This is a genomic window from Prevotella sp. S7 MS 2, from assembly GCF_000762865.1.
GTDB lineage: Bacteria > Bacteroidota > Bacteroidia > Bacteroidales > Bacteroidaceae > Prevotella.
In genome coordinates, this window is the sequence record NZ_JRPT01000015.1 from 1 (window position 1) to 57,671 (window position 57,671).

Annotated in this window: 53 protein-coding genes, 2 tRNA genes and 1 pseudogene (1 of these 56 running past the window's edge); 38 read left to right on the forward strand and 18 right to left on the reverse strand. The window is 45.0% G+C overall.

Annotation, left to right across the window (positions count from 1 at the left end; genetic code table 11):
* Window positions 1-31 precede the first annotated feature (31 nt).
* The 7 genes from lpxA to HMPREF0671_RS11745 all read right to left on the reverse strand — a co-directional run bounded on the left by lpxA (window position 32) and on the right by HMPREF0671_RS11745 (window position 10,168).
* The gene (gene lpxA, locus HMPREF0671_RS03210) at window positions 32-814 is read right to left on the reverse strand and encodes an acyl-ACP--UDP-N-acetylglucosamine O-acyltransferase (protein WP_036896680.1); all 783 of its coding nucleotides are present in this window, start codon (window positions 812-814) and stop codon (window positions 32-34) included.
* Window positions 815-839: 25 nt separating this feature from the next.
* Window positions 840-2,228, reverse strand: a complete 1,389-nt coding sequence (locus tag HMPREF0671_RS03215) for an efflux transporter outer membrane subunit (protein ID WP_036896730.1) — start codon at window positions 2,226-2,228, stop codon at window positions 840-842.
* Between the two features lie 3 nt (window positions 2,229-2,231).
* A complete protein-coding gene (locus HMPREF0671_RS03220; protein ID WP_036896681.1) occupies window positions 2,232-5,495 on the reverse strand; it encodes an efflux RND transporter permease subunit in 3,264 nt (1,087 codons plus the stop codon).
* A gap of 31 nt (window positions 5,496-5,526) precedes the next feature.
* Window positions 5,527-6,726, reverse strand: a complete 1,200-nt coding sequence (locus tag HMPREF0671_RS03225; protein WP_036896682.1) for an efflux RND transporter periplasmic adaptor subunit — start codon at window positions 6,724-6,726, stop codon at window positions 5,527-5,529.
* Window positions 6,727-6,941: 215 nt separating this feature from the next.
* Complete coding sequence (locus HMPREF0671_RS03230; protein WP_036896683.1) at window positions 6,942-8,369, reverse strand: CCA tRNA nucleotidyltransferase; 1,428 nt, start codon at window positions 8,367-8,369, stop codon at window positions 6,942-6,944.
* A 34-nt stretch (window positions 8,370-8,403) separates the two neighbouring features.
* On the reverse strand, window positions 8,404-9,306 hold the full coding sequence (locus tag HMPREF0671_RS03235) for a patatin-like phospholipase family protein (RefSeq protein WP_036896684.1): 903 nt from the start codon (window positions 9,304-9,306) through the stop codon (window positions 8,404-8,406).
* A 415-nt stretch (window positions 9,307-9,721) separates the two neighbouring features.
* Complete coding sequence (locus HMPREF0671_RS11745; RefSeq protein WP_052052802.1) at window positions 9,722-10,168, reverse strand: DUF6078 family protein; 447 nt, start codon at window positions 10,166-10,168, stop codon at window positions 9,722-9,724.
* A gap of 185 nt (window positions 10,169-10,353) precedes the next feature.
* Here HMPREF0671_RS11745 and HMPREF0671_RS03245 point away from each other — a divergent pair, with 185 nt between their 5' ends.
* Both HMPREF0671_RS03245 and HMPREF0671_RS03250 read left to right on the forward strand, forming a co-directional pair.
* Window positions 10,354-11,799 (forward strand): ATP-binding protein, encoded by a 1,446-nt coding sequence (locus HMPREF0671_RS03245; protein WP_036896685.1) that lies wholly within the window; start codon window positions 10,354-10,356, stop codon window positions 11,797-11,799.
* Between the two features lie 190 nt (window positions 11,800-11,989).
* Window positions 11,990-12,340, forward strand: a complete 351-nt coding sequence (locus HMPREF0671_RS03250) for an MmcQ/YjbR family DNA-binding protein (RefSeq protein WP_036896732.1) — start codon at window positions 11,990-11,992, stop codon at window positions 12,338-12,340.
* Here HMPREF0671_RS03250 and HMPREF0671_RS03255 read toward each other — a convergent pair.
* Complete coding sequence (locus HMPREF0671_RS03255; protein WP_036896686.1) at window positions 12,337-14,400, reverse strand: family 20 glycosylhydrolase; 2,064 nt, start codon at window positions 14,398-14,400, stop codon at window positions 12,337-12,339. The genes HMPREF0671_RS03250 and HMPREF0671_RS03255 overlap by 4 nt on opposite strands.
* A 124-nt stretch (window positions 14,401-14,524) precedes the next feature.
* On the opposite strand from HMPREF0671_RS03255, the gene HMPREF0671_RS03260 reads away from it, so the two are divergent.
* The 8 genes and pseudogenes from HMPREF0671_RS03260 to HMPREF0671_RS03295 all read left to right on the forward strand — a co-directional run bounded on the left by HMPREF0671_RS03260 (window position 14,525) and on the right by HMPREF0671_RS03295 (window position 21,750).
* Entirely contained in the window at window positions 14,525-14,938 is a 414-nt protein-coding gene (locus HMPREF0671_RS03260) for a hypothetical protein (RefSeq protein ID WP_036896687.1), read from the forward strand.
* 81 nt (window positions 14,939-15,019) lie between these two features.
* Window positions 15,020-16,064 (forward strand): annotated as a pseudogene (locus HMPREF0671_RS03265) (Fic family protein).
* A gap of 187 nt (window positions 16,065-16,251) precedes the next feature.
* Window positions 16,252-16,794, forward strand: a complete 543-nt coding sequence (locus HMPREF0671_RS03270) for a DUF1599 domain-containing protein (RefSeq protein ID WP_036896688.1) — start codon at window positions 16,252-16,254, stop codon at window positions 16,792-16,794.
* 9 nt (window positions 16,795-16,803) lie between these two features.
* Window positions 16,804-18,885: a BT_3928 family protein gene (locus tag HMPREF0671_RS03275; RefSeq protein WP_084589708.1), complete on the forward strand. Its 2,082-nt coding sequence runs from the start codon at window positions 16,804-16,806 to the stop codon at window positions 18,883-18,885.
* A gap of 87 nt (window positions 18,886-18,972) precedes the next feature.
* Window positions 18,973-19,644, forward strand: coding sequence for an SPOR domain-containing protein (locus HMPREF0671_RS03280; RefSeq protein WP_036896689.1), 672 nt, complete (start codon window positions 18,973-18,975; stop codon window positions 19,642-19,644).
* Between the two features lie 56 nt (window positions 19,645-19,700).
* On the forward strand, window positions 19,701-20,294 hold the full coding sequence (gene folE, locus HMPREF0671_RS03285) for a GTP cyclohydrolase I FolE (RefSeq protein WP_036896690.1): 594 nt from the start codon (window positions 19,701-19,703) through the stop codon (window positions 20,292-20,294).
* A gap of 68 nt (window positions 20,295-20,362) precedes the next feature.
* On the forward strand, window positions 20,363-20,986 hold the full coding sequence (locus HMPREF0671_RS03290; protein WP_084589710.1) for a DUF4840 domain-containing protein: 624 nt from the start codon (window positions 20,363-20,365) through the stop codon (window positions 20,984-20,986).
* Between the two features lie 11 nt (window positions 20,987-20,997).
* A complete protein-coding gene (locus tag HMPREF0671_RS03295; RefSeq protein ID WP_036896734.1) occupies window positions 20,998-21,750 on the forward strand; it encodes an exodeoxyribonuclease III in 753 nt (250 codons plus the stop codon).
* Window positions 21,751-21,862: 112 nt separating this feature from the next.
* Here the strand turns inward: HMPREF0671_RS03295 and HMPREF0671_RS03300 are convergent, their stop codons facing one another.
* The 4 genes from HMPREF0671_RS03300 to HMPREF0671_RS03315 all read right to left on the reverse strand — a co-directional run bounded on the left by HMPREF0671_RS03300 (window position 21,863) and on the right by HMPREF0671_RS03315 (window position 25,080).
* Entirely contained in the window at window positions 21,863-22,369 is a 507-nt protein-coding gene (locus HMPREF0671_RS03300; RefSeq protein ID WP_036896692.1) for a toxin-antitoxin system YwqK family antitoxin, read from the reverse strand.
* Window positions 22,370-22,697: 328 nt separating this feature from the next.
* Window positions 22,698-23,825, reverse strand: coding sequence for an energy transducer TonB (locus HMPREF0671_RS03305; protein WP_084589711.1), 1,128 nt, complete (start codon window positions 23,823-23,825; stop codon window positions 22,698-22,700).
* Between the two features lie 19 nt (window positions 23,826-23,844).
* Window positions 23,845-24,339 (reverse strand): DUF4251 domain-containing protein, encoded by a 495-nt coding sequence (locus tag HMPREF0671_RS03310; protein ID WP_052052805.1) that lies wholly within the window; start codon window positions 24,337-24,339, stop codon window positions 23,845-23,847.
* A gap of 668 nt (window positions 24,340-25,007) precedes the next feature.
* Window positions 25,008-25,080: transfer RNA gene (locus tag HMPREF0671_RS03315), tRNA-Pro, on the reverse strand.
* A 187-nt stretch (window positions 25,081-25,267) separates the two neighbouring features.
* Here HMPREF0671_RS03315 and HMPREF0671_RS03320 point away from each other — a divergent pair.
* Genes HMPREF0671_RS03320 through tsaE form a run of 8 tightly spaced genes read left to right on the forward strand, consistent with a single transcriptional unit; the run spans window position 25,268 to window position 34,956 of the window.
* Window positions 25,268-26,413: a zinc-dependent metalloproteinase lipoprotein gene (locus HMPREF0671_RS03320; protein ID WP_036896694.1), complete on the forward strand. Its 1,146-nt coding sequence runs from the start codon at window positions 25,268-25,270 to the stop codon at window positions 26,411-26,413.
* A 24-nt stretch (window positions 26,414-26,437) separates the two neighbouring features.
* Window positions 26,438-27,688, forward strand: a complete 1,251-nt coding sequence (locus HMPREF0671_RS03325) for a 3-phosphoshikimate 1-carboxyvinyltransferase (protein WP_036896695.1) — start codon at window positions 26,438-26,440, stop codon at window positions 27,686-27,688.
* Window positions 27,689-27,693: 5 nt separating this feature from the next.
* Window positions 27,694-28,080, forward strand: a complete 387-nt coding sequence (locus HMPREF0671_RS03330) for a hypothetical protein (RefSeq protein WP_036896696.1) — start codon at window positions 27,694-27,696, stop codon at window positions 28,078-28,080.
* Window positions 28,080-28,913, forward strand: a complete 834-nt coding sequence (locus HMPREF0671_RS03335; protein WP_036896697.1) for a metal ABC transporter permease — start codon at window positions 28,080-28,082, stop codon at window positions 28,911-28,913. The genes HMPREF0671_RS03330 and HMPREF0671_RS03335 overlap by 1 nt, the downstream gene beginning before the upstream one ends.
* A gap of 35 nt (window positions 28,914-28,948) precedes the next feature.
* Window positions 28,949-32,125, forward strand: coding sequence for a tetratricopeptide repeat protein (locus HMPREF0671_RS03340; RefSeq protein WP_369793916.1), 3,177 nt, complete (start codon window positions 28,949-28,951; stop codon window positions 32,123-32,125).
* 3 nt (window positions 32,126-32,128) lie between these two features.
* Window positions 32,129-33,709: a bifunctional response regulator/alkaline phosphatase family protein gene (locus HMPREF0671_RS03345; RefSeq protein WP_036896698.1), complete on the forward strand. Its 1,581-nt coding sequence runs from the start codon at window positions 32,129-32,131 to the stop codon at window positions 33,707-33,709.
* A gap of 11 nt (window positions 33,710-33,720) precedes the next feature.
* Window positions 33,721-34,512, forward strand: a complete 792-nt coding sequence (locus HMPREF0671_RS03350; RefSeq protein ID WP_036896699.1) for a hypothetical protein — start codon at window positions 33,721-33,723, stop codon at window positions 34,510-34,512.
* 30 nt (window positions 34,513-34,542) lie between these two features.
* On the forward strand, window positions 34,543-34,956 hold the full coding sequence (tsaE, locus tag HMPREF0671_RS03355) for a tRNA (adenosine(37)-N6)-threonylcarbamoyltransferase complex ATPase subunit type 1 TsaE (protein WP_036896700.1): 414 nt from the start codon (window positions 34,543-34,545) through the stop codon (window positions 34,954-34,956).
* A 436-nt stretch (window positions 34,957-35,392) separates the two neighbouring features.
* Here tsaE and HMPREF0671_RS03360 read toward each other — a convergent pair whose 3' ends face one another.
* The 3 genes from HMPREF0671_RS03360 to rsmI form a co-directional block, all read right to left on the reverse strand.
* A complete protein-coding gene (locus HMPREF0671_RS03360; RefSeq protein ID WP_198025880.1) occupies window positions 35,393-36,628 on the reverse strand; it encodes a serpin family protein in 1,236 nt (411 codons plus the stop codon).
* 87 nt (window positions 36,629-36,715) lie between these two features.
* Window positions 36,716-37,570 (reverse strand): hypothetical protein, encoded by an 855-nt coding sequence (locus HMPREF0671_RS03365; protein ID WP_036896701.1) that lies wholly within the window; start codon window positions 37,568-37,570, stop codon window positions 36,716-36,718.
* A 5-nt stretch (window positions 37,571-37,575) separates the two neighbouring features.
* On the reverse strand, window positions 37,576-38,274 hold the full coding sequence (gene rsmI, locus HMPREF0671_RS03370) for a 16S rRNA (cytidine(1402)-2'-O)-methyltransferase (RefSeq protein WP_036896702.1): 699 nt from the start codon (window positions 38,272-38,274) through the stop codon (window positions 37,576-37,578).
* A gap of 93 nt (window positions 38,275-38,367) precedes the next feature.
* Here rsmI and HMPREF0671_RS03375 point away from each other — a divergent pair, with 93 nt between their 5' ends.
* The 4 genes from HMPREF0671_RS03375 (at window position 38,368) to HMPREF0671_RS03390 (ending at window position 41,647) form a co-directional block, all read left to right on the forward strand.
* The gene (locus HMPREF0671_RS03375) at window positions 38,368-38,955 is read left to right on the forward strand and encodes a thymidine kinase (RefSeq protein WP_036896703.1); all 588 of its coding nucleotides are present in this window, start codon (window positions 38,368-38,370) and stop codon (window positions 38,953-38,955) included.
* A 5-nt stretch (window positions 38,956-38,960) separates the two neighbouring features.
* Window positions 38,961-40,076 carry an AI-2E family transporter gene (locus HMPREF0671_RS03380; protein ID WP_036896704.1) on the forward strand — a complete coding sequence of 372 codons (1,116 nt, stop codon included), beginning with the start codon at window positions 38,961-38,963 and terminating at the stop codon, window positions 40,074-40,076.
* 71 nt (window positions 40,077-40,147) lie between these two features.
* Window positions 40,148-40,220: transfer RNA gene (locus HMPREF0671_RS03385), tRNA-Lys, on the forward strand.
* A gap of 257 nt (window positions 40,221-40,477) precedes the next feature.
* Complete coding sequence (locus HMPREF0671_RS03390) at window positions 40,478-41,647, forward strand: site-specific integrase (protein ID WP_007175116.1); 1,170 nt, start codon at window positions 40,478-40,480, stop codon at window positions 41,645-41,647.
* A gap of 49 nt (window positions 41,648-41,696) precedes the next feature.
* Here the strand turns inward: HMPREF0671_RS03390 and HMPREF0671_RS12370 are convergent, their stop codons facing one another.
* The gene (locus HMPREF0671_RS12370; protein WP_007175117.1) at window positions 41,697-41,843 is read right to left on the reverse strand and encodes a hypothetical protein; all 147 of its coding nucleotides are present in this window, start codon (window positions 41,841-41,843) and stop codon (window positions 41,697-41,699) included.
* A gap of 425 nt (window positions 41,844-42,268) precedes the next feature.
* Here HMPREF0671_RS12370 and HMPREF0671_RS03395 point away from each other — a divergent pair, with 425 nt between their 5' ends.
* Both HMPREF0671_RS03395 and HMPREF0671_RS03400 read left to right on the forward strand, forming a co-directional pair.
* The gene (locus HMPREF0671_RS03395) at window positions 42,269-42,649 is read left to right on the forward strand and encodes a hypothetical protein (protein WP_004347529.1); all 381 of its coding nucleotides are present in this window, start codon (window positions 42,269-42,271) and stop codon (window positions 42,647-42,649) included.
* Window positions 42,650-42,727: 78 nt separating this feature from the next.
* The gene (locus tag HMPREF0671_RS03400) at window positions 42,728-44,290 is read left to right on the forward strand and encodes a relaxase/mobilization nuclease domain-containing protein (protein ID WP_007175118.1); all 1,563 of its coding nucleotides are present in this window, start codon (window positions 42,728-42,730) and stop codon (window positions 44,288-44,290) included.
* Between the two features lie 55 nt (window positions 44,291-44,345).
* On the opposite strand, the gene HMPREF0671_RS03405 is transcribed toward HMPREF0671_RS03400, so the two are convergent.
* Together HMPREF0671_RS03405 and HMPREF0671_RS03410 are read right to left on the reverse strand one after the other, a co-directional pair.
* Window positions 44,346-45,455: a HigA family addiction module antitoxin gene (locus tag HMPREF0671_RS03405; protein WP_036896705.1), complete on the reverse strand. Its 1,110-nt coding sequence runs from the start codon at window positions 45,453-45,455 to the stop codon at window positions 44,346-44,348.
* Window positions 45,439-45,771, reverse strand: coding sequence for a hypothetical protein (locus HMPREF0671_RS03410; protein WP_036896706.1), 333 nt, complete (start codon window positions 45,769-45,771; stop codon window positions 45,439-45,441). The genes HMPREF0671_RS03405 and HMPREF0671_RS03410 overlap by 17 nt, the downstream gene beginning before the upstream one ends.
* Before the next feature lie 549 nt (window positions 45,772-46,320).
* Between HMPREF0671_RS03410 and HMPREF0671_RS03415 the strand changes: the two genes are divergently transcribed.
* From HMPREF0671_RS03415 to HMPREF0671_RS03480, 14 genes are all read left to right on the forward strand, one after another.
* Window positions 46,321-47,010 (forward strand): ParA family protein, encoded by a 690-nt coding sequence (locus HMPREF0671_RS03415; protein ID WP_036896707.1) that lies wholly within the window; start codon window positions 46,321-46,323, stop codon window positions 47,008-47,010.
* A complete protein-coding gene (locus HMPREF0671_RS03420; protein ID WP_036896708.1) occupies window positions 47,007-47,414 on the forward strand; it encodes a hypothetical protein in 408 nt (135 codons plus the stop codon). Before HMPREF0671_RS03415 ends, HMPREF0671_RS03420 begins: the two co-directional genes overlap by 4 nt.
* The gene (locus tag HMPREF0671_RS03425) at window positions 47,407-48,009 is read left to right on the forward strand and encodes a DNA-binding protein (RefSeq protein WP_036896709.1); all 603 of its coding nucleotides are present in this window, start codon (window positions 47,407-47,409) and stop codon (window positions 48,007-48,009) included. The genes HMPREF0671_RS03420 and HMPREF0671_RS03425 overlap by 8 nt, the downstream gene beginning before the upstream one ends.
* Before the next feature lie 12 nt (window positions 48,010-48,021).
* A complete protein-coding gene (locus tag HMPREF0671_RS03430; RefSeq protein ID WP_036896710.1) occupies window positions 48,022-48,402 on the forward strand; it encodes a hypothetical protein in 381 nt (126 codons plus the stop codon).
* A gap of 102 nt (window positions 48,403-48,504) precedes the next feature.
* Window positions 48,505-48,867: a DUF4134 domain-containing protein gene (locus HMPREF0671_RS03435; RefSeq protein WP_036896711.1), complete on the forward strand. Its 363-nt coding sequence runs from the start codon at window positions 48,505-48,507 to the stop codon at window positions 48,865-48,867.
* Window positions 48,868-48,928: 61 nt separating this feature from the next.
* The gene (locus HMPREF0671_RS11935) at window positions 48,929-49,207 is read left to right on the forward strand and encodes a DUF4133 domain-containing protein (protein WP_004342148.1); all 279 of its coding nucleotides are present in this window, start codon (window positions 48,929-48,931) and stop codon (window positions 49,205-49,207) included.
* A gap of 5 nt (window positions 49,208-49,212) precedes the next feature.
* Complete coding sequence (locus HMPREF0671_RS03445; RefSeq protein WP_036896713.1) at window positions 49,213-52,092, forward strand: TraG family conjugative transposon ATPase; 2,880 nt, start codon at window positions 49,213-49,215, stop codon at window positions 52,090-52,092.
* The gene (locus HMPREF0671_RS03450; protein ID WP_036896714.1) at window positions 52,080-52,808 is read left to right on the forward strand and encodes a hypothetical protein; all 729 of its coding nucleotides are present in this window, start codon (window positions 52,080-52,082) and stop codon (window positions 52,806-52,808) included. The genes HMPREF0671_RS03445 and HMPREF0671_RS03450 overlap by 13 nt, the downstream gene beginning before the upstream one ends.
* Window positions 52,809-52,821: 13 nt before the next feature.
* A complete protein-coding gene (locus HMPREF0671_RS03455) occupies window positions 52,822-53,517 on the forward strand; it encodes a hypothetical protein (RefSeq protein ID WP_036896738.1) in 696 nt (231 codons plus the stop codon).
* A complete protein-coding gene (locus HMPREF0671_RS03460; RefSeq protein WP_036896739.1) occupies window positions 53,514-54,194 on the forward strand; it encodes a DUF5045 domain-containing protein in 681 nt (226 codons plus the stop codon). The genes HMPREF0671_RS03455 and HMPREF0671_RS03460 overlap by 4 nt, the downstream gene beginning before the upstream one ends.
* Before the next feature lie 4 nt (window positions 54,195-54,198).
* Window positions 54,199-55,557, forward strand: coding sequence for a membrane protein (locus HMPREF0671_RS03465; RefSeq protein ID WP_036896715.1), 1,359 nt, complete (start codon window positions 54,199-54,201; stop codon window positions 55,555-55,557).
* Between the two features lie 17 nt (window positions 55,558-55,574).
* Window positions 55,575-56,171, forward strand: a complete 597-nt coding sequence (gene traK / locus HMPREF0671_RS03470) for a conjugative transposon protein TraK (RefSeq protein WP_007175131.1) — start codon at window positions 55,575-55,577, stop codon at window positions 56,169-56,171.
* 4 nt (window positions 56,172-56,175) lie between these two features.
* Window positions 56,176-56,652 (forward strand): hypothetical protein, encoded by a 477-nt coding sequence (locus HMPREF0671_RS03475; protein ID WP_036896716.1) that lies wholly within the window; start codon window positions 56,176-56,178, stop codon window positions 56,650-56,652.
* A 4-nt stretch (window positions 56,653-56,656) separates the two neighbouring features.
* On the forward strand, window positions 56,657-57,671 hold the 5' portion of the coding sequence (locus tag HMPREF0671_RS03480; protein WP_036896717.1) for a conjugative transposon protein TraM. Its footprint extends 374 nt past the window's final position; the window shows 1,015 of its 1,389 coding nt (coding positions 1-1,015); it begins with the start codon at window positions 56,657-56,659; its stop codon lies beyond the right edge, outside the window.

Sequence of the window (57,671 nt, forward strand, 5' to 3'; positions counted from 1 at the left end):
TTATCATAAACACAAGATGTATAGGTATGAACTACATCTTGCTGATAATACCTAATTGTGTACCCTCGATAAAATTCACAATATTCTGAATTTCAATGCTATCGGGCACTTGTTCCTTCACTTGAAGCACTGCATCGAACACGCTTGTCTGCCCATGGAACACCAGTCGATAAGCATTAGCAATATGCTTCTGTATCTTTTCGTCGACACCATCTTGGGTCAACATCACATCGTTGATACCCGTATAAGACACCGGACGACCACCTGCTATAATATAAGGTGGTATATCTTTGGAGAAAGTAGTGCCGGCTTGAATCATCGCACGGTCGCCTACGCGGGTCTTACTATTCTCAATGACGCTGCTTGAGAAGATTACTCCGTTCCCGATTTCGCAATCTCCGGCTATCTTGGTACCGTATCCGAACACACACTGATTACCCACCTTGGTGTCATGAGAGATATGGGTTCCTTCCATCAGGAAGTTATCATTACCTATCACCGTGGTACATCCGCGGTGTGTGGCACGGTTGATAACCACGTTCTCACGAATAATATTATTGTCGCCGATGATGAGTCGAGAATACTCCCCGGTAAATTCAAAATCCTGAGGGAGCGCACCTAACACCGTGCACTGATGTACCTTGTTGTGGCTACCCATGCGAGTACCGTTGAGAATGCTCACAAATGGGAAGATTACACAGTTGTCGCCAATCTCCACATCGTCCTCGATGAAAACGAAAGGATATATAGTACAGTTGTCTCCTATCTTTGCTTTGGGAGAAACTTCTGCTTTAGGACTTATTTGACTTGCCATCTTTTCTTGTTTTAAAATTCGACAATTACTTGGCTCCACCGCCCAGTGCATAATATAGATTAACCACAGCCTGCATCTTGGAGAAGTCGTCTTGCACCTTGGAAAGTTCTGCATTGAGCAGGCTCTGCTGGGCACTAATGACCTCCAAATAGGTGCTGTTGGATTGCGACATCAACAGTTTGGTATCGACAACGTTCTGCTTCAGCGTAGCCACCTGCTTTTCCTCGATACGGCTTTTAGACGCCGAAGCGTTGTAAAGTATCAGGGCGTTACTCACTTCACTGCCCGCACTCAAAAGCGACTGTTGCCATGTGTTGTAGGCAGCTTGGTACTGGTCTTTCGCTACACGGAGTCCGGCAATGAGTTGTCCACGCTGGAAAATAGGCTGTACAAGACTACCTACCGCACTCAACAAGAACTTACCGGGATTCACGATACCCATGCCACCACTGTTGGTAAAGGCACCTGTGGGCGAAATTGTGAGGTTGGGATAGAAGCGACTACGCGCATTCTCCACACCATAGAAGCACTGTGCCAAATTCATCTCGGCAGCATGAACATCTGCGCGATTGTTCAATAGTTGGAGAGAGATACCTGTTGAAAAGTTGTCGGGAAGGCTCTGATCTGCCAATTTACCACGGACAATGGTCTGAGCCGGCTGACCTAGCAAGAGAGAAAGCGAGTTCTCGGCCTCACGAATATTACGTAGAAGGTCGGCCTTCTGTGCCATGACAGAGTAGTAACTGGCTTCGGCACTCTGTACTCCGGTAGAACGTACGCGGCCAAGTTCCTTCTGTATCTTCATCACATCCCATGTATCTTTGGTCAACTTCTCCATGTTGGTGATGATATTCACTTCTTCGTCGAGCATCAACAGGGTGTAATAAAGGTTGGCAATATTGGCTATCAGCTTGGTCTTCACCGCCACTTGATAGTCTTTAGTGCCTATCAAAGCCATCTGCGCACTACGCTTGGATGACAACAAATTGCCAAAGAGATCGACTGTCCAACTGGCTGAAATGGGTAACGAATAGGTCTTCGTAGCCTTATTTCCATCCCATGAAGCGATAGTTCCATTGGGAGCAAAGGTGAAAGAAGGCAAGAATGCCAACTTTGCAGCCTTGAGTTGAGCCTCAGCCATATCAACATTGAGGGCAGCATTGAGCAAATTGGTGTTGTTAGTCAACCCTTTTTCGATGAGAACACGCAACTGTGGGTCGGTAAACACACTGCGCCAAGGCAGATTACCAAAGCTCGCCGTGTCGCGAACTGCCAACGTATCGGTGACGGAAACAGTGTCCCTCACCAGTCCCTGCGTGTTGATAACAGGTCGTTCGTATTTTCCGTATAGGCTCTTACAGCCTGTCAAAGACACGACTGCAAGGCCTAATATGATTAAACTCTTTATTTTCATCATTTACTTTTCTTCTACTTTATATTCAATAGGGCGTCGAGCATATTGCTGCAACTCAGTAGCAACTTCGGGATTGTTCTCGTCTTCGAAGACAATAGGCTTGAACTTCTCTTGCAAATATTCAAAGATAACGAACAAAGCCGGTACTACAAAGATCTGAATCATCATACCAATGAGCATACCACCAACGGCTGCTGCACCTAGAGTCTGGTTACCATTCTTGCCTACACCGCTTGCAAACATCATCGGTAACAGACCAATGACCATGGCAAAACCGGTCATCAAGATAGGACGAAGACGCGAAGAAGCACCCAAAATAGCGGCATACTTGATAGCCATACCGGTACGACGACGCTGCAAAGCGAACTCTACTATCAAGATAGCGTTCTTAGCTAGCAGACCAATAAGCATAATCAGCGAAATCTGCATGTAGATATCGTTGCTGTGACCAAACAAGTTGGTGAAGATAAATGCACCTGCCAAACCGAAAGGTAACGACAAGATAACCGACAACGGAAGCAAATAACTCTCGTATTGAGCCGACAAAATCAAGTAAACGAACACAATACACAGCACAAAGATGATGGCTGTGGTATTGCTAGACTCCTGCTCCGAACGGGTCAAACCGGAGAAATCGTAACCGTAACCGGTCGGTAAATTCTGCTGAGCAACTTCTTGTACGGCCTTGATAGCATCTCCTGAAGAATAACCATCGGCCGGTGTTGCATTGATATTGATACTTGTAAACAGGTTGAAACGGTTCACATTAGACGGTCCATAGACACGCTTCAGTGTGCAATATTCACTGATAGGAGCCATTCCGGCAGCCGTACGTACATAGATATTCGTTAAGTCTCCGGGGCGCATACGGCTTGCAACGTCACCTTGGATCATCACGCGGAAGAGCTTACCATAGCTGTTAAAGTTAGAAGCATAGAGTCCGCCGTAGTATCCTTGCAACGTAGAAAGAACCACTCTTGGACTGATTCCGCTCTGTTTACATTTGGCTACGTCCACATCTACCATATATTGTGGGTAGTTAGGATTGTACGATGTCATCGCATTTGAAATCTCCGGACGCTTGTTCAGTTCCTTTAAGAAGTCCTGAGTAACGCTGAAGAACTTGTTCAAATCGCCACCCGTCTTATCCTGCATAGAGAATGTTAGACCGTTGGTAGCCGAAAAACCGGGAATCATAGGAGGTCCAAAAGCTAGAATCTGCGCTCCTTTGATAGAGGCAATCTGCTTGTATATCATACCAAGGACAGACGTATTAGCCATTGGATTGACGAAGAATCGCATGATACCATCACCCTGCCACAAGCCGGAGAGTTTATAGAAGAATCCGCTGGGGCGCTCGTCGAAAGGCTTCAACTTGATAATAAAGGTGGCTTGGTCGGAACCTTGACCGGCAATAAAGTTATAACCGACGATTTGTTCACGGCTTTGGATAGCTGGATTGCTTGCCAACATGGCATCCACACGGTCGGTAACCTTCTGCGTTTCGGCCTGACTGGTAGCAGGAGGAAGCGAGATGGTGACGAACAATGTACCTGTATCTTCATCCGGAACAAGCCCGGTCTTGGTCACACCCATTGAGATGACCAACAATACAATACCCACAACAACGGTAGATATTGTCACAATACGATGACCAATGATATTCTCTACGCCCTTACGATACTTCACGAGCATCTTGTCAAAGGCTGTATTGAAAGCAGTATGAAAACGGTCTATGCGACTCATCTTGCGCTCATGGCCGTCTTTGTCGTGCGGTTTCAAGAACATAGCACAAAGAGCCGGAGACAGCGTCAAGGCATTAATAGCCGAGATAACGATACTTACAGCCATCGTAACACCAAACTCTCGATAGAATGTACCGCTCGTTCCGCTGATGAACGACACCGGAACGAACACCGAAGCCATAACAAGCGTAATAGAAATAATAGCACCTGAAATCTCATTCATGGCGTCAATAGAAGCCGTCTTTGCACTCTTATAACCCAAATCTAGCTTGGCATGCACCGCTTCCACCACCACTATGGCGTCGTCCACTACAATAGCGATGGCCAAAAGTAGCGCAGATAACGTAAGCAAGTTGATGGAGAAACCGAATATCCAAAGGAAAAGGAAGGTACCAATCAATGATACCGGCACGGCAATCAACGGAATCAACGTCGAACGGAAGTCTTGTAAGAAGATGTAAACCACGAAGAACACCAGCACGAAGGTGATAATTAATGTCATTACAACTTCTTCGATAGAGGCATAGAGAAACTCTGTTACATCATAGTCTATCTTGTATTCCAGTCCGGGAGGGAAGTTTTTGGCTTGTTCTTCAAGCACCTGCTTCACACCTTTGGCAATATCATTAGCGTTAGAACCGGCTATCTGCTGTACCATACCCATCACAGAGGGCTGGTTGTTGTTCTTCTGTCCAACAGCATAATTTAGTCCGCCAAGCTCTATCTTAGCCACATCGCGCAGGTGAAGTGTCTGTCCTGTCGACGAATTACTGATGAGAATATTGCCATATTCGGTCGGTGTCTTCAATCTACCTTTATAGCGCATCACGTATTCGAAGCTGGCATTGCTCTGCTCACCAAACTTACCGGGAGCGGCTTCGATATTCTGTTCGGCCAAAGATGCAGCTATATCAGATGGTATCAAACCATACTGTTTCATCTTATCAGGCTGCAACCAAATACGCATAGAGTAGGTCTTGGTACTGAAAGTCTGCACATCGCCCACCCCGGATACACGCTTCAAGGCCGGAATAATATTAATGTTGTTATAGTTGGTCACGAATTTGGCGTCGTAATGACCATCTTCTGTCGTGATACTATACATGATGACGTTACTCGTCTGACGCTTTGAAGTAGTCACACCCACCTGTGTTACCTCGGCAGGTAGCAACGCTTGCGCCTGCTGTACACGGTTCTGTACATTCACGGCAGCCATGTTCGGGTCGGTACCTTGTTTGAAGTACACCGTAATCATGGCCATACCATCATTCGTTGCCGACGATGTCATGTAGGTCATGTTCTCTACTCCGTTGATACTTTCCTCCAAAGGAGTGACCACGGAGTTCAATACCGTCTGCGCATCTGCACCCGTATAAACCGTCGATACGGATATAGTAGGTGGCGCAATGTCCGGATACTGCTCAACAGGTAGCGATATTAAGCCTATCAATCCCAACAAAACGAGGAAGACTGATACCACCGTTGACAGTACAGGACGTTCAATAAATCTTGAAAATGTCATAATAAACAGTTATTTTCAACAATCTTTTTCTCTACTTTTTACCCTTCATGGTATCAATAAAACCCTTTGCCGAGCCTTGATTGGCTGCCATCTTGGTTGCCTTTTCTAGGTTTGCTTCATACTGAGCTTCGGATATTGGCTCTATCTTCATACCGTCGGTCAACGACGTCAAACCCTTGGTTACGATGCGGTCGCCCACCTTCAAACCGGTCAAAACCACATAATTACGCCCATCATTCTGTGGATCGACAGTGATTTCCGTATACTTCACCTTACCGTCTGAGCCTACCGTATAAACAAATACTTTATCTTGTATCTCCGTAGTTGCACTTTGTGGTATCACAATAGCATTACTATGAATGTTTGGAACAATGATAGAACCGGCGCCACCACTCTTCAATACATGGTCGGGATTGTCGAAACGAGCGATCATAGAAAGCGAACCGGTACTTTGATCAATCACTCCGCTCACTTTCGTCACCTTTCCCGGACGGTCGTAGATAGTTCCGTCGGCCAGCTGTAGCTTCACTGCCGGGTAGTCACTAATAGCAGCATGCACGCCACCGGCCTTCTTTGAGAGCTCCAACATATCCTTTTCGGTCATCGAGAAGTATACTTCCATGGTACTCGTATTAGACACTGTGGTCAACGCATCGGGGCTGGATGCACTTACCAATGCACCTACTTTATAAGGAATATCGCCTACTACACCGTTAGCCGGGCTCTTCACATAGCAGTAACTCAGCATCTCTCTAGCCGAAGCCAAGGATGCCTCGGCCTGTGCCAAAGACGCATGTGCACTCTCATAGGAGTTCTTTGCCGACTGCAACTCATACGAACCGATGACATTGCTACTAAAAAGTTTCTGGCTATTGTCGTAAGTCAACTTAGCCGTATTCATCCCTGAGCGAGCTGTATTCACAGCAGCTTGAGCCTGACGGACAGCTGCTTGATAGGTCTCATTGTCTATAACAAACAACAATTGACCGGCTTTTACAGCCTGACCTTGTTGTACACAAACCTTCGTAATGAATCCCGAAACCTTTGGACGTATCTCCACATCCTGCACACCTTTGATAGTTGCTGGATAAGTAGTTTGCATCTCTGCACTCTGAGAACCAATGGTTACTACCGGATAATGGTTATCGGTTGGCAACTGATTGCGCTTGTTGCCACATGAAGCTATCAAGAGCCCAACGGCTCCGACAAACAAATAAGTCTTAATCTTCATACCTTAAATACTATATATAATTATTATTTCTATCTCATATCATGTAGTCTGACGCGCAACATGCCTCTATCAGCTATCTTATGACGTATTAATCTAAAAACTTATATCGCTATAAAAGTTTGGCGACACAAAAGTACAAATTCTTTGCAAACTTTAGTCTGCAATCAGGTTTTATTTAACAAAGATTATAAGGGAAACTTATATTCTGAATACGATCAAACGGTCAGTCCCATAGAGGCAGCCTTCTTACGCAGCAACTCCAACAAAGGCTCACGCTCGTTAGGCACCTTATTGTCCAGTACAGCGTCTTTCAACGCTTGCTTCAATGCCCCAACTTCTCGCGAAGGACGCAGATGGAACATCTCCATAATCTCGTTACCATCTATCACCGGTTGCAACAATCGCTTGTAATCACGCTCCTGTAAGTCGACCAACTTCTCACGTACAATACGGAAATTGTCGAGGAATCGCTGCTTGCGCTGCTGGTTTTTGCTCGTAATATCAGCTTCACAAAGGGTCATCAGCGAGTCTATATCGTCTCCGGCATCGTTCATCAAGCGACGTACAGCACTGTCGGTCACCTCGTCATCGGCTATGGCTATGGGGCGCATGTGCAAGTCTACCATCTTTTCTACGAACTTCATCTTCGCATCCATCGGCAATTTCATTCGACGAAAAATGGTAGGTATCATCTTCGCTCCTATATAATTATGGTTATGGAACGTCCATCCGGCCACGTTATCCCATCGTTTACTGCGCGGTTTACCTACGTCATGGAATAGCGCCGACCACCGTAACCACAGGTTATCAGTATGTTTACAGATATTATCGAGCACTTCCAACGTGTGATAGAAATTGTTCTTATGAGCACGACCATTGCGTACATCCACCACATCCATGGCTGCTAATTCTGGCAAAATAAGCTTCAACAGTCCGCAACGATGCAAGTCGACGAAGCCTTTACTGGGCGTCTTCGTCATCATGATTTTGTTCATCTCATCAGCAATGCGTTCACCGCTGATAATCTTAATGCGATCGGCATTGCGCTCCAACGCCTCAAACGTCTCATCTTCGATAAAAAAATTAAGCTGTGTGGCGAATCGAATACAGCGCATCATGCGCAAGGGGTCATCCGAAAACGTAATATCCGGGTCGAGCGGCGTGCGGATTATGCCATCTTCCATATCCAAAAGTCCATCGAAAGGATCTACCAATTCGCCAAATCTATCAGCATTCAGACACACGGCCATAGCATTGATGGTGAAGTCGCGACGGTTCTGATCGTCTTCCAACGTACCGTCCTCCACCACCGGTTTGCGCGAGTCGTGGCTATAACTTTCCTTTCGTGCCCCCACAAACTCCACTTCCATGTCGCGGAATTTTACCTGTGCCGTACCGAAATTACGGAACACCGAGAGATGAGCTTTCCTGCCCAACTGCTTCTTCAAGGCGTCAGCCACCTGTATACCACTGCCCACGACCACCACATCAATATCATTTGATGGGCGCTCTAAAAACAAATCGCGCACGTATCCGCCCACCACATAACACTCCATGTGGAGAGAATCGGCTGCTAACGAAATTTGATGGAATATATCTTGATCGAGTAATTGAGCCAAATCGGCATCAGTAAGATTCCTCATTCTTATATTTTAGTCTTATTGGGATGCAAAGTTACTATTTTTTTTCTAATTCATCTAACTTTCTACCCATCTCTTCTCGGCCGTAAGCAATGATTTCCTCGGCCTTGTCATAATCGAATAAACTGTAGCGGCACATGGGTAATTGGACATACAAATCGGGCGGCGTGAGTCGCAAAGCCATCTGAGTATTATTCTGAATCGTCAGCCGTGCCACCCGCAAAGCCATATTAAAATAGTTCTCAGAGAATTTTATCTTATTGAAAGGAAAGTGCGAACGGATTGCAAATTCTAAAGAACTATGCCGTTCGCACTGCGGTTTTAGATAACAAACATACGGTTCATCATCGGGCGCACTGACGTTAACAGCCACTAATAAATCACCCTCTTGGCGCATCACGCGGTCGAGCGGCAACGTATTATGTACACTGCCATCTACCAATACACGCTCTCCATCTATCACCGGACTAAAGAATCCGGGAATGGAAATAGATGCACGGATAGCTTGGAGCAGCGAGCCTTCGTTAAAAACCATTTCTCGTCCCGACACTATATCGCTTGCCACACAACAGAACTTAATCGGTAAATCTTCTATTTTACGATCGCCTACCAACGCTTCCAACGCCATCATCAGTTTCTCACCGGTCGCCACATGATCCAACCCCAGCGAGATACCCATGAGCGAAAGGATACGTCTGCGATCCAAGTTGGTAAGTTCTTGTCGCAGAGCATCCAACTGTCCGGCCGCCCAAAGACCACCTATAAGTGCCCCTATCGATGTTCCTGCTATTGATGTAATGGTATATCCGCGACTCACCAACTCGTCTATTGCTCCAATATGAGCCAATCCACGAGCTCCACCACCCGATAAGACCAATGCCACTCGGCGCTCGTCGGACCGGCACGAGAACCATTTCCTTATACGATTCAATATCTTCATGCTAGTAGTCCTTCCTGTTTCATCATTACAAAAATAATGAAAAAGATGCTTGATACCGCCTTTTTACAGCTAATAATACATAAAAGGGAGGTAAGGAACTGGGATTTCACATATCCAAATTTCCGATAATTACCGCCAAGCACACATACAGGTAGCTACACATAAGCATTGTAGGGACGCGACATGTCGCGTCCGCAGCCAAATAACACCAATGTTTACACCCCACCATTATCCACATCTCATCTCGAAATCATATCAAAATAGAATTTCATCATTGTCTACTTGTCAACGCATCATTTTGTCTACTACCCAACTGCAAGAGCAAGGCAACAATGCTGCCAAGCCGTTTCAGCATCGCTGAGTCATCCCAACAGCGATGCTGACTCAACTTAGCAGCAATCCAAGAGCATTCCCATTACCAGTCGAATCCTTCCTCATAAGCATCGAAAAGATGCTCCGTATCGAGTCGATAACGTTTAAACACCTCCATAACAGCATTTTGGGCAGATGGAGAAATTAGTTTTTCACCCTTTCGGCAATAATAGAATTGCCGGTAGGAAGAGAAGCAATCCATTACCGCTCTACGCACTTCGGGATAGATTTTTCGAGGTACATTGTCGAAAATGTGCAACATACCACGAGCCAACTGTTGCTTCTGCGCCGAGCGATAATACGTGCATGGCGTTCCACTTAAGCCATCGGCAAGTGCATAGGGATTTAACATGTGCATGTAAGTTTGCTTCTCATCCACGTTCGCAGCAAACATCTTGCTCCGCAGGCAAGACGCGCTCAAGGCGCATTTGCCCTCGGTGAGCATGCAAACAACATAGTCTGCCGGTCTTTGATTTGTTGTAGTTTTCATATCATTTGTTTATTAGTCGATGCAAAGTTAACCTCTTTGCACACCTATTGCAACCCCTTGCTGCATACAATGTGCGATACATGAAAGAGACGTTTTGAATATTAAATCACACCATATATCGTTTTTACAAATAATAAATTTATCTTTGCAAAGAAAGAACATATACACTTGAAAGCCGCAATATCATGGATTGGAAGAAAAAAGCCATAACATTATTAGAAGACAGTTTATATCCTATTCCAACGGAATTGAATGAACTTGATTGGAAATGCGCTTTGTCTACAAAAACAGAAAGACTTGCTGAACACCTTTGTGCTTTCTCTAATTACAAAGGAGGAGGGATATTGGTATTTGGAATCAATAATGATGGAAGTTTTACGCCACTCACTAAAACAGATATTGACAACATTATCCAGAAATTAGGAAATATTGCACACAACAATCTGTCATCGTCTATTAGTATAGAACATGCAGTCTTAACTTATCAAGAACACTCTATGCTATTCATTTATATCCCTGAGCAATCAGATAAGCCCATCCACAAAAAGGGGTCAAATATGTTTGATGCATATACACGTTCAGCAGGTTCAACCATCAAGATGTCGAGGTCACAAATCAAATCCCTCATAGCAGACTCACAAGGAACTCCGTTTGAGAAAAGACATGCAAAGCAAAATCTGACAGTAAAGCAAGTCCTCACCCTGCTCAACTATAGGAAATTGTATCAGATTTTGGACAAAACAATCCCAAACAACACGCAGATTGTGATGGAATTACTTGTAACCTTAGGGTATTGTACAGAATCTCTAGACGCAGGAAAGTGGGATATCACTAATCTTGGAGCTTTGCTATTCGCCAATGATATAAAAGACTTTGAAGAGCTTAGTAGCCATTCGGTAATTGTGAGGATATACGAGGGCAATAACAATTTAAAACTACTTCATGAGCAAATCGGAACATATGGATATGCTATTGGCTTCGATGGATTAATTGACTATGTAATGAAGCACTCCTCCACAGAGAACATAAAAGTGGCTCGAATACTGCAACCGACATATCCACTGATAGCCATTAGGGAGTTTATTGCCAATGCGTTGGTCCATCAAGATTTCTCTATACCGGGCATGGCTGTAACTATTGAAATATTTAAAGACAGAATTGTAATAACAAATCCGGGGTCCCCACTTGGAGATATTAATCGATTAATAGATATGCCTCCACTATCCCGAAATGAACAACTCGCCCAAGCGATGTTCTTCCTGAGATATTGCGAGCGTCGCGGAAGTGGTATAGACCGTGCCGTTGAAGCCATAGAACAGATGCTTCTACCTGCTGTTAAATTCACAAAAAACGCACTATACACACGCATATTCCTCTATCCTAGAAAGAGAATATCAGATATGACCAAGCAAGAGAAGGTTATGGCGTGCTATCAGCATGCCTGTCTCTCATACGAATCAAACAATCCTATCAACAACTTATCAGTAAGAGAAAGATTTGGATTGGATAAGAATAAATCTGCCGTAGCATCACGTATCATATCAGATACATTAGAAGCGCACTTGATAAAAGTATCAGACGAAAGTATAACTTCTAAAAAATATGCCACATATGTTCCATATTATGTTTAAGTTCTTATTTGCAAAACAAATCAAATAACACCATAATCTACTGATTATCAGAGTATTCTTATTTGCAAAGTAAATCATATCAGTACTTTTACACACAAGAATCGAGTCCTACTATCTCACATTTTGGATATATTTCTAATATTTATTATCTTTGCCAATAACATCATTCAACGAAAATCAACGTCTCACAATGGACATAGAAGAAGCACGATTGGTCGCGCTACAACACAAAGGAGTGACAGAAGAATTGTTTGCCGAACGATGGATTTCGTTCCGCATCGAGGGTAAATGGTTCATGCTGATAGAACTGGATACACCCGAACCACGCATTGCCGTTAAACTAAAGCCGGAACACGGACAGGAGTTGCGCGAACAATACGATGGTGTCAAACCGGTGTATCACATGAACAAGAAACATTGGAACGACCTCTATCTAGACCTATTACCCCCCGAATTGGTGACCGATTGTATCGCCGAATCTTACCAATTGGTAGTTCATTCGCTACCCAAAAAGATAAGAATGGAACTAGAGAAAAATTAGCGCGTAGGCGAATAGATTACATTATCAAGTGCGCACGTACCCTCCTGATTGGTCAAGACAAAGGTAAACATCCACTTAGCAAGGCGAGTGGCAGAAGTAGCCTCAAATCCGTTATTGGGCAACTTGATGAGTATCTTGTTCCAACCCTTGTTGAGCAAAATGCCAATAGGCTTCCGAGCACTGAAATTCTCATTGAGTAACGGACGTTCATTCGTACGTCCGGTGTAGGTATTCTGCCATGTAGGTGGGATTATCTCCGCATCGTTCACCCAAATACGACTCTCTCTATAATCCCATTTACCCTGTCGTGGCGCTACATCAGCCTCACTACGACCGTAATTGTAGAACTCTATCTGTGCACCAGCCATCTGCTTCACGGGCGAATAAACATAGGTATAGGCGTACGCGGTAGTATTGGATTGCGGATGTTCAAAGAATCCGGGCACCGTCTTCTCTCCCCAATAATGTCGCAAAAACACCGTAGCGCCCAGCGCAGAATGCGTACCATAAACCTTTCCTTGATAAGTATAAGAAGATTTCAGTTCTTCGGTCTCCGGTGGAAACTTCATTGTTAAATCACCATTATTAGGAAAAGCGTCGGTAATAAGCCATTTCACGTTAGTTTGTTTCACATAGTTGATAGGCTTACCTTGTAGAAAATGCGCCTTATGATAAAGGAACCGACGTTCCCAATCGAAGAAATCGGTGTCGGCAACAGACAGTCTTACCCCTTTGTTTGTGAAATAACCTTTTCCTCCACCAAGCCATCCACGCTCGGCAGCAGCCAACATAGAGGCATAAAAATTGTTCTGCGTAATGATAGATTCATAGCTAGGCATCAGCCTATCGTTCCACATCCCCATGATAACACCGGCATACTGTGCACTCCCCTCCCGTTGTTCGGCAATAGTAGAACCATAAAGCAAGGCTAAATCGGCATACGTATCGAAGTGATTAATGTAGTGATAACGAGAGTCAATGGCCGGTACGCCGGGAGTAGGTCGGCCTCGCCCACTCCACATCTGTGTCATATTGAGCACCGACTTATCCCCCACACCGGGACTCCATGCCATTACTTTGCGACCAAGCGACTTGAGATGGGCTACGATTTCACTTACAAAGGTGTTCAAATCCAATGCATGTTGCCCGGCCAGAGGCTTATCGGCAACACGATATTCGTCTGTTCCTATGTGCATCCATGGGGTACCACTGAAAGTCTCGGAAGCCTCTGTTAGCAGATTCTTCAATTCATTCAGTCCCTCCACCGTGACCATACTATGCCCCATAGCACGACGAAAGGCCTCGCTATGACCGGGCATATCAAGTTCGGGAATAACCGTGATACCATAAGAAGATGCCAAGGTAACAAGTTCACGAACTTGTGCCTTGGTATAATATTGACCGGGAAACCGCGTAAAACTAGAATCGGCATTCAACTGAGGATAAATATCGCTCTGCAATCGCCAACCTTGATTATCGGTGAGATGCCACTGGAATACGTTCACTTTGTAGCGAGCCAAGGCCACAACCTCTTCTTTAAGTCGCTCGAAAGGGATATAACTGCGCCCGATATCATGCATGTAACCCCGCACTCGAAAGGCAGCCCAGTCTGTAATATCGCAACCGGCTATAGACCCACGACGTCCTTCGGCCAACTGACGGAGCGTCTGTGCTGCACGCAAAGCACCCAAACGAGTCGCAGCCTCTATCATTATCGTATTCAGATTGACCGTCAAATGATAAGCTTCTTCTTGGAATCGAGCACCACGAACCGATGCGACCATCCGCACAACAATGGTAGCATGAGCCTTAGCAACAACCTTTCCACCACCTTCAACGACCAACTCGGACAACTCTGCTGCCACACGCGGTCCACCAACGATAGCCACACTATCGGGCATCACGATGGATATAGAGCGATGAAGCGAGAATTGTCCCCTCACCCTTTGCAGTGAATGAGGGGTTGGCATGAGATGGATGATGTCGGCAGAAACCGACAACGGCAAGAATATTGTAAGCAATAGCAACTTCAAGAAAATTCGATGTATCAGGTATTTCATGACAACTCATTTGGATTAGACGGTCACAAAGTTAAAGAAAAATGAGAAAATGGAAAAGTATAGTAGGCTTTTTTGCTATTGAAAGAAAAATGCGTATATTTGTCATCTAACTAATAGACCGGAGATGAAGAAGCAACTCAATATACTATTGATTATCACAATATGGTTGGTTTCGTGTGCACCAACCGAAGATGAAAAGGCGGCTGCGCTGGTACAGTCGATAGATTCCCTGTATGCACAAGGTAAGTATGCCGATGTACTCGACTCCATTGAGTCGTTACGCAGAACTTATCCTATGGCTATTGAGTCGCGCAAACATGCTCTCAAAGTTTGGCAAGAAGCTTCATTGAAGCTTGCCCAAACCGAAATCGCCCAAACCGACTCAGCCCTACAAGCCACCATTGCCCTCGTCCAAACCTCTGCTACCATTGCCGAACGCAACAAATTAGGCGTCAAGCGTGATTCACTACAAGCCCGCTACGAAGCTATGTGCGGTGTCGTACGAATGATTCGGATAAAACAAAGGGCTGAGAAATAGAAACTTTCAAGGAAGTTATTGGAAACAACCGAAGCAATCCGAAATTATCAGAAGTCCCTAATCAGAACCATTTGATTGAACATGTACACACCACCGTTCACCATCACAGCAAAGATAGTCAACCAAATAGCTGACATATCAGCCCAAATTGAGCGATATGCCATTAGGCTGGAGCAAAACGATAGCCTACATTTGCGTAAGGCAAATCGTATAAAGATAATTCACAGTTCGCTAGCTATTGAGGGCAACACCCTTTCAGAGAACGAAGTAAAAGACATTGTTGAGGGTAAAACGGTGGTGGCTCCCCTCCGACAAATACAAGAAGTGAAGAACGCTTTGGCTACATATGAGTTACTTGATCAATTAAATCCATTCGAAGTCAATGATTTGTTACGTACTCACAGCACGATGATGATGGCATAGACTGATGATGCTGGACACTTCCGACGAGGCTGTGTAGGAGTTTTTTTCAGAACAGGGCGTTGTGTACATTGCCCCACCTGCCGATAGAGTTCCATACCTAATAAACGATCTTTTTGCTTGGTTAAAAACCGCTCAAGACCATCTACTCATCCGTTCCTGCGTATTTCACTACGAATTTGAGTTTATCCATCCTTTTAGTGATGGCAATGGACGAACTGGTAGATTGTGGCAATCGCTCATACTATCAAAATCACATCCCCTCTTTGCTCATCTACCTGTGGAGAATATCGTTTATTCCAACCAAGAACAGTACTATAAAGCTATAGCAACAGCCAATGATAATGCCAACAGCACACCTTTCATTGAATTTATGCTTGATGAAATCTTGAAAACATTAAAGTCTCATCAAGGACAACCTATTGATAAGAGTAGGGAACAAAGAAAATACATCAACGAGGAATTTGAAGCTAGATTTGGCAAAAAGTTCGGTGTAAAGTTCGGTGTAAAGTTCGGTGTAAACGAAAAACAGACGCTTCTTCTCATTGCCAAAAACTCTATATTAACAAGTTCGGAAATAGCCCAACAAATAGGAATAAGCCAACGTGCTATAGAGAAACATCTACAAAAATTCCGTCAACTCGGCATCATTGAACACGTAGGTAGTGACAAAACCGGACGATGGAAAGTCAAATCCATAGAATAACAAAACCATCTCTTGCACTAAACGCAATAAGAAAACACCCCCATCTACCAACTTTCAACAGGCTATAACATAATCAACTCTTCTTGACTCCCAAACTTTCTCACTTGAAAGTTTGACACCTTATATATTAATTATTTGCTTTTCTCGGTGGAATTCATTAAATTTGCAGGCGAAAATTTTAGGATTCATGAGTCATTCCAACACGGAAGAACAGTTCAAGAACATCATGCGCGAATGCCGCACACTGTTCGAAAAGAAGCTACATGACTATGGAGCTTCATGGCGTATATTGCGTCCATCCTCTCTCACCGACCAACTTTTTATCAAAGCCAAGCGCATTCGCTCGCTTGAAATCAAGAAAGAATCACGCGTAGGCGATGGTATCAGGACGGAATTTGTGGCACTTATCAACTATGGTATCATCGGTTTAATACAGTTGGAAAAAGGATTTGCCGATTCCATTGATATGACACCAACAGACGCTTTGGCTCTCTATGACCGACATGCAGAGGAAGCTTTGAATCTCATGTTGAAGAAGAACCACGACTACGACGAAGCTTGGAGAGACATGCGCACTAGCAGTTACACCGACTTCATACTGACAAAGATAGAACGTGTCAAAGAGATTGAGGACATAGGAGGCGAAACTCTCGTGTCGGAAGGTATTGATGCCAACTACATGGACATCATCAATTACGCTGTATTTGGAGCCATCAAATTAGCGGAATAAGCAGAAGAAGTGGACAGACTGAAAACCATCCTCACCAACCTATGTAGATTGCTGCTTGCATTTACATTTATCTTTTCGGGTTATGTGAAAGCCATTGACCCCATCGGCACCCAATATAAGATACAAGATTACCTAAGTGCGATAGGATTGGTGGACGTATTGCCAGACTGGTTGACACTCTTCACATCGGTAGGATTAGCGGCATTGGAGTTCTCATTGGGCATTTTCATGCTGTTCGCTATTCGTCGTCGCGTCATCTCTAAGATTGTTATACTGTTCATGAGTATCATGACAGTTATTACAATATGGATAGTTGTGACCGACCCGATAAAAGATTGCGGTTGCTTCGGCGACGCCATCATCCTGTCGAACACACAAACATTGCTCAAAAATATAGTGCTGTTGGCTGCAGCCATCATTATAGCGATATGGCCATTGCGCCAAATGCGATTCATCTCGAAGAGCAATCAGTGGATTGTCATCAACTATACGGTGCTGTTTATTATTATCTCAAGTGGGTATAGTCTTTACGATTTACCCCAATTCGACTTCCGCCCTTATCATGTAGGAGCTAACATTCTGAAAGGAATGGAGATTCCGCAAGGAGCCAAGCAACCGAAATTTGAGACAACATTCCTGCTTCAGAAGAATGGAAAGACGCGTGAGTTCACACTTGACAACTATCCTGATTCAACGTGGACGTTCGTGGATAGCAAAACGGTACAAACAGAGAAAGGCTATATTCCACCCATCCACGACTTCTCCATCCAGCTCAATAGCACGGGCGAAGATATTACCCGACAGGTTCTTACCAACAAAGGTTACACCTTCCTACTTATATCTCCCCATTTGGAAGTGGCTGACGATGGGAATTTCGGAGACATAAATCAGGTTTACGAATATGCTCAAAACTATGGTATACCATTCTATGGACTGACCGCAAGCGACAGTATAGCCATCAGCCATTGGGAAGATATGACCGGAGCTGAGTATCCGTTCTGTACTACAGACGAAACTACGTTGAAAACCATCATCCGTAGTAATCCGGGATTGGTACTTATTAAGGATGGTACTATCATCCGAAAGTGGAGCCACAACAGGCTGCCTAAGGATGAGGAACTGAAGAAACCACTCGCTCAAACCGAAATTGGCAAGATGTCGGACAATACGATTGCCGGTGACATATTGAAGATCATACTCTGTTTTGTGCTGCCACTGACACTCTTGACCTTGGCCGATCGCCTTTGGGCTTGGAGTAGATGGGTGAGAACAAAAGAACTGAAAGAAAAGAAACATATTGTTCAACTCTTTAATAAAAAGAATAGTAAAATGAGAAAGAAAATTGTAGCAGGCAACTGGAAAATGAACATGAACCTGCAAGACGGCGTAGCCTTGGCTAAAGAACTCAACGAAGCTTTGGCAGCAGACAAGCCAAACTGTGATGTTGTTATCTGTACTCCATTTATCCACTTGGCTACCGTAGCCGGCATTTTGGACAGCAATACCATCGGACTTGGTGCAGAAAACTGCGCTGACAAGGAAAAGGGAGCTTTCACTGGTGAGGTTTCTGCTGAGATGGTAAAGAGTACCGGTGCTCAATATGTAATCCTTGGCCACTCTGAGCGTCGTCAATATTACAATGAAACTCCGGAGATCTTGAAGGAGAAAGTATTGTTGGCACTGAAGAACGGTTTGAAGGTTATCTTCTGTATCGGTGAGACTTTGGAAGAGCGCGAAGCTAATAAGCAGAACGAAGTAGTAAAGGCTGAACTCGAAGGTTCTGTATTCAACTTGTCAGAAGAAGAATTTAAGAACATCATCATTGCTTATGAGCCAATTTGGGCTATCGGTACCGGCAAGACAGCTACATCAGATCAGGCTGAAGAAATCCACGCATTCATCCGCTCAGCAGTCGCTGCTAAATACGGAGAGAAGATTGCCGACGAGACTTCTATCCTCTATGGTGGCAGCTGCAAGGCTAGCAATGCACCAGAACTATTCGCTAAACCCGACATTGATGGTGGTTTGATTGGTGGCGCAGCATTGAAATGCGCTGACTTCAAAGGCATTATTGACGCTTGGAAGAAATAAGAAATAAATAATTGAAGAATGGAAGGAGAAGACTCTTTCCTAACAGAAAGAGTCTTTCTCCGCCTTTCTTTCCCTATTTAAATCGACATGATTAGAAATAAATTCGTCGCTCTATTGATATTGGTCATGTGTCCGTTTGCGACCATCAGCGCCCAAACATTCCTCGAACAACTACAAAAGAAAGTTCCAGGACAAGGCACCGTGTCTGTCAAACAAAGTAAGGAGATAGACGAATTGGTGAATGGTAGCAAGACTCAACAGAATGGTACCAAGCCACAAATAGATCCTAAGACCAAGGAAACGAAGCCCACCGAGCACCCTACCCCTACCACCGAACAACATAACGGTGACTCTACCAAGCGCGAACCAGCTCACAAAGAGGCTACACCGACAACTCAAAAGACTGCTGTTAATCCTCAAAAGACAACAGAAGAGGGTTATGATGAAACAGAAACACCGACCGTAGACTTACGTAAGAAAGTAATGGTGAGAAGTTATAAGGTGAATGGGTACAGGGTACAAGCATTCTCCGGAGGTAACTCCAGAGCCGACAAACAACGCGCTCAACAAATAGGTAACGCCATCAAAATGGCTTATCCAGACCAACCGGTCTATGTACATTTCTACTCACCACGATGGATTTGCCGCATCGGTAACTATCGAAGCATGCAAGAAGCAGTCCAAATGTTGCAGAATCTTCGCAAGATGGGCTACAAGCAAGCAACCATTGTACGTGGTAAGATTACCGTACAAGACTAACATTACAATAGAATATACCGGCTATAAGCCACTCTATCATATACGAAACAAATAGAATGAATCCTGAAATTGAATTTCGTGAGGGACTGGAAGAACTCGCATCACACTACCAAGCTATACTGAAACTCCTTGGCGAAGACACCGAACGCGAGGGATTAGAGAAGACTCCTATGCGCGTGGCAAAGGCCATGCAAGTACTCACGAGAGGCTATTCGCAAGATCCACACAAGGTATTAACTGACGCTCTTTTTGCAGAGAAGTACAACCAAATGGTCATTGTGAAGGACATTGATTTCTTTTCTATGTGCGAACATCATATGCTTCCATTCTATGGGAAAGTGCATGTTGCTTATATTCCCGATGGATATATTACTGGACTTAGCAAGATTGCACGTGTCGTAGACATCTTTAGTCATCGCTTACAAGTGCAAGAACGCTTGACACAACAGATTAAAGACTGCATCCAAAACACCCTGCATCCACTCGGAGTGATGGTCGTCATCGAGGCCAAACACATGTGTATGCAAATGCGCGGTGTCGAAAAGCAAAACTCAATTACGACTACCAGCGATTTCAGCGGGGCTTTCAATCAGGCTAAGACGCGCGAGGAATTTATGAATTTATTGCGTGGAGAATCTAAGAGAATTTAACAATTCCACATGCAAGATTCTCCTTTTCATATCGTTTTATACACATAACGAATTAAAAAACTTATCACATGAAAAATTTTAAAAGTTTATTTACCTTGATGTGCTGTGCTCTTTTGGCAACAGCTTCTTTTACTTCTTGTTTGGGTTCTGATAACAATGACGATTCCAACAATTACAAAAAACTCACTCCTACAGAGAAAACCACAATGATAACTGCCTTATCTGGCAATTATAAAGGAAAAGTGTATTCTTACAAAAACATCTCTGAGAGCAAGCCGGATTCTATGGATATCATGATAAGAGCAGCAATTGATTCTACCATTATTATCCCCAACATCCCTACAAAAGCCATCAGCAAGTATATTACAAGCGACGATCGCGAACTTGTAAATCAAGCAAAGACTTTCACAATTAAGGCCAATGTACGTACACCAGCAACTTATTCTACCCAATTCTTTAATAAAGGATATTATCAATTTATAATAATTCCGACTACTACCACATTCTCTGCCGGTTCAAAGAATGTAACTATTGAGTACGCCAACCAATTAACTTTCAAACAAGTTGTTTTATATCCGATATGCGAATCTTTCCAAAATCAATTCGGATGTACACTTCTTATCAAGAGCATCAAAGTTGGCAATAGCACCTACGACGTCAATTTACCATTGCGATTCAAAGGCAAGAAATAAAATATAACATGCTGAAATTCATCTCATGGAATGTAAATGGGCTACGTGCCTGTGTAGGTAAGAACTTTGAAGCCGACTTCAAAGCACTTGATGCCGACTTCTTTTGCTTGCAAGAAACAAAGATGCAAGCCGGTCAGCTAGACTTACAATTCGAGGGATATGAATCGTATTGGAACTATGCCGACAAGAAAGGATACTCCGGTACGGCCATCTATACCAAGCATAAGCCACTCAATGTGGCTTATGGCATGGGTATCGACGAACACGACCACGAAGGGCGCGTCATCACACTAGAGTATGCCGACTTCTTCTTAGTTACCGTTTATACCCCCAACTCACAAGACGAGCTACGCCGTTTAGATTATCGCATGCAGTGGGAGGACGAATTTTCAAAGTATCTACAGGCACTCGACGCACGTAAACCCGTTATTGTTTGTGGTGATATGAATGTAGCTCACGAAGAGATAGACCTCAAAAATCCTAAGACCAATCATCGTAATGCAGGCTTCACCGACGAAGAACGCGAGAAGATGACAGCCTTATTGGCCAAAGGATTCATCGATACTTTCCGCACACTCTATCCTGAACAAATCACTTACAGTTGGTGGTCGTATCGTTTCAAAGCTCGCGAACGCAACACAGGGTGGCGTATTGACTATTTCCTTGCATCCGAACGGTTGCGCGACCGTATCTCAGATGCCAAAATACATACCGACATCTTTGGTTCCGATCACTGTCCCGTAGAGCTCGTTCTCAACGATTAAGTAATACAAACAAGCAATATCCATTCTTTGATATATACAAAAAGACAAAGGAGTCCGCTTCTCACGAAGCAGACTCCTTTTTTAGTATTATAATAGAGACTTTTATATTTATTTATAAGAGAGATTTTATTTCATTCAAAGAGCGCTTTTCCATCGTTCCGTCTTGGCGAGTTACAGTGAAGTAACTGTGCTTTGAAACACCATCAGCAAACTCTACTACGGCAATACTACCATCGCGCATCTGCAATGTGAAGTATCCTTCGCGCTTACCATTTACAAACTTTCCATGCCACTTTTCATTACCGTTCTTATAATAAGTGGTAACTTCACCGTTCAGTACGGTATTCTTATCGTTGCCAAGATCTATAAAGCTATAACCACCCTCAGCCTTCAATGTTCCGTTCATATAGAAGTCTTGGAACACTTCTTGTTTTTTCAAGCCCGTTCCGGCAGTCATCAACAAACGATAATAACTAGCTTGTTCGCTACTTGTAACGTGCAACATATTCTCCGCATAGAAAATAGTATCGGCTACAACTGTAGCATTTTCAATATGCTTACGGCCAAAACTAGAGATGGCCATCATTACCATTGCGGTTATCAAAAGGGTACGTTTCATAAGTCAAAAGTTTAATAGGTCTCGATTTTTCTATTGCAAATATATACAAGAAATATCATTTAAGCTTTTGATTTTAACACTATTTTGCACAAAAATCAACCCTCTTTTTTAACTGAAATATTTCCCTATGCTTTCAGTTTAAAACTTTTAGTTTTTCAAGATTATACTTACAGTTTGTAAAGCCATATTACACAAACCACCCCTTAAAACACCTTCTAACTTACAATATGACACTTTTACGCTCCTAAAACATGTTTTTTACACTCATCAAGTACCTACCCTACCTATCTTTTCGATACTTCTTGTTTCAATTTTCATCCAAAATATATCATTGAGTCATCAATCTTACTGGAAGTACGTACTCTGTGCGAACATTTTGCCCATCTTTCTGAGCAGATTTCCAACCATACATTTGACGTAAACTCTCTATAAGTGCTCTATCTACCGAGGGCGAAGAAGGACTTACGATAGCCAGATGAGACAAGCTACCATCGCATTCTACCACGAATCTAGCCACTACCCTACCACACTTTCCCTCCAACTTTCCACGCTCAGGTATTACAAATTGCGTTGAAAAATAGTCCAAAAGGTCTGCTTTACCATTTTTATATGTGGGTTGCACATCGGGCTGCTTACAAATCGTAAGTGAATCATCTATTCCGTCGTTAAATTCCAAATTATCGACAAGAGCGACTGGCTGAGTCGTAGCTTTCATCATTTTCTTCACTCGACGTTTCATCGCCCCGCGCAAAACCTCATAGGGAATATCACTCAAAAAACTATCAGCACCATTATTATAGAACACTTCGAACACAGCCGAATGCTCGCCACTCAGTGCCGGCCCCAGCACCGATGAAGCCTCGATCTCACCTTGAAGCGAAGTCCGAGCGCCATGCGACAGATATCGCAACAGTGTTGAATAGTTATAAGAATCGTTCATCAATGCGCCCAAATCCATCATATCACTCTCTTCCATCACCTCGTGTGCAGTCATATCGTAAGTAATGAAGCGAATCCTACTTTCAGCTTTCTGCGATGAGAGTGCCTCTGGCTGACAATCATATTCTACACGGAACGAGATAAAACGTTCGGGTGAGAAACCTAGCTGTTGCACTTTACAACGCACATAACAAAATTTCCGGTCATCGGGAAGCGAATCCAACTGCCCTACTACCGGCTGCCCTAATCGATTCAGGAAAGCCTTTCTGCTCTGTTCTACGCTTCCTGCATATTGTCCAAAAGCTATCCTGCAAAGTTTGGCTTGCAACGAATCGGCTCGCTCACCATTGAGCAAACGCGGCCATTCCAATTCCATATCCACCACGTTCATCTCTTGTCCATGTCTAAGAAACATGTGTTGGCGATCGTAACTTATCAAATATCGGGTAGCAGAGTTTTGAGAGAATGTGGCAACTGCGAATAAAAGTAGCCCACACACCATGGCAATTCGCTTCATTTATCTATCTATTTCCAAGTTATTTATCCAGTTCCATATTACCCGTAAAGCCTATCCTGTCGCGTTGACGGGCATAAGCCATTATCGACGCGCTGCCATTGTCAAACACTGACAACACATATTGCAATTGGTCTTCCTTATTATCCGTATCAATCACAATCTCTTTCAGCCCCCTTTTCACCTCTCGTTCGGTATATCCCACAATCTGAGCTACAAAGTTAAGTCCCTTCCCTCCACCATAAGGTATGTTGTAAGCACGCCCAAAATAAGGCAGATAAGAATGAAGCGTATCCCCCTTGACCGTTAAGCTATATCCGAAATCCAATCGGCGACTCGGTCCCACGGCCGGCTGCATATAGTCCACCGTAATGGTATAATGGCGATCGTTCAAAGCCTGTTCCACCTGCTGTGCCGTGCGCTGTCGCAACACCACCTTCTCTTCCGCAGTCCTTGGCGTACCGCACGAAACCAACAACATCGCCACAAAGGTCATCAAATATAATTTCTTCATCATACGTATATCATTTTAAATTTAACAATTTGTAGGTCTTCCGTGACTCCATAAGGACAAATTAAGCACATCCATACGTATCATTCTCACATCTATACCCACTCCCACAAAGATATATATTAATGTTTATAACAACAAAAAATCGCCTCGATCTTTACATCTGATAAAACAATAAAAATTAAAAACAATGTGGCACTATATATATCACCCAGCAGCCAATAATTACTTAACCTTTAACTTCATCGACTTTCATTTACAAGCACTTCACCTCTCACTCCACTATTCTTCACTCTCAAACTACTGCTATGGCTCCGCAACATCCTTGCTTCGGCTCTACAACATCGCTGCCTAGTTCATGCAACAAGCTTGAAAAGCCCCTGCAACACACTTAGAGTGAAGAGTTAGGAGTGGAAAGTGGGGATTTACAACTTTCATTATGATATGAAATATATAGCAAAAAACTGATGAGCAAGCTGATAGTGGGAAGTTAATTGCAAGATTTACAAGTAAGAATGAATACAGTTGATAACCATAATTTGATTGCGAACACAATATGTAATACTCCTACAGATTCTTATTAAGGGTAAGCTGTTATGACCTAGGAATGAAAAATTAGGAAGATAAAAAAGAAAAAGGGACTGTCAGACAGTCCCTTTTTACTTAAAATGAAGTCGGGATTACTGGACTCGAACCAGCGACCTCGCGCCCCCCAGACGTGTGCGCTACCAACTGCGCTAAATCCCGAACTCTTATTTGTGACTGCAAAGGTATGAATTAGTATAGACATCTGCAAATTTACACGCCACTTTTTCTATGCTTTTTTGATTTCAGCCACCGACTTCCACTATGCCAACACGAAAAAGCTGCGGTTTATTTTGTGTTTCATGGTTTTTCGTTTACCTTTGTATTTACATTATATATAAATAGGTAGATGAAGAATAATATATTTTTATGGCTATGTTCAGGACTTCTTTTATTGGCCTCTTGTACCAAGGACGACGTCGTGACAACCCCTAAAACCGGTGAGCCGACAACCACCAAACAAGACGACGACAAAGCAACCATCACAGATACTTATACATATCAACTGCCCATTATCTTCCACGTGTTTTATCAAGACGCTACCAACATGACGCAACATGTGAAGGCCGAGCGATTGAAGACAATGGTGGGCTATCTCAATGAATTATATAAGGGCGGTGTTTACGGTTCGAGTAGTGCCGTCAACGTAAATTTCCAACTGGCTCAGAAAGACGAGAAAGGCAACTTACTCAGTACCCCCGGTGTGGAATATATCCAATGGACAGGCGAGTATCCCATCGACTTCCAGAAGTTTATGTCGGCTAAAAGTAACGTACAATATCTGTGGGAACCGAACGATTACATCAATATCATGGTCTATCCATTCAAGACCGACGACGGCGAACAAAAGAGCGGAACACTCGGTATCAGCCATCTGCCCCTCATGCCAAAGGCTCTGACCGACTCGCTGGAGGGCTTGAGTCGCGTGGACTATACGTCGTTGAGCAAGAAAAATCTTAGTTATCCCTTCTGTACATCTATCAATAGCGATTATATCTACGACGAATCCACGCGCTATACGGCTGCCGACAAGGGCGCCAAAGGGTATCAATTTTCATCGGTAGACGTCAATGTGACGCTAGCACACGAACTAGGTCACTACTTGGGACTACACCATGTGTTCACCGAAAACGACACAGCGACATTAGATAGTTGCGCCGATACCGACTATTGCAAAGACACTCCAAGCTACAACCGAGTGGAATACGAGAAACAATTGAAGGACTATTTAGCCACACTCAATGGCCAACAGTTCGACCTTTATAAGATGTTGGAACGCCAACCGTGTACAGGTGCACCGTTCCGAGCATCTAATTTCATGGACTACGATTTGAATCTAGGCTTTCAATTCACCGACAATCAGGTGAAACGCATGCGCACCGTGCTCTACTACGGATTACTGATTCCCGGCCCCAAAAAGCCATTAAACAAGGTTCGGGGCATCATTGCACCCCCTGAGGGCGTCGTCAATCTGCCTATGAAACTTCGTAAATAATCCGAAAGAATCATATCCTAACACATGATATACGACATTATCGCTCCGCAACAATTGCAGGCCAACATCACGCCTCCGGCTTCTAAGAGCATCAGCAACCGCGCGCTGATTATCCATGCATTGTCAGGAGGCAACATATTACCGGATAATTTATCCGACTGTGACGACACCGATGTCATCTTACGCATTATCGATGATCTGCCGGAAACCGTGGATATCAAGGCCGCTGGAACAGCTATGCGCTTCATGACGGCCTATCTAAGCGTGATGGAGGGTGAGCATTCCATTACCGGAACAGAACGCATGAAGCATCGTCCCATCAGTGTACTGGTCGACGCACTGCGCTATCTAGGTGCCGACATCACTTATGAAGGTGAAGAAGGATTCCCACCACTCCGCATCAAGGGCCATACCTTAGAAGGCGGACAGCTCGAAATACCGGGCGATATCAGTTCGCAATACATTTCGGCACTACTCATGATAGGACCGGTATTGGCTCGTGGACTTGAATTACGCATGACCGGTGAGATTGTATCGCGCCCTTATATCGACCTGACATTGTGCACAATGCGCGAGTTTGGAGCCGAAGCCGACTGGTCGGACGTGGACACTGTCACCGTCAAACCACATCCCTATACACAAAAGCCTTACCGTATTGAGAGCGATTGGAGCGCTGCCTCGTATTGGTATGAGATGATGGCACTCACGAAAGACACCGAGGCGGTCGTCAACTTAACTGGTCTGATGGATGCAAGCAAGCAAGGTGATTCTGTGGTAAAATACATATTCTCGCTCATGGGCGTGAAAACTGCTTTTGAATCGACCCAACAAGGCGAATTGACAACAGTCAAATTATCACATCATCGCTGCATGTTGCCCCGACTTGATTACGATTTTACAGGATCTCCAGACCTTGCCCAAACGGTCGTTGTGACCTGTGTGCTCATGGGAATCCACTTCCATTTCACGGGATTAGCAAGTCTGAAGATTAAGGAGACCGACCGCATTGAAGCCCTCAAACAAGAACTTCGCAAGTTGGGCTACGCCATTCAATCGCATAACGACAGCGAATTGTCGTGGGAAGGTGAACGATGTGAACCAACATTCGAACCGATAGACACCTACGAAGACCACCGTATGGCCTTGGCATTTGCCCCTGCCGCCCTCGTTTTAGAGCATATCAAGATTCGCAACCCGGAGGTTGTCAGCAAGTCGTACCCGCATTATTGGGACGATTTACAAGTTGCCGGATTCCGCATTATCAAACAAGATTAACGATTATGATATATCTCATACTCATTCTTATAGCCCTAGGAGTGTTCACAGCACTGCTGGGAATCATCTCTTCCCTTCGTGGTGGAGGCGACGACATCGTACATCCGGCCACGGCAAGTTGTGCCACTTGCACTGGCGATAATGATATGTGCGAACAAGATTGCATGCTCGAAGCTGCAACGAAAGATATAGAATACTTCGACGATGAGGAACTCGATGCCTATCACGACCGTCCTTCCAACCAGTATTCTGACACAGAAGCCGATGAGTTTTCGGAGATTATGTACACCATGAAACCCGAAGAAGTGAAGGCATGGAACCGTAGTCTCATCCTCAGAGGCATCAATATGCCCGACCAAATCAAGGATGAATTCATAGCATTAGCCGAATAATGGATATTCTCAGTTATAGTTTCTTCCAGAATGCACTGCTCGGTAGTCTGCTGGCGAGCATTCTTTGCGGATTCGTAGGAACGTATATCGTGACACGCCGGCTGGTATTTATCAGTGGGGGAATTACCCATGCGTCGTTTGGCGGAGTCGGACTGGGCGTGTATTTAGGTATCAACCCGATACTCTCGGCCATGATTTTCTCGGTTTTAAGTGCCTGTGGTGTACAATGGATGTCGCACCAAGGCGATACTAGAGAGGATTCAGCCATAGCCGTCTTTTGGACCTTTGGCATGAGTGTGGGTATCATCTGCAGCTTCCTAACGCCCGGTTTCATGCCCGACTTATCTTCTTTCCTCTTCGGAAGTATCCTCACCATCGACACGCCCGACCTGTGGTTACTCGGCTTGCTCACCCTTTTGACCATCGCAATATTTACCATTTTCTACCGACAGATACTCACTGTTTCGTTCGATTCTTATTTTGCGCGGTCGCAAAAGCTACCTGTCGATTTCATCGAATACATGATGATGATACTCATTGCCATGACCATCGTCGCCACATTGCGCATGGTCGGCATCGTATTGGCGATTAGTTTGCTCACCATTCCGCAAATGACTGCCAATCTATTCACCTTCAATTTCAAGCGCATCGTGGCTCTCAGCATCCTCTTCGGATGGATAGATTGCTTGTTGGGACTGACACTTTCCTATAGTCTCAACGTACCATCGGGCGCTTCCATCATCTTTATGAGCATCATCATTCTTGTCATCATGAAAGTATTTGTAACACTTCGGTCGAAGTGGATTGTCCAACAAGCCCTCTCACAAAGCTGAAAACAAGTTGCCAACATATCGCCCTTACCCTGCCTATGATGGCATTTATGATCTTGGCAGGTTGCTCCACACAGCATAATACTGCCAAGTCGAGATGGTGGCATGCTTTCAATACACGCTACAATGTGTATTACAACGGTAGCCAAGCCTACATAGACGGCTCTTTGGAAAAAGAGAATGGCAACGTAGACAACTTCACCGAGCTCATTCCTCTCTATCCTGTTAGCAACAAGAATAGTCGCGAACTGGGCAAAATGAACTTCGACAGAGCCATCGAAAAGAGCAAGAAAGCCATCCATCTGCATAGCATCAAGCGCCGACCGGAGTGGAATCCGGGGCGTCATAAGACTGCTAAAGATATTGAATGGTTGAGTCGTCGCGAATACAATCCGTTTCTTTGGAAGGCTTGGATGCTCATGGGGCGTGCCCAATTCCATGAAGGTGCGTTCGACGATGCAGCTTCCACATTCGCTTATATGAGTCGCCTCTATCGCTCGCAACCCGCCATTTACGGAAAAGCACGGGCTTGGTTGGCCAAGGCCTACATTGAAGAAGGGTGGCTATACGATGCTGAAGACGTCATTCGCAACATACAACGCGACTCTATTCATTGGACAGCCCAAAAGGAATGGGACTATACCTACACCGATTACTACATCCATACGGGGGAATACGACAAGGCTATTCCCTACTTACAACGGGTGATTCGCCATGAGATGCGGCGCAAGCAACGGGCTAGAGAGTGGTATCTGCTAGGTCAACTATTGGAACTTCAGGGCAATAAAGCAGAGGCCTTAAAGGCTTATCAGCACGTAATCCGACTAAATCCGCCATACAATTTGGAGTTCAATGCACGCATATCAATGACGAAGGTAATGCCCGAAGGCCCGTCGGACAAAATGATTTCGTACCTCAAGCACATGGCCTCATCGCCCAACAATGCCGAATATCTCGACCAAATATACTATGCCATCGGCAACATTTACCTTACACGGCGCGACACCTTGCACGCTATTGACGCCTACGAACAAGGCAACGAAAAGGCTAAACGCAGCGGAATAGAGAAAGGAGTGCTCCTTTTGAGATTAGGAGACTTGTATTGGAACCGCGAGAAATTTGCTGATGCCCAGCGTTGTTACAACGAGGCTTTGGGCTTACTCGACCAAGATCGCAAGGATTATAAGCAACTATCAGAACGCACCAAGGTCCTAGACGAGTTGGTACCCCATACCAATGCCGTAGAATTACAGGATTCCTTGCAACGTTTGGCACTCATGTCCGATACCGATCGAAACAAGATTATCGACCAAATCATCAGCGATTTGAAGAAGAAAGAGCGTAAAGAACGTGACATGCAGGCTGAAATGGCCAGACAACAAAGTGGTGGTCAAGCCGAATCGGACCCAATCTCAACACCCCAAACACGACCTACAACTCCACAAAACAGCAAATGGTATTTCTACAATCCGATGGCTGTGGCACAGGGAAAAGAGACTTTCCAACGCCTATGGGGCAAGCGCGACAACGTAGACAACTGGCAACGCATCAACAAAACTGTTGTGCATGCCGACGGAAACACCAATACTTTACCTGCTGATTCTACACTCCAAAGGCAGGAATACCACACTCAAACACACCAAAATGCCGACAGTGCAGCTGCCGATCCGCACACTCGTGCTTATTATCTCGCCCAAATTCCATTATCCGCAGAGCAGTTAGCAGCTAGCAATAAGCTGTTGGCCGACGGTCTTTTCGGCTCCGGTGTCATCTTTAAAGATAAGATGGACCACCTATCTCTAAGCGAACGCACCCTCATCAGGCTCATTACGCATTTTCCAAAGTTTGAGAAAATGGACGAAGCCTACTATCATCTCTTCTTACTTTATTCTCGATTAGGACGTAAAGACCGCGCCCAAACCTACTTGGAGCTGTTGAAACACAACCATTCCAAAAGTGAATGGACGCGCCTCATAGCCGATCCAAACTTCGAAGAGAATGCTCGACAAGGCGAACAATTGGAAGATTCGCTCTATACAGCCACTTATAACGCCTTCCGTAACAACCGTTACAACGAAGTCAGCAACAATGTTTCCATCTCCGACAGGCGTTTCCCCGCTGGAGCCAATCGCGACAAATTCCTCTTCATCGGAGCACTTAACAAACTCAACAACGGCCATCTCGACGAGTGCCTACGCGACCTGAATATGCTCGTAGAGAAATATCCGGAGAGTCAGCTCAGCACCATGGCCGGCATGATTATCAACGGTGTGAAGGCAGGCAGGCAGGTTAGAAGCAGCCATTTCGACATGAGTGACATGTGGAATCGCCGCAGCGTGGTGCTCAACGAAAGCGACACAACACAGATACAAGGCTTCTCGACCGAGCGAAATATCCCATTCGCCTTCATGATGGTGTATCATCCTGACTCCATAAAGGAGAATCAATTACTCTTTGAACTAGCAAAATACAACTTCACCAACTATCTGGTACGCAACTTTGACATCAAGATTGAAGATGCCGACGGCCTTCGTCGTATGATGGTAACAGGCTTCCGAAACTTCGATGAAGCTTTACAATATGCTCGACAACTGCGCCAACAAGAGCATATCAACGCACTAAAAGGCAACGCACATCCTGTTATCATCAGCGACATCAATCTTCCCTTACTCGGTACACAGTTCAGTTATGCCGACTACGAAGCCTTCTATGCGAAACATTTCGCCCGGCTCAAAGTGTCGCTCTATCAACTCTTGACCGAGCCGATAGAGATAACAACAGACAAACAGCAGCCAGCCGCACCAAAAACAGAGGAAGAAATAGACCGCATACTCGACCAAAGCGACGACATCAACAATGGTATTTTCATCCCGTTAGAAGATGAGAAACCTAAAACACAAGTTCCCAATACGGGCACAACGATTCCGCTTGAACCTGTTAAACCAACACAGCAGCCATCCAAGGGAGGCATCACCATCCCGATAGGTCAACCCGTAAAGCAACCAACGGTCGACAAAAACGCGCTACCAACAGTGAAACCCAAACCACTCCCCCAGCCTGCCAAACCTCGAAAAGAGAATACTGGCATCTACTTCGACAATGGTTTGCCGAAGACAGAGAGTAAGAAAAAGGGTACACAAGAGAACGAAAAAGATAAGAAAAAGTCCAAGCCGCTAGACTTGGAAGACGAATATTACGACTTAGATGGATTCTAGAATATGAGCAATGGATTGTTACTTTGGGTGGACGACGAGATAGAATTGCTACGCGCCCACATTCTCTTCCTCACCAAGAAAGGCTACGAAGTAGAGACCACCAACAACGGCAGCGACGCCATAGACATGGTTTCGCAATGCACTTACGACCTTATCTTACTCGATGAGATGATGCCCGGTCTCTCCGGATTGGAGACTTTGCAGCGCATCAAGGAGATTTCGCCGGCCACACCGGTTGTTATGGTGACGCGAAGTGAAGAAGAGAATATCATGGAACAGGCTATCGGGAAAAAGATAGCCGACTATCTCATCAAGCCGGTGAATCCCAATCAGATACTCCTATCACTCAAAAAGAACATCCATAGTCGCGAGATTGTAAGCGAAGTAACACAGACCGGCTACCAACAAAACTTCCAACAGATTTCCATGCAAATGCAAGACTGTCGTACACACGATGATTGGACAACACTTTATCGCCGACTGGTGCACTGGGAATTGGAACTAAGCCACGCCGACAGTGCCATGACCGACATGCTACGTATACAGAAAGACGAGGCCAATCAGGGCTATGCCAAATACGTCAAACAGCATTATATGGACTGGATGGAGCAATTAGCACAGGCTCGCAAGACGGGACAACAGGCCACAGACAGACCTCTGATGAGCCCCGACATTTTCAAACACAGTGTATTTCCACCGCTCGACCAAGGCGAAAAAGTGTATCTCGTGGTCATAGACAACTTTCGTTACGACCAATGGCGTACTATCATGTCCGATCTCAGCGACCAGTTTGAAATCAGCGAAGACCTCTATCAATCCATCCTACCCACTGCTACTCAATACGCACGTAACGCTATTTTCAGTGGATTGATGCCTGCCGAAATAGCTCAAATGTACCCGGAACTGTGGGTAGATGAGGAAGAAGACGAGGGAAAAAACCTGAAAGAAGACGAGTTGATAGCCACACAAATAGCGCGTTTTCGCCGTCGTGACACGTTCAGCTACCATAAAATCAATGACTCAGACGGTGCAAAAGACTTCATGAGTCATCTCAACGAACTAGAAAACTACGATCTAAACGTAGTTGTTGTGAACTTTATCGACATGCTATCCCATGCTCGTACCGAGTCGCGTATGGTACGCGAACTTGCCAAAGACGAAAGTGCCTACCGCTCCATCACACGAAGTTGGTTCAGACACTCGGTGCTGGCTGACCTCTTCAAGCACCTTGCCGGGCAGTCATGTCGCGTCATCGTTACCACCGATCACGGTAGTATACGTGCCCAAAAGCCAGTAAAAATCATCGGCGACCGTAACACCAACACCAATCTGCGGTATAAGTTGGGACGCAATCTAGCCTACGACGACCGACAACTGTTCGTCATTAAAGAGCCACGCAAGGCTCTATTGCCTTCACCCAACATCAGTACGAGTTACGTATTTGCTACAGGCGACAACTTCTTTGCCTATCCCAACAACTACAACTATTACGTGTCGTACTACAAAGACACGTTCCAACATGGCGGCATCTCTATGGAAGAGATGCTCATACCGTTGGTAACACTCACTCCACGCAAACGTTAATTCCTTGATACATGCAAGAACAACTATTATTATACTTGACACGTGGTATCGCTTTCATACTTGGTATAATTGCTGTTACCGTGATGATAAAGCGATTCATCAACAATTGGCGCTCTGTACGTCCATTGGCTTTAGGGCGCAATATCAACACGCCTGTCACATGTTACTACCCGGACAACTTGACAAAATTTCTATATCGTGTATTCTTTGACCCTCAAGATATCAATTTTACTTCTTATTATACAGCCATAGGACTGGTAACTCTCTCCCCCGCCGAGTTTTTTAGTATCATGATAACTGTTAGCTTCATGCTGCTAGTCATGATATATAAATTAGGGAAACTCATTGTACACTATCGCCGGTTAAGCTCTAAGATACCCGCAGTGGAATTATCTGCCGAGGGTATCAGACTCATTACCACCCTAAACGATGCTGCTGTATGCTATATGGAAGATAGTTGGAGCAATGTAAAGCGGGTATTCCTATATCGCCATTACGCCAAGATTATAACCAAGAAGCGTACATATTATGCTTTTCATGATACCCACGACCTTGATGTCAGAGACAAGATAGCCATGCACTTCAAACGCAATAGAGATGAACTCGTGTTTGAAAAGTCCGTTCAGCCATCTTCACCCAATCTATTATTGACCGTGCTATGCTTTGTTATTGGACCCATTCTCAGTATTCCACTCTATATTATCTACAATAGAGAAGATACGAAAAGTGCGCGAATATATCTTATCGCGAGTTTAATTCTCCCAATAATTGTTAGCATATTTTACTGTATCAGTACTTCTTAGCAATGAAACAACAAATTAAAATCACAGAATATGAAAATTAAAATCGACTCATTAGACAACATCCACGAGGCTGCCAAACAATTTATCGAGCACATGGGCGAAGGTAAAGTATTCGCTTTCTACGGTAAGATGGGTGCCGGAAAAACCACATTCATCAAAGCTATATGCGAAGAGATGGGCGTGGAAGACGTCATTACATCACCCACTTTCGCCATTGTCAACGAATATCGGTCGAACACAACCGAAGAAATTATCTACCATTTCGACTTCTATCGCATCAAGAAACTGGAAGAAGTCTACGACATGGGATATGAAGATTACTTCTATAGTGGAGCCCTCTGTTTCTTGGAATGGCCCGAACTCATCGAGGAAATACTTCCCGGCGATGCCACGAAGGTGACTATCACGACCGAAGAAGACGGTTCTAGGAGCGTGGAGTTTTAACCTCTCCCCCGTCCCCTCTCCCAAGGGGAGGGGGAGATAAAGTATCTCTTCGCAAGACAACTATTGGGAAAGATGAATACATTCTGCAACTAAATAACATGCCGACAAGTACTCCACCGTAAGCAACAATACCTTAACTTCTAACCCATAGATTCCCCACTCCTCACTCATAACCCCTCACTCATAACTCATCATTCCTCACTTATCACTCCCAAATCGTCTACCTGTCAACTTATCTACTACCAGACTGCATCGTTCCGGCAACATTGCTGCCTCAACTTTGCAGCATCGCTGAACAGGCTTAACAGTAATGCTGCCACAACCTTGCAGCCAATTAAGTTTGTAAGTTTTTGATTTTAGGAGTTCTTGAGTCATAAGACAAAACCGCAGACTATATAGGGCGAGCTCTATTCTCTCCTCATATCAACACTTCCTCTTATTTTCCCCAAAACGTGCCGACGAAATTGACGGAACCATATTTATCGGTAATAACATAGGCAAACGGATGGTCACAATAGAACTTTACTTGATCCGGCCGAGGATTTTCTACCGTGGCACTCAACACAGCTATCTCGGCAGTTGTGACAGATTGTGCTTCCGTCTTCTTCTCTGCCACAATTAACTTCGACTTTTGTTTCACCTCCTTTATATAGAGTGGTACCTGACCTTCAGTCATCTTAGAGAAGTCAGCTGCCACTCCAAAAGCAATTCCAAGCCCCATTGACACCAGATAATCATTGAGTGTATAAGACGTCTCCAATGCCATGCGCGGCAAAGCCAACTCAACCTGTGCCATTTTGTGCATATTCTTCTGTAACAATCCCCATGACTTTGTATCCAATTGACGAACGACTTTTGCCAACACTACACCTTCTTTGGGCAGTAATACATACATGTGATAACCGGCCGTATAGGGTATTTGCAAGATTCGGAAGTCACCGGCATCGTAGTATAATAACTGACGCAGCGTATTATGCATCATCTGTACCTCAGCAATCTTCTGTTCGCCATCAAAGAAAGGGGCATCGGGTTCTGTATCAGCAGCATCGAATGGATACTTCCAAAAACCGTGGAAACGAACCTCGGAAGTCAATGTGATATTCTGCTTTTCAACACTTCGCATGCTCGCAAAATAATACTTTGTTGCATTTTCTTTAAATGCGGGCGATAGAACGAGACCATCCGGCACGTCTATCGTATTGGCAACCTCTGCAAACGACCACTTTGGTTCCTGTTTGCCATGTCCCCTATAAGCTTGACTCAACATCATTTCATGCTGCAAGACACGCATCTGTAGTGAGTTGTCAAAGCCCAATACCCGCTCAAATGCCTTACGCGTATCTCCGACCGCACCATCATTGATGATACTAAGGGCATAGGTGAGCCCCTGCGGAGAAAGGAAAACAGACTTCTTCGATGTCTTATTAAACAGTTGTTTGAAGAGTTGAAAGGCCATTCGATTGTTCGTTTGCTGCACCAACGCACTGTCTTTAGCCGACGGTGCACGCGAGTCAAGAAAGTCTTGAGCAACCTTGTCAAGTCGCATATTTAGCACAGTGACACTGTCTTTATCTACCTTTTGAGTACTCATCTTTGGCTTGCAACCAATTGTCAATAGGCAACTAAGGCTCGCAAACCCAAACATAGACATGATAAACTTCATTCTTTTCATACAAAATACTGTTTTGATTACATCGCAAATATACGAAAAAGCCCAGCAAACCATAGGTTTACCGGGCATAATATCTGTTAATACGATTTACTTAACTAGAATGACAAGATACTTACTTGTACTCCAGAAGAGATTAGGATTCGTGATACGTAACACGTATTGCTTATTAGCATCCGTGGTCAAAGTGTAACTGCTAGACGGATGAGTGGTCATAACCTTAGCCGACTTGCTATACAGTTTGATGGTGTTGTCTACACGAATATCAATCTTAGTGAAGTAACTCTTGTTGAAATTGGCCTGTAATACCTTACCATCATCGAGAATACGCTGCTCTTTCAACTCTTTCTTCGTACCGAAAACATACCAAGCCGTGTTGAGTTGCTTGTCTTGTGCGCTGATGGTCTGGCTCTTAGAATTACTCTCAGAAGCCAAGTTGTTCACATTCGTATTAAGGTTATTGATGGTCTCATCAAGCTCTGAGATGTGAATATCCTTTGCATCGAGTTCGGCTCTAAGCTGTTGCAACTGTTGATCTTTCTCATCCAACTGCTTCACCAAATTCTCTATTGTACTCTGCATCTGCGTACCCTGCATACTACTTTGACTCACCTGATTACGCAATTTAGCAATGAGTTCGCGGTTACGCTTCATAGTCTGAGAGATAAACTGGATGTTCTCACGAATCTGTTGAGATTTGTTAGCACCCTCACCATCCTTGACAATGCTGACTCTATTTTCTGCCTCATTGATTTCGCGGAATCCTTCCTGAATCTCATTCAGCGTTGCCATCATATCATTCACCTCATCATCTTTCTGAGCAATGATTCTCTGAAGTGAATCGGTTTGTGCCATATCGGCGAGACCCGACTGCGGTTTACCCTGTTTGCACCCCGTCAGCGTCAACATAAATGCGCCTGCTACTAACAACAAAAACTGTTTCATATTATTTATTCCTTTGTTTTTTTATTTGCTTTTGCATCTGCTCCAGCCAATACTATCACGATTTCACCTCGTGGTTCTGTAACTGTGAAATGCTCTATTACCTCTTTTAAAGAGCCACGTACGTGCTCTTCGTGTACTTTGGATATTTCTCGTGCCACACTCACCTGTCGCTCTTCACCGAAGAACTCTGCGAATTGCTGTAACGTCTTGAGCAATCGATAGGGCGATTCATAGAACACCATCGTACGCGTCTCGGCCTGTAATGAGAGTAAACGTGTCTGCCTACCTTTCTTCTGCGGTAGAAATCCTTCAAAACAGAAGCGGTCGCAAGGCAATCCCGATGACACGATAGCCGGTATACAAGCCGTTGGCCCGGGAAGCGTTTGTACCTCTATGCCGGCATTAGCAGCCTCGCGAGCCAAATAAAATCCGGGGTCGCTGATGCCCGGTGTGCCCGCATCGCTAATGAGAGCCACGTTTTGCCCAGCCTTGAGTCGCTCTACAATTCCATCGGCTGTGCCATGCTCGTTGAACTTATGATGTGACATAAGTCGATTCTTGATGTCGAAATGCTTCAACAAAATGCCCGACGTACGCGTGTCTTCGGCAAGAATGAGATCGACCTCTTTCAAGATTCTGATCGCACGCATTGTCATATCTTCCAAGTTTCCTACAGGCGTAGGCACAATGTACAATATACCCATACTGGTCACAAATGTAGTTAAATAATCTATTACCGCAAAAAAAGCCACTGTTTCTTTGCAATTTTTAAAACGTCTTCGTAATTTTGCGTCTATATGACAAACAATATGATAGTGGAATCACACCGTCCCGGACGCATAGAAGTGGTGTGCGGTTCCATGTTCTCAGGTAAAACAGAGGAACTCATCCGTCGCATGAGACGAGCTAACTTTGCCCATCAAAGAGTAGAAATATTCAAACCTGCGATGGACACGAGATATTCTGAAGAGGACGTAGTGAGCCATGATAAAAACGTAATCAAGTCTACTCCCATCGAATCTTCGGGTTCGATACTGCTATTGGCAGAGGATATTGACGTGGTAGGTATCGACGAAGCGCAATTCTTGGACGATGGTTTGGTCAATGTTTGCAACCAATTGGCTAATCGAGGAGTGCGAGTTATCGTAGCCGGACTGGACATGGATTATCAAGGAATACCTTTCGGACCGATTCCAGCTCTATGTGCCATTGCCGATGAAGTGACCAAAGTGCACGCCATCTGTGTAAAGTGTGGAGCCTTGGCTTACGTCAGTCATAGACTGGTGAAGAGCGATAAGCGCGTCATGCTGGGCGAGCAAGAGAAGTACGAACCGCTATGTCGTGACTGCTATCAGAAAGCTTTGGAAGAAGAAGTATCAATATAAACTGAATGAGAAAGGAGATAACATTCGACAAATTCATCCGGTGGACAGGCACAGGACTGCTCATCATCGGTGTGCTCTACATGGTTAACTACCTCAGTAGTGTACTACTGCCATTCTTTATTGCATGGCTTTTCGCCTATTTATTATATCCACTGGTTAAGTTTTTCCAGTATAAATTGCACGTCAAAGTACGTGCATTAGCCATTCTACTGACCATGCTTGTGGTGCTGTTGGTTATCGGTCTCTTAGTCTATATGATTATTCCGCCCATGATTGAACAGTTTAATAAACTGGGAGATTTTATCAGTCTTTGGGCACATAAGACGGCACACACCAACAATCTCACCAATTATATATCGCATTGGGTGCAGGAAAATCAAGAAGCGATAGAGACATTTTTCAAGAGTAGCGACTTCACGGAAACTCTAAAGACGGCTATGCCCAAGGTTTTCTCGCTTGTAGGACAAACAGCTAGCATCTTGATTAGCATCATAGCCTCGCTCATCGCCCTGCTCTACATGTTCTTCATCCTCATGGATTACGAATATCTGACGACCAACTGGATTCGTATATTTCCGGAGAAGAATCGTCCTTTCTGGCAATCATTGAGCGAAGACGTAGCTCGTGAACTCAACAATTATATCCGTGGCCAAGGCATGGTAGCTCTCTGTATGGGCATTATGTTCTGCATAGGATTCACCATTTTAGACTTCCCCATGGCCATCGGTCTAGGTATTCTTATAGGAATCCTCGACCTAGTACCCTATTTACATACCTTCGCACTCATCCCTACTGCCTTTTTAGCCATGCTGAAAGCAGCTGATACCGGACAGAATTTTTGGGTCATCTTCGGCCTTGCCATAGGATTATTCTGCCTCGTTCAAGTGATCACCGATATGATAGTAACACCCAAAATTATGGGTAAGGCAATGGGACTCAATCCTGCTATCCTGCTTCTCTCCCTCTCTATTTGGGGTGCTATCCTCGGTTTTATCGGATTAATTATAGCCCTACCTCTCACTACCCTACTTATAGCCTACTGGCAACGATACGTAACAAAGGAAGAAGGAAGACTTGAAGACGCAGGTATATCGTTAAAAGATGTAAAAGAGAATAAATAGTTTAACTTCTATTTTCTCTTCTCAACAAAATTAACTACCTTTGCACACGCTTTTAAGGACTATCAAGTCTTGATCCGCTAGCTCAGCTGGTAGAGCACAACACTTTTAATGTTGGGGTCATGGGTTCGAGCCCCATGCGGGTCACAAAGTACTAAAAAAGAGGATTTCAGCAATGAAGTCCTCTTTTCCATTTATACAAGCCACTTGTTAGCTAAATAGCACATTTAGAGGAAGTTATGCTAAATGTTGAACCTGCGGCTAACAGGACGTAACGGGAATTAAAAAGCCCTATCGGGAACAAAATGTGTTACCAATATGTGTTACCACCCCCCAAAAATGTGTTACCACTTGTACATGATGACCCCAAAATTACTCCTTTAGCCGATTTAATTAGTTAAATTATGCTAAAAGAGAATGTAACGGTTATTTTTGACCGAAAGAAACAAGTAGAGAAACGTGGCTCTGGCAAGGTAGAATTACGCATCTATCTTGGCAGAACTGAGCGTAAGTACATTTCTTTAGGTGACTTCCCTGCTGAAAAGTGGGAAAAATTTGCTTCCTCACCACAGGTGAAAGCCGAGCGAAGAAAGTGTGAACAGATTGTCGGAGCTATGGAGCTACTGGGCAATGAAATGACAATTGCCACTTTCGATGCTTATTATTATGGTGCAGAACAACGGCCTACCTTCATTTCCTCTCCTAAGAAGATAGCCCCCACAAAGTACAAGGTGAAAGTTCAACCTTCGATCAACCTCATAGAATACATGAAAGAGCATATCGAGGCTGAAGATATTAGTGAGGGTACTCGAAAACACAAGCAATGCACGCTGGACGCATTGAAGAGATTTGGCAAGATACAGAAGCTGACAGACCTGACAAGCAACAATCTGGTGGCTTTTGATGAATGGCTACACGACGGTACACGATCAGATGTCGGAATACATACCTATCACAAACATCTGAAAAAGTATTCTCACCTATTATATATTGAGGGTAAGATTGAAGTAGATCCATATACCCAGGTCAAATTCAAGCGTGGAGAATGCAAGGAAAGAGAGCCTCTGACAGAGGCTGAGCTACAAAAGTTGAGAAAGATTAAGTTGGACGAAAAATTAGATAAGGTTCGAGACCTGTTCGTCTTTTCTGCATACACTGGGCTGGCCTATTGTGATGTGCAGGCCTTTGATTTTGAGAAAATGACAGAACAGCAGGGAAAGTTGTATTACATAGATGGAAGCCGTATCAAGACTGCATCGAAGTTTTTCACCCCTATCCTGGGACCAGCCATGGAAGTGCTAAAGAAATACAAGTTTGTCCTTCCTAAGATTTCAAATCAGAAGGCAAATGACTTTCTTCACCTCATCGAGACTGCCCTGAAGTTGAACAAGCCGTTGACTTTTCATGTTGCCAGGCATTCTTTCGCAACATTGGCTCTCGCACATGACATACCTATCGAGAATGTATCGCGTATGCTCGGACACAAGAACATACGGACTACACAAATCTATGCTAAAGTACTAAAGACCACGATAGAACGGCACGCTGAGAATCTTCAGCGGGCAATTAGATGATTTATTGACACACCACATAGAGCCATACCTCCCACTTCGAGGTATGGTTTTATGTTTTACGCTCCACCAGATAATTCACCAAGTAGGCAATGCCACCAAAAATCATCCACAAGACATACAAAAAGCCTTTAATCACCCAACCTATCAGCTGGAAGATGACCCTGAACATGATATATACGAAGAGAAACACTTGCATCTTAAAACATTATTAGTTCTACTAAAGGTACGAAAAATAACTGAGAAAAACAAGCAAAACGCAATCTAAAACATTGATAATCAGTAGTTTTTTGTGGTTATATATTCTCGTAATGTCACGATTTCACGGCTTCGGCTTTTCGGCTTTTCTCGAAGCAACGGACTCATGACTTCGGTTTATCCCAATATCAACAAATCGGGATTTCGATATTCCAATTTCACGAAAACTCTTTTATTGAAAAAAGGGCGAGGGACATTGCAACTCATCATTTCTTGCTAACTTTATTACAGACAAGCAAGTGGCGGGACTACATTTCCCTTACGGAGTTTGGGTAGCAAGTTGTACTTTTGTGCGGACAAAAGTGAATTGCCAACTCTGTCAAGTTGGGGATTATTCTTCGCAACTCAGAATATAAACAGAGGAATATGGAACGAAAAACGAAAAGACTCTGGATAAGGATTTCTGCACAGGATGCCGAACTGATTAAGCAGAAAGCGGTCAACTACAAGACGGTAAGCAGTATGATATGGGATGCCATCAAACAATTTGACGACACGGGAACAAAGCGGAAGATAGCCGCGCTCAACGAGATGACGGCTCTTTACAAAAAGTATCAGCAGGACTTGGCATGGATGGGCGGCAACTTCAATCAGGTGGTCAAGCGTGCCAACGAACTGGCGATAGCCAATGAGCTGACACTTCCCTATTTTGAGAAAGTGCTTTACCCTCAAATCATGGAGCTGCAAAAGCTCTTAACAGCGGTAAAACAGGAACAGCATCAAATAGTCAAACGATTAACACGATAAAGCGAAAAACCGTCATCGGTAAATACCGATTTACCGTTTCCATCGTCTCACGATAACGTAAAATCACAAGAAAGCAATATGATAGCAACCATACTACCCTCCAGCACAACATTCCATGCCGTCGAGTACAACGAGCGAAAGGTGGCCAAAGGTCAGGCCGTGCTCCTTGAAATGCAGAACTTCGGTTATGTGGGAGCCGTCGATGGCTACACGCCCAAGCAACTGCAACAGTACCTGATGGACTACTCGGCAAGAAACGAGCATATCCGCAAGGCGCAGTTCCATGTGGCTATCTCCTGCCGGGGACATGAATATTCTCAAGAGCAGCTTTTGGATATTGCCCACCAGTATCTTCACGAAATGGACTATGATGATGAGGGGCAGCCGCTTCTTATCTATGCGCACAATGACACCGACAACAATCACCTGCACATCATCACCAGCCGGGTGAATCCCAATGGCCAGAAAATAGACCACAGTCACGAGCGCATCCGCTCGCAGGAGGCCATCAACAAAATTGTTGGCGAAGATGAGGAATTGCGTGCTAGTTTGTTTTTGAAGGAGGCTCTTGGTTACAATTTCAATTCGCTTACACAATTCAAAGCCATCATGGAAGCATCTGGCTATGAATGTTTCGAGCGTGACGGCAACCTCGAAATTGCACGTGGCGGACGGGTACGAACAAAAATCGAAATGGAAGATTTGACCTCAAAATTCTCTGTTATTGATGAAAAGAAAACCTACAAACGTCGTAGGCAACTGGGGGCTGTTATGAAAAAGTATCGCAACATGGTTGCCAGCCGCAGTGAACTGTCAGACATCTTGCAAAAGAAGTTTGGTGTATCGCTCGTCTTCTTTGGTTCAAAGGACAAACCATACGGTTACATGATAGTGGATCACTACAAACAAGCGGTGTATAAAGGAGGCAGCGTGCTCTCTATCAAACAACTGCAACACTTCATGAGCGAAAAGGAACGAATCAATAAGGTAGAGCTCTACGTGGATGCCATGCTGGAGGATAATCCCCGGATGATTGCTTATGAACTCAACAGAATGTTATGGCGACAGTATGGTACTCGCATTTCCAAAGGCCGTTTCAGGCTGCTCAATGGCAGGGAGGTCGCCCTATGCGACAGTGTGCAAAAGGTATTAAAATTCAACTTTATGGTGCGCTGTGTCCAGGCCTTTTGCCCCACCAACGAGGTGGAGCGTGATATACTCTGTCGAATCTGGAAGATTGAAAATCCCTACCTTATTTATATAGATCCACACAACAAGCCCAACAATGGCTTTGCCGTAGAAGTGCTGAACAATCTGGCTGCATCAACCGAGAAGCAAGACTTGTGGGCAGCATTAAAAGAAAATCATCTTGCCATTTTCAGACAAGGCGACGAATACTATTGTGTCGATTTCTCGCACAAGTGCATTTTTAATTTGGCTTCAGAAGGTATCAACTTCAAAGCCTTGCTCCCTGCTCTGCAAGTGCTCCAACCTATGTCTATCCACGACACTCATCTTTCTAATAGCATCCTGAAAAATATTCTTTCATACCAGACATCGGCTTCCGAAAGAAATGCAGAATGGGAAGTGGGTAGTAAAAATAGCTATGAGGTTGATGACGAACGAAGCCTGAAACGATAGACTTGTAAGCCCATAGACCAAGAAGAGCCGGGCAAGTCGCCCAGCCCATGTTCTATCAATAAATTTTAGATGACTTGTAAGCCGAGGTCTGATACCAGTTGGTATCATGTTTATACCTTGAAACTGCTATAGTCGGACTAATTCCATACTTTTCAGCTTCTTTTGCAATAGCCTTCACTACAATGTGCGGCGATAGGCTACTGCTTTTACCTGAAAGTATTTTATTCCAAACTTCACATGGAATTAAATGCTCTTTAGCAAAGTTGTTAGCCTCTTTTTCCCTTGGATCTTTTGAGTAGATAGTTCCTTCGATAGAGATAAACGATGTGTGCTCTTCTGAGAAATGCTTTTCGATATGACACAATTCATGAAGAACATCAAATGCTAATTTATCAATATCATTATACCGATAGGTAACCGTCACTATAGGATGTTGGTTTACATAAGTAGAGAAAGCATCAACAGGGGTTTTATCCAACTTTTCCACTACAACATAACCTATACCGTTTTGATAAAGACTATCCTTGATGGCCTTGGCTGTAAGTTTCCGCTCATTAGCCAATTTTGCGATTGCATCGGCGGCCTTTATTCCATTGCCATGTACATAAGTCCTTTCTACTTTTTCACGTGAAGTTGCCAACCAGCTCAGCAGAAGCCAAGTCTGCATATTCTTTTCGTCAATCTGAACCTTGTCGCTGTGCTTATATAATCCAGCTACTTGCTTACTCATCTCTGCAGATGACAGCAGGTCAAAGGAGAAAAGCGATTTTATTTCTTTCACCCGTTCAAGGAGGGGAAGAACAGCTAAATTCAATTTCTTATAAAGAAGTTTAAGATTGAACATACGAGCACATGCGTCCTCAAACGAACGTGCATTTTGTTCTTCCGATTGTTTCATACTGACAGCTTTGCTGTCATACATATAACCATTGTGCAAGCTCATCCAGGTTTTATAGGGAATCCCTAAATGGTTTTCCAGCTTCATGGCCAGATCGTCGTTCAGATTGCGTTTGCCACGAATAAACTCACTCAGATGGGTAGCTTGCATACCTATCTGCTTTGCAAAGTCCTTTTGCTTGATACCACGTTCCCGCAACTCTTCACGCAAGATTTCTCCTGGGTGGATTGCCCTAACAGGAACCAATCTGTTACTTCTTGTTGCCATAATGTGTACTATCAATTTCAATTAGTTCTACTTCGATGCCATCCTTTATCTCCTTGAACAACAGGCGTTCTACCAAACCGTTTACAAGTCGAACAGAGCTTAGAGGCTCTTTCTGCTGATATCTCAATTTCTCATAGTGTAAGAAGCTGAAATTCTTTAGTTCGTCTGTACACTCTACATCATAAATGATTCCTACTGCCCGGATGTAGCCATCTACCAAACGTTTATTCTTACATATCTGCTTGTATTTCTTGTCTTTGGTTTTGCCTGTTTCATACAGCTCAGATAAGGCTTCTTCCTTGAAGATTATATTCATACGGTGAAATGTATCTTAGCCTTTATGCTGCAAAGATAAGATAAAATTCCCAAATATGGTAATTTTTTAATACTGTTATTGTTCACTATATACATATTTAACTTTTCTACATCTTTTTATAAACTACAAGAAGAATGTTTTTGGTATTATCCCATGATATCGTTAACAACTAGAATCATAGCAGGGCTTCACGGATATTTTCATCTCCTGTAGTTAAACTACGTTAAAGAAAAAGGATTGCAACCTATAATCCATATTCCCAATAAGTTGTGCGTACTATCACTACCTTTCTATAAATATTATTATGGCTTGAAACCATCACCAGAATATCGGCATTATCGTGCTTGCTGACGAGTTAATAACCTCTTGCAAATTTCATTTCCATTTTTTATCTTTGCCAATGATTTCACGATTTAGCATCTTCCTCATTTACTTAATTCGCAAGATACCTATTTCTCGAAATAATGCTACTGGGGCCCAACTCCATTTGATAACCGGCCTACCAAAAAGGAGTTTGTTATTATCACACAACTAATAACAAATTCGACAATGAGAGACAATATCATGATCACCTTTGCCAATCAGAAGGGCGGTGTCGGTAAGACTACGCTCTGCACCATGTTCGCCGATTACCTGGCGGCAAAGGGAGAGAGCGTACTCGTTGTGGATTTTGACCGACAGCAGACCATTTACTCCAAACGAAAGGAGGATGTAGAGAAATATAGAGGGGTACGTTTGCCTTATACCGTACAGCCTTTCGACATCAAAGACACCAATAACGTCAGGGAGTTTCTTACCAGTCTGCGCGAGGGTTACAAAGGCATCGTACTGATGGACACACCCGGCAACCTGTCGCAACAGGGACTAGTGCCTATCTTTGCCCTCAGTCATTACATCGTATGCCCCTATCAGTTCGAGGCAACTTCCATCAATTCCACCGCTACTTTCATCGGCTTCATCGCCAAGCTCCAACGTATGCTGCCCATCATGAAGTGCCAGTTCGTCTTCGTGGTTAATAAATGGGACAAACGGTATGGCAAGAAAGCGGAACTGGAGTTGTGGGATAAAACGGAGGAAAAGCTACGCCACTTCGGTCTGGTTACGCCACGCATAGAAGTCAAGGCGGACATGCAACGATACAACACCATCGAACTGATGGGACCACAAAAGGACATCGTATCACCTACCTTCGACTTTATGTATCAACAGATATTCAAACCTAAAGAACAGACAAAATGAAAGTAGACATTCTCCATTCGCAGACGCTGCCTACCAACGACCTGCTTAACCTACCCGATATAGACGGGGTGTTTAATGAGGTGAAAGAACCATCTGTTCCACAACCTTCGCAAACTGCGCCCAAGACAGTGCAGCCCAACATCCACAAGTCTGATGACAGTTGGCAGCTCTTCCAGCAGTATGCAAAACAATACGGCTACCGTGTCAAGAAGTACGATCGCAAGAACTACGAGATAGACAACGAGGTGGTGGAGCTGTTGAAGCTCTGCAATATCAACAATATGTCGGTTACCGATATCATCAATGCCGCCCTCCGTGCCTTTATCGGCACCAACAGTGGCTACCTCAAAGAGTTTCTACGCCGTAACGATTATATTGTCAATAACCTTCAAAATCATGTATAGGCAAAATATTATCTGGACCGCATCTATGGTGGATTTCCTTATCGACCACCACAAGGAGATGAACAATACCGCTTTAGCAGAACATTTGAGTATTTCTCTGAGCTGCCTACGGCGGAAGTTGCATGAGTTGGGCTTGCGTAAACGCCCTGTCACCAAGGCGATGGCGGAGGCAAATACGGTCAGGAAGTTATATTACAATCACTCTTATAGTGAGATAGCCAAGCTTACAGGTATATCTACTAGGTCGGTTTCACGAATCGTTAAAAAGTACCACCTTGAAAGAACGGCAGACGAAACCCGACAGATACGGTCGCGCAGCAGGAAGAGCATCATCAAACGGGAGAAGGCCCGCGTGTTGTTCGGACTACCACAAAAAACAAACATCAAGGTGGTGGGCAACAAGAAACGTGTAGTCTTGAAGAGCATCCTGAAATCGTATGGCTATTTAGTCATTCCTGGCCATAACACCTTATATTATGATGATCAGCTGAAGCGCAGACCAATCCGTGAGAGCAATGGGCTGAAGCTGGGATTGCAGTTTCAGCCAATGAGTGTCTATCTTGCCATGCCGGTTCAATGCCCATCGTTCACATAATGCCTATTGCGTATGAGTTTTCAAATATTCCTCGGTTTTATTGTGGCTTGCTACCTCTGCTATTACTTGGGTACGGTGGCCTACGACCTGCTGGCAGGCAGAAAGCTTGCTGCCAGCGAAGACGATAAGGTACAGGAGGAAGCCATTGACATCTCCGATGAAGTAAGGGAATTTACGCCTATCCTTATCACTCGCCCCATCATCAATAAACAGAAGACAGCTGCCCTGAAACGAAAGCAAACAGCAAAACTCTTGATGACCGGCGGTATTGAAGTAAACAACCTGCTGGTCAAGGTGGAAGACCTGTCGAAAGACGGTGAGAACAGCGAACTGGGCAGCTTGCTTGCCAAATGGAAGGAGTTTGATCCAGAAAGAGGAGACCTTTCTCCATAAAACATACCAACTTTTTATCTTTAATATTTAGACCTAGCACTTTAACTTGTTTGACTTTCGGCTTTAACATGGAATTGAATTTCAAATTTAATCCATTCGATTATGTCGCAATTGAGAAAACAAACAGTAAAATGCGTGGGACGTGCTTGGAGCTTTGCGAAGTGTCAGTCTTTGAAATTAGCAGTAAGCGTGGGAATGTTCGCCATGAGTACTGGAACAATGCTGGCCAACAGCAAGGGTGCTGGCGGATTTTCCAAAGCTACCACGGAGATCTCTTCGTACCAGACCCCTGTTTCCAACCTGATGAAGGCCATCGCAGCCGTCATCGTGTTAGTAGGAGCGTTCAATGTGTATTTCAAGATGCAGAACGGCGACCAGGACGTGAAAAAGACTATCATGCTCACCATCGGTGGCTGTGTGGCTTTCATCGCCATGTCGGAAGCTCTTCCGCTCTTCTTCAAGTAATCAATCGGTGGGAGCCGGACCTGCAACCAAGCGTCTGGCTCCTACCAAATTTCAAAGTTTTATGGAAGATTTCTTTCCTATATACAAAGGCATACAGAAACCGTTGGAGTTCATGGGCATCAGAGGGCGTTTCCTAACCTTTGCCGCCATTGCCATCGGTGTATCCTTTCTCGGTTTCATCCTTTTTTCCATCATCCTGGGCAAGCTGGCTGGCTTTATTGCCATGATTGTCCTTGCCCTTGTCGGACTGGCCACCATCTACATACGGCAGCGAAATGGGCTTCACGCCAAGCATCGGAATAAGGGTATTTACATCTATCATGGGATTTTCAAACACTAACGGTTATGGCACAGCAAAGAAAACCTTTCGATAAACTTTTCTCCCAGTTGCAGGACATCAGGGATAAGGACGGGAAACTGCTCAATACGGTGCTCTGGTCCCAGAAGGGAAATCCGTCCGTACTCTTCGAGATTGAGAATCCCGTGCAGCAATATTGTACCGATGCTGACCTATATTGCCTCTTCCAAGACGTACTGGCCAACATTATAAAGACACTCGGTGAGGGGTATGCCCTACAAAAACAGGACATCTTCTGCAAGCAGAAGTATCACCATGAGCCGGAGGGAGAACAGGAGTTCCTGACCGAAAGCTACTTCAACTACTTCGAGGGACGGGAATATACCGACATACGCACCTTCCTCATCGTTACGCAGGAGTGTGCGCACAATGCCTTTGTGAAATACGACGCCAAACGATGGGAGGACTTCCACGTCAAAGTAACCAAGGTAGCTGACATTCTGCAAGAGAAAGGTATCGCCCACCGCAAGCTGAGCAAGTCGGAAATAGACGAGTATCTTCACCGCTTTATGGCATTCCAGTTCAAGCAGGGTCCATTCTCCATGACCAACTTCAAATGTTCTGACGAGAACCTGAAGATAGGCGACCGGACGGTAAAGTCTTTTCCCTTGGTGGATATAGATGAAATCAATATGCCCAACTTCGTGAGGCCGTTCCTTTCGGTCAACATCAACGGCACCTACATTGCCACTGACCTCTTCTCTTTCCTGACGGAGATACCTTATACTGACTGCGTCATCTACAATCAGGTCATACAAATACCTGCCCAGCGCAGACTTATGCGCAAGCTGCAAAGCAAGGCGAAGCGCCACGGATCCATGCCCGATCCATCCAACCGCATCGCCAAAGAAGATATAGAACGGCTGTTGGACACGCTGGCTGTGGATAGCAAACTGATGGTTTATACCAATTTCAATATCCTCGTCAGTTGTCCGCATGACAAGATAACACCGGTTACATCGTACATCGAGACAAAGCTCTACGACTGTGCCATCATGCCCTCTCGCTCGGCTTATAACCAGCTGGAGCTCTTCACGTGCAGCTTTCCTGGCAATGGCTATGCCTTCAATCCTGATTACGACCTTTTTCTTACGCTGTCGGACGCAGCGCTCTGCCTATGCTTTAAGGAGCATCTGAAACACTCTGAGGAGACGCCGCTCAAAACCTACTATACAGACAGGCAGGGACTTCCTGTGGCGATAGACATTACCGGCAAGGAGGGAGTACACAAGTACACTGACAATGCTAATTTTTTCTGTATCGGACCCAGTGGCAGCGGTAAGAGCTTCCACATGAATAGTGTGGTGCGCCAGCTTCTGGAGCAGAATACGGATGTGGTGATGGTAGATACTGGAGATAGCTACGAGGGTATATGCAGCTACTTCGGTGGCACCTATATCACCTACTCCAAAGAGCATCCCATCTCCATGAATCCGTTTAAGATTACCAAGACGGAATACCGACAAAACTTCGGGGAGAAGAAGAACTTTCTCAAATCGCTTATTTTTCTCATCTACAAGGGAAACGAGATGCCTTCAAAGATTGAGGATGCTATCATCAATCAGGTCATCGTGGAGTATTATGACGCTTTCTTCCACCCCTTCCGTGGTTTTTCCGCAGAAGAAAAAGATAGGTTGCGCCACCGGCTCTTGCTGGAGGATAAAAAGAACGGTGAGTATGAGAAGTATGGTGAGAAGGTGGAGCATAGCTACTATCAAGATTTTGAGGGATATCAGGGAAACACTTCTGCAAGTGTAAATTCAGAAAGCAGAGATACCATCTTTTCTGAAGCCGAGGTTGCGCATCACATCAAGGCAAAACGCCAGGTGGAAAAGCTGCATGCTCTGGTCAATGACCAAGCTGCGACAGAGGGTGAGAAGGTGGCTGCCAACCGTCAACTCATACGCCTCATGGCTGAGGTAATCGAAGGCAGCTACCTCATGCGCATCGAACAGAAAATCGAGAAGATGGAGCAGCGCAGACGTAAGATGACGGTTAGGAAGCTGTCCTTCAACACTTTCTATGAATATGCGCTGGAACGTATTCCACAGCTGATGACCGAAAAGAAGATAGCCTTCGACATTGACAACTTTGCTGCTATTCTCGAACAGTTCTACCGTGGTGGCGAGCTGGAGTGCACGCTGAACAACGATCTGGAACAGTCACTCTTCGATGAACGGTTTATTGTCTTCGAGATTGACAAAATCAAAGATGACCCTGTGCTGTTCCCTATCGTGGTGCTCATCATCATGGATGTATTTCTCCAGAAGATGCGTATCAAGAAAGGCCGAAAGGCTCTCATCATCGAAGAGGCATGGAAAGCTATCGCCTCGCCTACGATGGCAGAATATATCAAGTATCTCTACAAGACGGTGCGTAAGTTCCACGGCATCGCCGGAGTAGTGACACAGGAACTGAACGACGTGATTGATTCTCCCATTGTCAAGGAGGCTATCATCAACAACAGCGACGTGAAAATTCTGCTTGACCAGGCCAAATTCAAGGATCGGTACGATGACATTGCGGCTATCCTCGGACTGACAGCGGTTCAACGACAGCAGATCTTCACCATCAACAGCCTTAACAACCACGAGGGCCGGAATTACTTCAAGGAGGTATGGATATGCCGTGGACAGGTATCGGATGTGTATGGTGTGGAAGAACCGCCTGAATGTTACTGGGCCTACACCACGGAACGGGCGGAAAAGGAAGCCCTCAAAATTTACACGAAGCATTATGGTGGTAACATCCAACGTGCCATCACAGAGATAGAGAAAGACCGCAGAAAGGCAGGGATAAGCAAATATCTCGATTTCGCGCGGCATGTCAACGAACATCAAAACATTATGAGCTTATGGAAAAGTTAAGGTTAATTTTCGTTCTGGCGATGCTCCTTGCCTCGCTGAACATTCGGGCTGGCTGGCGTGTGGTGATAGACAAGAAAACCACGGCCGCCGTTATGTCCAATGCTGCGTCGCAGAAACTCATAGAGGACAGACACAACGGGCGTCTGGATTCCATCAATACCAAGCAAGAGAAGCTGATGAAGTATACCGCTACGATGGCAAGCATCAAAGAACTTTACCAACTCTCCATGCAGAACATCACTGGCTTTGGGGAAGAAAGCAGATACTACGGTGAAATCGTCTCGCTCACAGCCAGCATCTTCAAGGATGTGCCCATCGTGCTGAAACAGCTCGGCAAGTCACCGGGCAAGAACTATGTGGTATGCCTCAATGAGATGACCAATCTCGTGTCCGAGACGCAAGGACTGGTACACGACTTTGTGAATATTGTAAACAACGACAAGGTACGCAATCCATTGGACACGGCCAAAGATGACGGCAAGGACGACGGATATAACCTGCTCAACCGCTATGAACGGCTGACGATGGCCAACAAGATTTACAGTCGTCTGCTTGAAATCCACTATAAGCTGGAGGTTATGGTGATGATGTGCCAGTTCGGTAACACCTGGGGGGATGTACTCATGGCCATTGACGTGGAGTCGTGGGCTGCCTATATCACGGCTCAAAACTCCGTTGACGGATTGATTGATAATTGGAACGGCTTGGATGTCTAAAGAAGTTTGGCTTATGAAAAAGGCATGGAATATAAAAAGATATGGGCTGTTGTTATGGTGCTTCATGGTAACAGCTCCCATCTTTGCCGATGTTATACCGACGCCGAGGGATCCGCTAACCATTGAAGCCCTTATCAGTCTGCATAAACTCATCAAGGGTGAAGAAGACAAGGCCTTGGCAAAGGTGGCAACGAGTTTTGGTGAACAGAGCATCATCACAAAGGGTGCTACCAAGTTCAATGATGTCAGAACGACCTTGGACAGCAAATTGAATAATGGCTATTCCTACGTCATCTTAGCCAGCGCATTGGGTTCGACAGTCAACAGCATGTATCGCCTGATACAGGGGTACTCACAGTTTACACGCTCCACTTTTCAATATACCTTAAAGAAGCCGATGGTGGCATGGTACTATACAGAAGCGAATATGGCTTGTGCAAGAGAAATCAAAAACATCAAAGCCCTTTATGCATCGCTTGCCGCCAGCGGTGTCAATGTAATGAAGGCCTCGATGGACGAGAAGCTTCACCTTATCATGGAGTTGAAGACTTCCATAGAAAACATGAGAGGTATCATCGACGGTGCCAACGTCTGGTGTAGCATCATTACCGTCGGCGGGGTCAGATACGATTATATTTGGGACATCCTCAACAGTGAGGTGACGGACAAAATAGCAGAAGGAGTAATTAACAAATGGAACAGTATTTGAGAAAATTTCTATTCATCACGGCTGGGTTACTTTATCTTTCCCTGTCCACATTTGCACAGCATCCGACCTACGATGACCAGAAGGAAAAGCAGTGGAAGTCAATGGAGAACGGACCATGGGACTTTGCTCCAGCATGGTATTATTACTTATTACACAAGAAATATAGCGGCGGTGAGGCTTACTGGCAATGGAGATTTCTCAAATCTGGCTGGAGAGTTAGGTTTAAGGAAAGTAAGTCCAGCGTGAAACGCATCATGCCCACTCGTATCACCGCCGAAGAGACGCAACGACAGAAGATGAAGGAAACCGAGCAGGAACGTGCGAAGATAGAAGAACTCTACAAGGAGGAAGTGGCGCGTGCCGCTGACAGGAATGTCGATCTGGTTTATTCCTCCTTCAAAGCCGACTTCGAACGCATGCAGAAATCTATTTCCGACGGACTGCTCTTCTGTATGCAGAGGAGCAGCGGCAAACTGAAATTTCAGGTCGATGAGCTGACCCGGCAGAACGAGATGATTTGCCAGGATATAGCCTATATCCATCGGACGGGTGTGGGATATGAACTTGAAAACGCCAAACGGCAGAAAGCCTACCAACAATATAAGAAACAGATGGAGGAAATTGTCAGCCGCGTGGCGCATCTTGTAGGTATGGCGCAAAACTATTACAAACGATAAAATTATGGTTACAGATATTTTGATGAATATTGCAAGTCAGCTACTCACCATGGGACTGCCCTCTATTGACCAAAGCCTTGAGAAGTTGCTGGTGGCGATGGAGACTTTTCCGAAGTCGGCGGTGCTGGGCAACACCGTGGGCTACGCCCGTGTCATAGGCTTGTGCCTCGCCCTTTGTGTGGGTTCCTACGAGTGCTGGATGATGATGCTTGGACGTAGGGCGATGGACGTAATGAAACTTCTCCGCATCGTGGGACTGTCCATCTGCATCACTTACAGTTCTTGGATCTGTCAGGAACTGGCCCGACCGGTCAAAGCGTTGGAGGCGACCACCAAACAGATGGCGAGCAGCAAGAACAAGGAAGTGGCTGCGCTGGAACTCAAAGTCGCGCAGAAGCAGTCGGACTATCTCAAACGACTCCGCCAGGTGCAGGACAGTATTGAGACAGCGAAGCAGGTACAGACCATCGGGGAGGATGCCCATTGGTGGGATAAGCTCATCTACAACATGGAAAACCTGGGCACGACCATCAACAACTATGCGCAGCGAGCCACCGTAGCCGCTGAGACAAAGGTGTCGGAATGGATAAACGACGTGATACGTTTCATCGGTGAACTGATATTCCAGATGTCGTATTATGGCATCTTGGTAGCCCAGCGTATTTTCATGGCTATACTGGCCACATTTGCCCCCATCATGTTCGCCCTCTCGATAGTACCTCCATGGAGCAGTGCATGGTCGCAATGGATCAGCAAATATCTGTCCTTGTCGCTATGGGGATTTGTCACCTATATGTGCCTGTACTATATCGACTTCATCCTGATGTATAACCTCGGCGAGGACCTCAATGCCTATGGCAGGCTTCTGCAGGGGCAGGTGAACTCTTGGGGACAGATAGGCGCTTTGGGCATTCAGGGCATCGGCTCCAACTGCATGTATGCTATGGGTATGCTGGTGGGTGCCTATATCATCCGTTTCGTCCCTGAAGTGGCATCATGGCTAATTCCAGGGGGTGTGAGTTCAAGTGCCGGCAGTGCTGCCGGAGGTGTCGTAGCAGGAGCCGTAGGCGGAGCTGTGGGCAGTGCCGCTTCTACTGGAGTGGGTATCGCTTCAGTGGCGACACCAATGGCGGGTTCGGCTGTCTCTGGTGCGGCGCATCTTGGCGCAGCTGGTATGGCTGGAGCCGTGAGCGGCGCAAGTGGCTATTCCGATGGCGGAGTGGCTACTATGGCTGGAGTCATGGGAGGCGCTGCCTCAGGTATAGCGAAAGAGGCCAAACACATGTTCACAGAAAGCTCTGCTGGCAAGGCGGCATCGAAGATGGGCAGCTCCATGAGAGATTCTTACAACAGAGGAAAATAAACTAAAAACGACAGGATATGTTAATACAAAGTTTGGAACAGAAAACAAGGCTCGCGCTGACAACTGTACTGCTGACCATCATCGGCAGTACGGTGGTCTGTGCCTGCTGCATCTTCTACTGTGCCAAGTTGGTAACGGAAGAGCGTAATCAGATTTATGTCCTCGATGGCGACATTCCTTTCCTCGCTGAAAGGAGTAAGCAAGAGGCGAATTTTGTCATGGAGGCAAAAGCACACATCCAGCTCTTCCATCAGTATTTCTTCAATCTGCCGCCCGATGACGACTATATCAAATGGACACTGTCCAAAGCCATGTATATGGCGGACGGTACGGCTCTGAAACAGAAACAGGCGATGGAGGAAAACGGTTTTTACTCGGACATCGTCTCTTCTTCGGCCGTGTGCATGATCATCTGTGACTCCATCAAGCTGGACGAACACACTCGGAAATTCAAATACTACGGTACGCAGATTATTAAACGTCGTTCACGCGACATGAAACGCTCTCTTATTACGGTGGGCGGCATTGAGAATGTGCCCCGGACAAGGAACAATCCGCACGGTCTGCTTATTACCAACTGGAGGACATTGGAGAACAAGGATTTAGACTACTAAGGGTATGAGGAAGAAAATAAAACTTGCGAAAGAGGCCAAGGCCAGATGGGAACAGGAAACCAAGGGGAAGCTGGAGTCCTTTGTAAGGAAGCTCTCTTTGCAATGGAAGATACGGGAACGGATAGATGCTGCCAACGCATGGGCTGTGAAACACCCGAAGCGTACGGCGGCCATGACCATCGGTGCGCTGGTCTGTTCGCTCTGCTTGGGGATAGTCGTGTCACTCTATACTCCGCAACCCAGCAAGGATATTGTGGGGGAGATAGAGAATGTGCAGCCTATGTTTGCCGGACTGCAGAGCATACAGAACGGCAAGAACGTACAGGTTCGAGAGGTCGGACAACTGGCTCTGCGAGGACAGCGGCTGAAATGGGAACTGGATTCCTTGGTGCGTATTCCTATCAAGACGCATCAGGATTCCACGCTTATCATCTATAAATATAGGCAGCTCGAAATGATAGTGACAAACTTAAAACATTAATGATATGAAAGAACTGATTAAGAAATTCTTGCTTAAAACTGGACTGAGAAAGGAGGATGATCCGTCGAGCGCTGCACGGACGGAGACTGATGCAGAAGCGCAGGGCGAAAACAAGGAAGAGTCCGACGAAAGGGAAAAGACAAGTCCGAAAGAGCCTCCAGTGGTGAAGCCCTTGTCACAGGGCAAGAGTTGGTGGCGCATCGATTTAAAGCAGCCCAAGTATATCTTTCCATTGGCCATCCTCCTGCCCATCTTGTTCTTAGGCTATGAGCTGATAGGTGTGTTCGGAGGTCAGGACGATGCCAAGAAAGGCGTTGCCACGGACAGTATCAACGCTTCGCTGCCCACAGCAGCCAATGATGAAATGGGGGACAAGATGGCGGAGATGAACAAACGCTATAACGAGGAAGATGCGGCATCGGCAGTGAACGGCATCGGTGAGGACCAGCCACAGCAAGACTCACTCAGCAACAGTTATCAAGAGCATGAGCTGGACGATATAGACCGGCAGAATGCTATCAATGCGCAGCGGCAGAAGGACATGGAAGCCTTGCAACAACGACTGGAACAGTCTCGGAAGCACATCAATGCCTATGAGGGTGGAAGTTACGGTGGTGCATCCAGATACGGTTCTGGCAGCAGCTATGACCGTAGATCCCGACAAACGGAGATGGATGACTATGCAAGGGAGGTGGAAGCGATTCAGAAGAGAAGCCTTGCCCGGCAAAAATCCTTGGAGAGGAGCATGGGCATCGGCGATGAGGATGAAAGTGGCAAAGAATCAAAAGTGTCACAACCCTTCAATGCACCTAATCGTAAGCCCAAAGAGAAACCAGCCATTGTCAAGAAGGTAATGGAGGGTAATGCGAATAAGTTCAACACCGTCAGTGCCGAGTCTACGGCGGAGGTTCCGTTGATCCGTGCCATGATAGACAAAACGACCAAAGCACACGAGGGTACGCGCCTCCGCTTCAAACTCCTCGATGATGTGACGCTCAAAGGGACAAAACTGAAGAAGG

Coding starts and splice junctions, on each gene's coding strand:
- HMPREF0671_RS11935 (WP_004342148.1), top strand. CDS start 48,929: ATGGAAGATTTCTTTCCTATATACAAAGGCATACAGAAACCGTTGGAG.
- HMPREF0671_RS03290 (WP_084589710.1), top strand. CDS start 20,363: ATGAAAAATTTTAAAAGTTTATTTACCTTGATGTGCTGTGCTCTTTTG.
- HMPREF0671_RS03340 (WP_369793916.1), top strand. CDS start 28,949: ATGATGGCATTTATGATCTTGGCAGGTTGCTCCACACAGCATAATACT.
- HMPREF0671_RS03270 (WP_036896688.1), top strand. CDS start 16,252: ATGAGTCATTCCAACACGGAAGAACAGTTCAAGAACATCATGCGCGAA.
- HMPREF0671_RS03415 (WP_036896707.1), top strand. CDS start 46,321: ATGAGAGACAATATCATGATCACCTTTGCCAATCAGAAGGGCGGTGTC.
- HMPREF0671_RS03465 (WP_036896715.1), top strand. CDS start 54,199: ATGGTTACAGATATTTTGATGAATATTGCAAGTCAGCTACTCACCATG.
- HMPREF0671_RS03450 (WP_036896714.1), top strand. CDS start 52,080: ATGGAAAAGTTAAGGTTAATTTTCGTTCTGGCGATGCTCCTTGCCTCG.
- HMPREF0671_RS03400 (WP_007175118.1), top strand. CDS start 42,728: ATGATAGCAACCATACTACCCTCCAGCACAACATTCCATGCCGTCGAG.
- HMPREF0671_RS03345 (WP_036896698.1), top strand. CDS start 32,129: ATGAGCAATGGATTGTTACTTTGGGTGGACGACGAGATAGAATTGCTA.
- HMPREF0671_RS12370 (WP_007175117.1), bottom strand. CDS start 41,843: ATGCAAGTGTTTCTCTTCGTATATATCATGTTCAGGGTCATCTTCCAG.
- HMPREF0671_RS03390 (WP_007175116.1), top strand. CDS start 40,478: ATGCTAAAAGAGAATGTAACGGTTATTTTTGACCGAAAGAAACAAGTA.
- HMPREF0671_RS03360 (WP_198025880.1), bottom strand. CDS start 36,628: ATGAAAAGAATGAAGTTTATCATGTCTATGTTTGGGTTTGCGAGCCTT.
- HMPREF0671_RS03260 (WP_036896687.1), top strand. CDS start 14,525: ATGAAGAAGCAACTCAATATACTATTGATTATCACAATATGGTTGGTT.
- HMPREF0671_RS03320 (WP_036896694.1), top strand. CDS start 25,268: ATGAAGAATAATATATTTTTATGGCTATGTTCAGGACTTCTTTTATTG.
- HMPREF0671_RS03330 (WP_036896696.1), top strand. CDS start 27,694: ATGATATATCTCATACTCATTCTTATAGCCCTAGGAGTGTTCACAGCA.
- HMPREF0671_RS03430 (WP_036896710.1), top strand. CDS start 48,022: ATGAGTTTTCAAATATTCCTCGGTTTTATTGTGGCTTGCTACCTCTGC.
- HMPREF0671_RS03475 (WP_036896716.1), top strand. CDS start 56,176: ATGAGGAAGAAAATAAAACTTGCGAAAGAGGCCAAGGCCAGATGGGAA.
- folE (WP_036896690.1), top strand. CDS start 19,701: ATGAATCCTGAAATTGAATTTCGTGAGGGACTGGAAGAACTCGCATCA.
- rsmI (WP_036896702.1), bottom strand. CDS start 38,274: ATGGGTATATTGTACATTGTGCCTACGCCTGTAGGAAACTTGGAAGAT.
- HMPREF0671_RS03425 (WP_036896709.1), top strand. CDS start 47,407: ATGTATAGGCAAAATATTATCTGGACCGCATCTATGGTGGATTTCCTT.
- HMPREF0671_RS03255 (WP_036896686.1), bottom strand. CDS start 14,400: ATGAAATACCTGATACATCGAATTTTCTTGAAGTTGCTATTGCTTACA.
- HMPREF0671_RS03305 (WP_084589711.1), bottom strand. CDS start 23,825: ATGAAGCGAATTGCCATGGTGTGTGGGCTACTTTTATTCGCAGTTGCC.
- tsaE (WP_036896700.1), top strand. CDS start 34,543: ATGAAAATTAAAATCGACTCATTAGACAACATCCACGAGGCTGCCAAA.
- HMPREF0671_RS03225 (WP_036896682.1), bottom strand. CDS start 6,726: ATGAAGATTAAGACTTATTTGTTTGTCGGAGCCGTTGGGCTCTTGATA.
- HMPREF0671_RS03250 (WP_036896732.1), top strand. CDS start 11,990: ATGGACATAGAAGAAGCACGATTGGTCGCGCTACAACACAAAGGAGTG.
- HMPREF0671_RS03410 (WP_036896706.1), bottom strand. CDS start 45,771: ATGAATATAATCTTCAAGGAAGAAGCCTTATCTGAGCTGTATGAAACA.
- HMPREF0671_RS03215 (WP_036896730.1), bottom strand. CDS start 2,228: ATGAAAATAAAGAGTTTAATCATATTAGGCCTTGCAGTCGTGTCTTTG.
- HMPREF0671_RS03420 (WP_036896708.1), top strand. CDS start 47,007: ATGAAAGTAGACATTCTCCATTCGCAGACGCTGCCTACCAACGACCTG.
- HMPREF0671_RS03455 (WP_036896738.1), top strand. CDS start 52,822: ATGAAAAAGGCATGGAATATAAAAAGATATGGGCTGTTGTTATGGTGC.
- HMPREF0671_RS03395 (WP_004347529.1), top strand. CDS start 42,269: ATGGAACGAAAAACGAAAAGACTCTGGATAAGGATTTCTGCACAGGAT.
- HMPREF0671_RS03350 (WP_036896699.1), top strand. CDS start 33,721: ATGCAAGAACAACTATTATTATACTTGACACGTGGTATCGCTTTCATA.
- HMPREF0671_RS03235 (WP_036896684.1), bottom strand. CDS start 9,306: ATGAAGATATTGAATCGTATAAGGAAATGGTTCTCGTGCCGGTCCGAC.
- HMPREF0671_RS03325 (WP_036896695.1), top strand. CDS start 26,438: ATGATATACGACATTATCGCTCCGCAACAATTGCAGGCCAACATCACG.
- lpxA (WP_036896680.1), bottom strand. CDS start 814: ATGGCAAGTCAAATAAGTCCTAAAGCAGAAGTTTCTCCCAAAGCAAAG.
- HMPREF0671_RS03375 (WP_036896703.1), top strand. CDS start 38,368: ATGACAAACAATATGATAGTGGAATCACACCGTCCCGGACGCATAGAA.
- HMPREF0671_RS03335 (WP_036896697.1), top strand. CDS start 28,080: ATGGATATTCTCAGTTATAGTTTCTTCCAGAATGCACTGCTCGGTAGT.
- HMPREF0671_RS03280 (WP_036896689.1), top strand. CDS start 18,973: ATGATTAGAAATAAATTCGTCGCTCTATTGATATTGGTCATGTGTCCG.
- HMPREF0671_RS03230 (WP_036896683.1), bottom strand. CDS start 8,369: ATGAGGAATCTTACTGATGCCGATTTGGCTCAATTACTCGATCAAGAT.
- HMPREF0671_RS03245 (WP_036896685.1), top strand. CDS start 10,354: ATGGATTGGAAGAAAAAAGCCATAACATTATTAGAAGACAGTTTATAT.
- HMPREF0671_RS03300 (WP_036896692.1), bottom strand. CDS start 22,369: ATGAAACGTACCCTTTTGATAACCGCAATGGTAATGATGGCCATCTCT.
- traK (WP_007175131.1), top strand. CDS start 55,575: ATGTTAATACAAAGTTTGGAACAGAAAACAAGGCTCGCGCTGACAACT.
- HMPREF0671_RS03365 (WP_036896701.1), bottom strand. CDS start 37,570: ATGAAACAGTTTTTGTTGTTAGTAGCAGGCGCATTTATGTTGACGCTG.
- HMPREF0671_RS11745 (WP_052052802.1), bottom strand. CDS start 10,168: ATGAAAACTACAACAAATCAAAGACCGGCAGACTATGTTGTTTGCATG.
- HMPREF0671_RS03445 (WP_036896713.1), top strand. CDS start 49,213: ATGGCACAGCAAAGAAAACCTTTCGATAAACTTTTCTCCCAGTTGCAG.
- HMPREF0671_RS03220 (WP_036896681.1), bottom strand. CDS start 5,495: ATGACATTTTCAAGATTTATTGAACGTCCTGTACTGTCAACGGTGGTA.
- HMPREF0671_RS03435 (WP_036896711.1), top strand. CDS start 48,505: ATGTCGCAATTGAGAAAACAAACAGTAAAATGCGTGGGACGTGCTTGG.
- HMPREF0671_RS03405 (WP_036896705.1), bottom strand. CDS start 45,455: ATGGCAACAAGAAGTAACAGATTGGTTCCTGTTAGGGCAATCCACCCA.
- HMPREF0671_RS03310 (WP_052052805.1), bottom strand. CDS start 24,339: ATGATGAAGAAATTATATTTGATGACCTTTGTGGCGATGTTGTTGGTT.
- HMPREF0671_RS03380 (WP_036896704.1), top strand. CDS start 38,961: ATGAGAAAGGAGATAACATTCGACAAATTCATCCGGTGGACAGGCACA.